We start from the raw sequence: 57671 nt of genomic DNA, 5'->3' as shown, positions 1-57671 counted from the left end.
GCGCATTCTTCTTTGAGGGAAAGGTGAAGATGTCATAGTTTTTCCTGTAAATATTTATGTATTACTGTATTGCGGCCCGCAGCCTTGGCTTCGTAAAGGCATTCGTCGGCGAACTTGAAAAGATTTTGCGCGTGCTCTTCATCAATAATAATGGTTGTAGAAACGCCCGCGCTTGCAGTTAGCTTAATGGTTTCCCCTTCGTAATCAAGTGGGGTCGACTCAAGGCTATCTCGCATATTTTCGGCAACGTGAAAAGCGCCTTCAAGATCGGTATTAGGCAATATAATGGCAAACTCTTCACCACCTATGCGACACAAGTCATCTGTAGGACGATGGATGTGCTTCTGAAAGACATTGGTGACGTGAATTAAGCACGCGTCACCACCATCATGTCCGTGTTTATCATTAATTTGCTTAAAGTGATCCACGTCAACAATGATGAGAGATAATGGTGTCTGCTCACGTCTACTTCGTCGCCCTTCAGAACGCAGACGCTTATCGAAATGTCGACGGTTGTGCGCTCCCGTGAGCGGATCTATTGCATTTAACCTTTCCAATTCTTGGTTTACTTCAGACAATTCGCGTAACGTAATTTCTAACTCTAACGTGCGTTCTTGTACTTTATACTCCAGGTCATCTTGATAACGCTTTTGTACTTCAAGTAAGTTCTCTTTGGCCGTATTTGCCTGTTTTTCCTGCTCTAGCGCGAACTGCTGCGCCTCAATGAGATCATCGCGACTGTGGCTATAGTTAATCGCTAAGATAAGTGCCAAGATGAGCGTTTCAACCGCGCCACCAATGATCAGCAGGTTATTTGACGAAATAGGCAACTGAATAATATTAACGTTATCAAGGCTCGCACTTAGCCCACTAATTAATAGAAAACCCCAAGCGATGGTAAAATAACGCGCTACGACCACCCCTTTGAGCGTTAGCCATATACCTAACCCAAGAGTAAAAATAACGATGAGGCTGAGCAGTAATAAGAACGCTTTTATCATGAACGAGTAAGGTAAGATAAGGCCGAGGATAATACTCAATCCGCACACCCAGCTGATTGCCTGTGTGATTTTATCTAGCTTTACGCTGTGGGCTTTAATAGGTAGTAGGCTGCGCGTAAACATCGCCGCAAACATAATAGTCGCGTTAGCAAACACAAGAATTGCTTTACCTTGAAACCATGTGCTTCCCGGCCACATATAAGAGAAGCCGTAGCCGTGTAACGTCGCCAATATAAGCGCCAAACTCATTACATAGCCAGAGTAATAAAGGAACGACACGTTACTTGTCGTTACCGTTAAAAATGCGTTACTCACGCCCATTGCTACCAAGATGCCAAAAAATATCCCCAATGCCAGGTTACGGCTTGATGTATAGGCAATAAACTCTGTTTCTTCCCATATACGAATAGGAAGGCGGACGCTGCCAGAGGTTTGTACTCGAATAATCACCCGCTGCGACTGAGCGCTTACTGGTAGGGGGAATAGTGGCTTCACATGAGAAACAGGCCGGTTGTCAAAGAGCAGGCCATCGCCACCTGAATAAGTAGCAATGGGCGTGCTGCCTATTTGGCTGTAAATCGCAACGTCTAAACTATCTAAAAGGGGATAGTCGATGTGCAATAGAAATCGACTTTCATTGCTTTGCGTTGGCGCAATGACCATTGAAAACCAATGTACGTTTGTGTTCATACCCAAGTTAATGGGTAAAGATATTGGTGTCCAGTCGGTAAGCGGCGTTTGAGTAATGGTAGTAAAATCGAGCGCATTGCCATTATCTACATTGAGATAAGTAAGCTGCGAGAATCGTGGTGTTGCACGGGTGTTAGGAGACAAACTAAACAACACGGACACAAATGCAACGACGGCCACTAGGGTGATAAGAATAAGACCCGCATCATACTTGCGCATCGCTTTCAGATTTGTCTGCATATAAACCTATGTTTAGCTGAGAGAAAACAACTCACAGCTATTAGCATAACTGCTAATACGTAATTTATCAGTCTCAACTTGCAGATATTCGCCTAATTGTTTAGCGATATGGGGTAGAAAAGCAGGTTCGTTATTACGTTTTCTCGGTCGAAGGGTTTTGGGAAACAGATAAGGCGCATCTGTTTCAAGAATAAGACGGTTTAAAGGTATAGACTTCACGGCTTCGCGTAGTGCTTCGCCTCGCTTCTCATCACATACCCAGCCAGTAATACCAATATAAAGCCCCAGCGCAAGGTAGTGCTGAACCTGCTCTGCATTTCCAGTAAAACAGTGGGCAATACCACCTTTTATACGAGGCATATACTCGGTTAATAACGCGACTTGTTCGTCAAACGCATCCCTTTCATGTAAATACACGGGTAAGTCTAATGCAGCCGCAATGTCTAACTGGGCTTCGAACACTGCCAACTGAACGGGCTGTGGTGAGAAATTGCGATTAAAATCCAGACCGCATTCACCAATTGCAACACACCCTTTCTGTTGTGCAAGTTCGCGTAACCGCTTGTAATCACTTGGCGTGACATCTTTTGAATTGTGAGGATGGACACCGATAGTGTAACAGCATTGGGTTGGATACTTATTATATAGCGCTACTGCGGCGTCCCATTCACTGGGGTGCGTGGTGATAATGCAGAGTTTTTCTACCCCTGCATCTTGTGCTCGTTGTATGACTTCATCGGCGTCAAATCGCTTATCAAGCAAGTTGACGCCAGCATCAAACCAAGGCATTTATTTTACGCGTTTTACTTTCATACGCTTGTTAACGCCTTCTACGCTTAGATAAAACGAACCTAAGAGACCTCTTTCAATGGATACTTGCTGACCTTCTTCAATCTTCAAGTAAGCACTATCGCTCTGCTGCCATACCGAGCCATCGCTAAAGGTAATAATCTTTTTACCTCGAAGGGAATCTTTAAATGACGCAATAGTCAATGAAACTTCTGAAGCCTCGGCTGATAAATCACGTCTATGCTCTAAACCAAAGTCATTTTTCGGCTCTGAAGCTTCAGCCGGTCTATTCACAACAGGCTGCCTGTTCGCTTCGACTTGAGGTCTTGGTTGAGTGGCGGCTTCAGATCGATACGCCTGTAATTGGCTAACTTGTGCGCTTGCGCCGTCGTACTGATTCAGTGATTTCGCAATATTGTCGTAACAGATTAAGCGCTTTAGGCTATTGTCTGTGTTACGGCATTTTTCCATAGCATCGGCTACAGTTTCAGCGTGAGCGTTGAACGCCCCAAAAGCACACAATAATGTGGCAAGAGATATCAGTCGAGTTTTCATTTTTATTCCTTTCTTTTTTTAACTTCTATGTGTTATCCGTTGTTTGAGTGGATGCGTCATCTTTTGGCGTTTTACCCGCGTAAAATCCTCCAACAATAACCCCTACTTCAAACAGCAACCACATTGGAATAGCTAATAATGTTTGAGAGATAACATCGGGCGGTGTTAGCAACATGCCAACCACGAATGCACCAACAACCACATAAGGGCGCTTGGCTCTGAGCGACTTAGCATCCGTTACCCCAGTCCAGCACATTAAGATAATGGCTATCGGTATCTCGAATGAGACCCCAAATGCAAAGAACAGTTTCAAGACGAAGTTCAAATAACTGGATATATCTGTACTTACCGTTACACCTTCAGGTGCTACGCTTGTAAAAAACGCGAACGCTATTGGAAATACCACAAAGTAGGCAAACGCCATACCTGCGTAAAACAGCAGCGTACTGGAAAGTAGTAGAGGCGCTACCAAGCGCTTTTCATTTCTGTACAAACCCGGAGCCACAAACCCCCATACTTGATAGAGCACATAGGGAATAGCAATAAAAAACGATAACACCAGTGTAAGTTTAAACGGAGCAAAGAAAGGTGATGCAACGTCGGTTGCAATCATGCTCGCATTTTCAGGTAAGGCTTCAAGCAATGGCATCGCCAATAGCTTATAGAGGTCTTGCGCAAACGCCGCGAGACAAATAAAGACGATAAGTACGCTCAAAAGGGCTTTGAGAATACGGCTACGTAATTCAATTAAATGAGAAATAAGGTTATTAGCGTCAGACATCTATTGCTTTTTATAAGGTTCTTGAACCGACTCTGCAGCTTTTTTTAGCTCATCGACGCTTTGTTCAAGTTCAGGTGAAAGATCTTTAAGCCCTTGCTGCTCTGCTTTTTTCAAATTTTCATGCAATTCGTGCACGCGCAACTGATGCTCAACTTCTTGCTTAAAGCCCGTTGCTACATTACGCACGCTACGAATTGTATTTATAGTTGAGCGCATGGCACCCGGCAGTCTTTCTGGCCCTAAAATAAGCAGCGCCAGTACACCGATAACCAATAGCTCCCAAAAGCCGATATCGAACATTAGGATTTTTCTTTAACGTCGCTCTGCGTCTTAGTTGAAACAGGCTCTGCTGCTGACTTTTCTTCAACTTGCTTCTTTTGTTCAAAGTCTGCGTCTTTCTCTTCTTCGCTGACTGCTTTTTTGAAGCCTTTGATTGCGCCGCCTAAATCAGTACCTATACCTTTAAGGCGCTTCGTACCAAATAAAAGCACCACAATAACCAGTATGATCAGCAACTGCCAAATACTAATACCACCCATAAAAATAATCTCCCTTACATCGATTAGCACAGTATGCCATTGCCTGCTGATGCTTTCACCTGAATATTTACTTCAATGAATAAAGATTGACGTTTTGGTTGGGACAATCCATGCTCTGTATATCCCCAATGCGAATGGTCGAAACATTCAACTATGCTAATTTTTACAAGGAGTTAGTGAGCAATGCTATGCCTTACCGTGGTCTATTGCCATTTATTGCTCGCTTTACCTGTTGCACCTGACTCAACTGCTGACACGTTGAACTCCCCCGTAAATGCGACCAGTGTAGGTACAACCTATCGGGATATTGCTCGACCAGAAAATACGCTTTCTAACCGCGCTAACTCGACAAAAGAAAGTACACACTCCTTGCCTCCTTCAATACCTAATGAGCAATGGTTTGATATTTGGCAGCGTAGCTTCACCGACACCATGGACTTCACCGTAAAACAGCTTGATGGTTTGTTTGAAAGTTCAGATGAAATAGGTGCTTCAGGACAGAAGGAAGCCAGAGCCGAAGGCCGAGTTCAACTTGCATGGGAGCCAAGAAGTGGCATGCTCTCGGATACGGATTTGCGCTTCAGGGTAAGAGTTCGCCTACCGGCTTTAAAAGAACGCGTTGATTTACTATTAAGTGATAACGAAGACGAGACACAGAACAACACAATACGAGCCGCGAGGGATACCGGCAATAGCAACCGCGATCGAACGACCATCGCGCTTCGCTTTCGTCCTGAGCAAGACTCTCACTACTCATTTAGAATTGGTGCTGGTCGCCGCGACCAACTATATGCGATGACCCGATACAGAGATGCTTTTGCCTTTTCTAAACAATGGGCCATGCTATACGACGCCGAACTTTACTATTATACCCGTGACCGTTTGGGTGCGGAGGTTGGCGTCGCTTTTCAATACGAAATCAATAAAAAGCACCTGGTTCGACAAAATAATCGCTACTACTACCGCGACGATACCAACGACTGGCTATGGCGTCACGAAATCCACCATTTGTTCTCAGTAGATCAACATAACGCCGTTATTCCCCACTTTATGGTGGAAGGGCTTAGCCAACCCAACTTTCGCGTAGAAGAAGTCTATGGCGGGTTTAGGTGGCGTAACAACATGCTGCGCGATTGGCTATTCTTTGAGGTAGAGCCTTTCGTTTTATGGCTACGTGAAGAGGATTTTAAAACCTCATACGGCGTAGCCCTGCGCGTAGAAGCCTATTATGGGCGCGATACTTAAACACAACCTAATCGTAAATTACAAACGGAACCTTGCTATAAGCACAATAACGCAGTTTGTGAAAGCGCGAGGCCTCTGAAGGCTGCAACACGTGTATATTCCCACCATTTTGCCAGCGAATCATGCCTTTAGAACGACAAAGGTTGCCCGATTCCTGTCGCCACTTTCCCTGCTCGTTGCGTTTGAAAGAAGCAGGCTTTTCCAATGATTCGAGTGTGAGTTTCAGCTCCCCTAATGTTATTTGTCCAGAGCTGTTGGCCGGTAAGTAACTCGCCTCACCTGCAATTATGCGTTTGGAGCCATTGCGAGAATGAGTGATATCTTCTTTACCTTTGCTCATATCTACAATAAACACCCCGCCTTCGCCCAATACAGTGAAAGACACGTTTTCAAAGGGCGCTTTTGCGTCGACCATCAACGCCGTAGTTTCATCGACACCGAAGCCAAACGATTGGCCGCTTGATGCTGTGGCAGCGATCAGACGGACTTCGCGATCACGTTCTGAAAAGTGAGTATCAAGTAAGCCAAAATTGAAAAGCCCTAAACCGCCGGCAGGGTTGATAGTCATTGCGCCATCTGTTAGTTGATTTTCACATTGAGCGCTGTTCTCACAGCGTTGTGATGTGGGATCGACGCCATACACACCACCGGATAAGACGCCCATCGAATTTCCACTTGTTAACATGGGAACAGGTCGATGATTGTTGTATCCACCAGCCTGTACTGCTGTTCCTGCACTGGTCCCCCCTACTACTAGCTGATCGTCTCGCCAGAGATCACGCAGTTCAATAAGAAAGTCGCTGGGTTTTCCTGTTGGAGTACTTAGCGCAGCAAGGGTTTTACTTTGGTCTCCGCCGTTGAAAAATAAGCCATCGAGACTAGATAGTGTATTTATGGCCAATTGGTTGTCTTCACACCATGAGCGTTGTTTGCTCGTACGCTCAGGGTATAACCTCTCTTTGTCAAACAGCGAATGCTGAGCTCTAAAAAATGCTAACTTGTTACAGCCTTGGCCTTTAAAACTTTCAACGTAAACGGCCTGTTGAAAAGCGGGAGTTAATGGGATCCAAATTACATCTACGTCGAATTGTTGAAAAACGCCCTCGTAAAAGTCTACCGCTTCAAATGGATCTCGAGACGATGCCGTTACAATGCCGATAGTCGTTCGAGCGGATGTGTCGGCGTTCACATTTTCTGCAATTTTAGCTTGTCGTTTCGCACGTGCAGCTTCAATAAATGCGGTATAGATATCAACTGACGCCCTAGCTTTCGTATTTTCTAACGATACTTGCTCTTGCAATCGGTAGCCTAGCTCATCGGTTTGCTGCGCTTCTAGGGAGTCCAACAAAATGAAGTAGTCAGTATCAGAAAGGAAACGAATATCGCTATTTGATAACCCGGCATCATTGAGGGCATCTAGCAGCGCATTTTTTGAATATAACCGTTCGCCCCCAGATGAATATACATTCACTAATTTTGAATATAAAAAATCATTGTTTTGTGAGTATTTGTTCGCCAAATTTTGATATCTAAGTAGTGACTGCTGATTTATTTCGTACAAAATTTCCGCTTTCCCCGACAAAAACGTCGACGGTGATGTGCAGTTTTGCTTTGACATACTTGAACATGTTTTTAGTGCTCCTCCCGCCAAAATAAGGTTTGAAGACCCAAAACAAAACATTGAAAATACAGAAAGATAAACATAAAAAAGCGATAGAAGCGGTGCTTTTAATCTAGCCTCAAAACAGTAAAAATTTGCGCGCAAAAAAATAACTTTCATTAAAACCAACGGAACATTTAATTGATTGACTTTTATTCACCGTAGTGTTAACTAATTATTAATGTCAACGGTAAAGTTCACGCCGTATAACAGTATTTGATTCAGACGAAGTGCATAATTCGTCACAACACTGGTTTTTATAAATGCTTAAGAAAGCTGCCAACCTAGGCAACTATCGCTATCAAAACTTTTACTTGTCGGAGTGGTTCGACGAGTAGCTCCTGCGCCCTTCAATTCATTGAAGCGGTCACGCTGCGCCTTGCAGCAAATTTTTATCTAAACAAGTGTTGAATCGCGCAAAAAGCGGCATTAGACCGTGCGCGTTATGGGGATCACAATAATGAAAAAATCGACGTTAGTTCACAAATTAGGTGTGTCTGTTGGCACGCTAAGCTACCTATCGCTTTGTATATCTGGCGCTGTGTTTGCGCAATCTGTATCAGCACAAGAAACGAGCGAAGAAGAAGTTGTAGAGCGCATTCAGGTCACCGGCAGTAATATACGCGGTGCGGATATGGAGGGTGCGCAGCCACTAACCATTCTAACTTCAGAAGATATTGCACGCACAGGCGCATCTACCATTTCAGAGCTAATGCGCACGGTGACGCAAACCCGTGGAGGCGTTGGTACATTTGACACCACCCAAAGTGGGGCGACGTCAACCTCTACACCACCCGGTCAAGCGGCAGCGTCACTTCGAGGTATTGGGCCCTCTTCAACATTAACGCTTGTGAACGGACGCAGGATTGCAGCAAGCTCATTCGCTTCTGGCACTGAAAATTTTGTTGATATCAATAGTATTCCCGCCTCTGCGGTAGAGCGTGTAGAAGTGCTGGCAACGGGTGCATCGGCGATTTATGGTGCAGACGCTGTTGCTGGTGTTATTAACTATATTCTTAAAAACGATTATGAAGGACTAGAGCTTCAAACTAATTACGAGAATACTACCAACGGCAATGATCATGGTGCCTTCAATGTTCAAATACTGTGGGGTAAAAATTTTGATAGCGGCAGTAATTTAACGGCGTTTTTTGACTACTTCGATAGAAAAGCGATAAGGGCAACCGACTTTTCGCAAACGCGCGATCCTATTTTGGAAAGTAGTTACTCATATCTTTCTAAAGGGCAGCCCAACATTTACTTTGATAGCACACTAGACCGCTATGAAATGCCTGCACCCAACTGTCCTGATGAGCTTACAATAACGGAGCTCGATGAGGAAATTTGTGCATATTATGCCAATGAAGATGACTATTTCGAAACGCCGCTAGAAACCTTGTCAGGAGGCTTCACCTATACCTATCAAGGTAACGACATTACGTGGCGGACAGATCTTCTTGCCTCGCATACCAAATCAACGTCGTTCTCTACACCATCACCGATTAATCAGGTAAACGATGAAGAAGGAGCATGGATAGAACTCGATGCTCTTAACGTACTTGAGGACGACGCGCGTAACGCAATTATTGACAACTTGTTCATAGACTCCTTTGATACTGTTGCAGGTCGTGAACTTGAAGGTCTTCAATACGATGCTCGATTTGTATCCCCACGTACCGTCGAAATAGAAACTGACGCCATTCGCCTAGTTTCGTCTTTACAGGGTTACTTTGGTGAGTGGGAATGGGAGGCTGGCGCCCTTTACTCTCGCAGTGAGTCTGAACAGGTTGCAACACAAGGTATCTACAACCGCTATCTATATACGGCGGCCGTTCACGGAGAGCTCTGTGATACTGTCGAGATTGCGCAGTATGATAGCACAAACGATATTTTAAGCTGTAGCAGCGGCGCACTGTTACCTGCCTATAATCCTTTCCTAGTAGGCAATGCGCAGAACGACGCTATTTTGGGCTTAACACAAGCACGCCCCACTCGTGATGGAACCAGCGAAATGTTCGGCTTAGATGCCAAAATTAACGGTGAAATAGCGCAGTGGAATGGCAATGCTGTGTTACTGGCTGCTGGAGTTGAATTAAGACGGGAAGAAATCACTGACTTTCCGTCTTTAGACTCACAAGCGAGAGCGGAAAATAGCTTTCTTGTCGATGTTTTTGGATTCGGTTCAAGTGCCTCAGCGGCAGACAGAAATCAGATGGGCGTCTTTACTGAACTCTTTGTTCCTATTACCGATCAGTTTGATATTAGTCTTGCGGGTCGTTTTGACGACTACAATGATTTTGGCAGCACGTTTAATCCAAAAGTGGGCTTCACCTACCGCCCTATTGATGACTTAGTACTTCGCGGCTCGTGGTCTACAGCGTTCCGTGCGCCTTCTTTGACTCAAGCTGGCGTACAGCTGCGAACGACTCGCGCGTCTTTCGACTGTTCAGTGAACGAAGCCGTTTCAGATTTGTATTGCGAGGGGCAAGGTAGCGTTCGCGGCAATAACGTACTTGAGCTTGGTAACCCAGCGCTGCGCGCTGAAGAGTCTGAAACGTACTCATTTGGTTTTGCCTATAGCCCAACTGAAAACACCACGATTACGGTTGATTACTGGACCTTCGATCACGAAGACATTGTCGATACCAATATGACCGGGTTTTTAGATCGCGCCATTACCGATGCTTCACTTCGCCATTGCGGTGTATTGGATGAGGGAGAGATAGGTATTTCGTACTTAGAAGACCTATGCTTGGTAACCGATAATGCAGGGAATACCATTGAAGATGAAAGCGCTAACTTAACTGAAATCCTCAATGCTTGGGTTGAATTTGACGACCCCCGCTTTGATGAGTTACCGCTTTTTAGAGATCATATTTTATTGCTTGATAATACCGGCACTCAAGAACTCGAAGGTATCGACTGGGACGTAGACCATGACTTTCAGTTAGATAGTGGCACGTTGGAACTAGGATTTTCTGGCACTCACTACCTGACCTACGACCGCAATAGACCTGGCTCTGATGAAATTGAATCATTAGCGGGAACTTTCCTTTACCCTGAAACCGTGGCCACAGCTGAACTTTTCTATGTTCAAGAGGGCTGGTACGTAGGTGCTTACGTTTTCTATACTGGCAGCTATGACGACGATATCATTCGTTTACGCAGCAGAGAAATCGATGAGTTAATCGAGTTGGGCGCCATCGAAGATGAAGATGATACCCGCAATGTAAGGAGCTGGACTACCGTAACACTCAGCGCGGGCTATTACTTTGAGAATGCTGACTTGCGCCTTACTGTCGACAACGTATTTGACCGAGATGCCCCTACGGCTTATGGCTCTGGTAGAGGTTTTGATGCCTTTAACCATGACCCATTTGGTACGCGCTACACACTTGCGTTTAGTTACTATTTTCACTAAGTGATAACAGAGGGCGTTAAGCCCTCTTCACTTTCGGAGGTAAGGTTGCAACATTCACCTTCAACATCGCGAATGCCTGATGCATTCGTAATTTTATTCTTTGTAATACTGCTTGCAGGGCTAGTGTCTTGGCTTGTTCCTGCTGGTACCTTTGAAACGAAAACTATCACCACATCAGACGGCAACATTAAAACCGTGCTCGATGCCGATAGCTTCAGATATGCAGAAGAAAGCCATGGCTTTGTGTTATTTGATGGCACAGGCAACAAAACGGGAATAGCTAACTATGCCTTTGATGGCATGGTTTCGGGCGACAAATGGGGCGCTGCAGTCGGCGTTATCGCTTTTATTCTTATCGTTGGCGGCGCCTTCGGCATAGTGATGCAAACAGGCGCCATCAACAACGGTATTATGGCGTTGATAAAACGCTACCAACACGCCGATAATCTCTTGCTCCCTGCTTTATTTTTGCTGTTCTCATTAGGTGGGGCGGTATTTGGAATGGGTGAGGAAGCCATTGCATTTTGTATTGTGCTAGTGCCGCTAATGACAGCCATGGGCTATAACGGCATCATGGCGGTGCTTGTCACTTATGTGGCTACGCAAATCGGCTTTGCTACAAGCTGGATGAACCCTTTCTCTGTTGCTATAGCACAAGGCATTGCTGATGTGCCGTTAATGTCGGGCCAATATTTTCGCATGGCCATATGGGCTATGTTTACCGTTTTTGGATTAATCTTCACTTTGCGTTATGCAAAGCAGCTAAAAAATAGTAACCAAGCATTTAACGGTGCAGCTTCAGTAAGCAAACAGGCGCCTTCTTTAGAGTTCACCTCATCTACCGCATCAACAAATGAGCTCACTGAGCAGCATTTTTCCGTTACCGACAAACTTATTCTGATCGCCTTTTTTGCTTGTATTTACTGGGTAATGTGGGGAGTAATTGTTCATGCTTACTATATTCCTCAAATTGCCTCACAGTTTTTTTGTATGGGAATTCTGATTGGTGCCATTGCATGGGTTGGTGGCCGTATGCGCATGAACGATATCAGTGCGGCGTTTGTTAGCGGTGCACAATCGCTGCTGCCTGCCGCCCTCATTGTAGGTATGGCCAAAGGCATTGTATTAGTGCTTGGCGGTGACGAGGTGACTTCACCTTCTGTGCTAAACACCCTGCTGCATCACACTGGTAATACATTAGCGCAAACCGGTTCTGTAATGAGCGCTTGGCTCATGCTGTTGTTTCAAAGCATCTTCAATTTCTTTATTGCCTCTGGATCAGGACAGGCTGCAATCACTATGCCTCTAATGGCGCCGCTATCAGATCTTGTGGGCGTGACTCGCCAAGTTGCGGTACTAGCCTTTCAGTTAGGCGATGGCCTAACTAACTTAATTATTCCAACTTCTGCTTCGCTGATAGGCTGTTTAGGTGTGGCTGGCGTAAGTTGGACAACATGGGTAAGATTTATTGCAAAGTTTTGCGCCGGCCTTTTCACACTTGCGTCGCTCACTGTTATCACCGCCGTTCTCATAGGTTTTTCTTAAATGCTAACGCTTATCAAAAATGTAGAGTGCTACTCGCCTTCGCCACAAGGCACAGTCGACATTCTTATCGCCAACAATGCAGTTGCACATACTGCCCCCAATATTTCGATGCATTCGCCTTCTTTAAACATTATCGACGGCAGTAATTTGATTGCGCTGCCTGGCCTTGTTGACAGTCTGGTGCATATTTCTGGTGGCGGTGGCGAGGGTGGTTTTCACACACGTACGCCTCAAATGTCGCTGACTGATGCAAGTTTACATGGCGTAACAACCGTCATTGGTGCATTAGGTACCGATGCAACTACGCGAACACTTCCTGATTTAGTGGCTAAGACAAAAGGCCTAAACATTGAGGGGATCAGTGCGTATTGTTACACCGGATCCTACCACCTTCCGGCTCGCACCATTACAGGCAATGTTACTGATGACGTTGTGCTAATCGACTGTATGATCGGGGTCGGAGAAGTCGCAATTGCCGATCATAGAGCTGCCGAACCGACTGTCCAGACGCTTGCAGAGGTTGCAGCACAAGCACGAACTGGCGGCATGATTTCTGGCAAAGCAGGTATTGTTTACATTCACACTGGCGACGGAGAGCGCCAACTTTCTGTTTTGCATGACGTTGTTGATAGTACAGATATTCCGGCAAGCCAGTTCTATCCAACTCACATCAATAGAAACCAAAGTTTGTTAGATGCAGGAATCGCTTGGACACAGAAAGGCGGTGTTATTGATATGACCACTAGCACCAACGAGCAATTTATTGAAGAGGGCGAAATACCCGCTGCAGAGGCCGTTGCCTATTGCCTAGATAAGGGTGTACCTGCAAGCTGTTTAAGCATGAGCTCAGACGGAAACGCTAGCCTTCCAGTATTCGATGATAATGGCCAGCTTGTGGGCTTAGAAGTGGGTAAAGTAGGAAGTCTATTTGACGCATTTAAAGCTCTGGTATTAAAACACAATGTATCACTAGAGAACGCCATTTCGGTTGTCAGTAGCACCCCCGCCAAGAGGCTTAAGCTGCATCGCAAGGGAAAAATCGAAGTTGGATGTGACGCCGACATTGTGCTGTGCGAGAGGGAAACACTGGATATTGTTCACGTTATCGCTAAAGGCAGGCAGCTGGTTCAGCATGGCAGGGCTTTGGTCAAAGGCACGTTTGAATAACTAAACCTACACGACAAACTTTGCATCGCACTACGTTGCTCTTTAACAAGAAAAAGGGCGCAAGCGCCCCTTTTCGTTTATTAACTATGAAGTATTGAGTCGATGTTTATGCAACTCAATTTAAGGACGAAGCGCCCTGTCACCTCGAGCAAGCCCACACACGCCGGTGCGCGATGATTCGATAATTTCAGCACACTGCCCCATAGTCGTGGCAAATGCATCTAGCTTATCTGTGGTGCCCGTAATTTCAATGGTGTAGTTGTTTACGTTCACATCCACAATACGCGCACGGAAGATATCAGAGTTCCGCTTCACTTCAGCACGTACCGACTCTGTGCGAGTCGCGACTTTAATCAGCATAAGCTCGCGCTCAATGTGCGTACCCTCAGTTAGGTCGACCACTTTTAGCACATCAATAAGCTTATTCACTTGCTTAGTAATTTGCTCTATGACTTTGTCGTCGCCGTGCGTGATAATCGTTAGACGCGAAAGGCTCGCGTCGTCGGTTGGTGCCACACACAGAGAGTCGACGTTGTAACCGCGTTGTGAGAATACACCAACGATACGAGATAGTGCGCCAGGGGCGTTTTCCATTAATACAGAGATAATACGTTTCATCAGGTTCGCTCCGTCTTGCTTAAGCGCATGTCATCCATTGCGCCAAACTTAATTTGCATTGGATATACGTGTTCGTTTTGGTCTACTGCTATGTCCATAAACACTAAGCGATCTGTGTAACTGAAACATTTCTCCATTGCTGCGTCTAGCTCGTCAAGCTTGTCTACTTTAATGCCCACATGTCCGTAAGCTTCTGCCAATTTCACAAAATCAGGCATTGAATCCATGTAAGAGTGTGAGTGACGTCCTTTGTAAATCATATCCTGCCACTGACGAACCATACCTAGGGCACGGTTATTCAATGAGATAATCTTAATAGGCAGGTTGTACTGCAAACAAGTAGATAGCTCTTGAATATTCATTTGAATACTGCCGTCACCCGTTACTACCACAGAGGTTGAACCTGGGTGCGCAAACTGCACACCCATTGCGGCCGGTAAACCAAAGCCCATGGTGCCTAAGCCACCTGAGTTAATCCACTGACGCGGCTTATCATAAGGGTAATAGAGTGCAGCAAACATTTGGTGCTGACCTACGTCAGAACTTACGTAGGCTTTACCGTCTGTGTGTTTGTACAAGGCTTCGATAACGCGCTGAGGCTTAATTACCTCTTCGCCCTGTGCGTAGTTTAAGCACTGACGAGCGCGCCAGGTCTCAATTTGTTGCCACCAATCGGCCAGCTTTTCGCTTTGACCTGATAAGTCTTTCTTATTTACCTGACTTAAGATTTGATCAAGTACTTTATCTACCGAACCTACTACAGGAATATGCGCATTTACGGTTTTAGAAATCGATGCTGGGTCAATATCAACGTGAATAATATCCGCATGTGGGCAGAACTTATCAACGTTATTAGTAACACGGTCATCAAAACGTGCACCTAGTGCAATGATGCAGTCGGCATTATGCATGGTCTTGTTCGCTTCAAGCGTACCGTGCATACCTAGCATGCCGATAAATTGCTTGTGTGTACCCGGCATGGCACCAAGACCCATTAGCGTACAAGTTACCGGTGCATTAAGCTTCTCAGCTAACTCAATAACCTTTGCTGACGCATCGCAAGCTACAGCGCCACCACCTACATACAGTACGGGACGTTCTGCTTTAAGTAGCGACTCAACTGCCTTTTTGACCTGTTTAGGATGGCCTTTTTCAGTTGGGTTGTAAGAACGCATGGTCACGTCAGTTGGGAACACGTATGGGTGTTCTTCTGCTACGTTCACAATATCTTTTGGCAAATCTACTACCACCGGGCCAGGACGACCTGTGTTGGCAATATAATAAGCTTTAGCAATCGCTTCTGGGATATCAACCGCGCGCTTTACCAAAAAGCTGTGCTTAACGATAGGGCGTGAGCACCCCACCATGTCAGTTTCTTGGAATGCGTCTTCACCAATATGCTTCGACGGCACCTGTCCCGATAAAATAACCATCGGAATAGAGTCCATATATGCAGTAGCAATACCTGTAATAGTATTCGTAGCGCCTGGACCTGATGTGACGAGCACTGTGCCGGTTTTGCCAGTTGAACGTGCATAACCATCCGCCATGTGGGCGGCTGCCTGTTCATGACGTACGAGGACGTGTTTGACATCATCTTGCGCAAATAACGCATCATAAATGTCTAATACGGCACCACCTGGGTAACCGAACACGTGTGTCACTCCTACATCTTTTAGCGCTTCAACCACCATGGCTGCGCCCGACATCATTTTCACAGTGCTTTCTCCTGTAATGGGTTGGGGGGTTTGTCAGCGTACGTTGACGATGCCCCGACTATATCTAAGGTAATAGGAAGATAAAACACCAAATTGCGTAAAAGTGAGATATATATCCCAATATTCGCAATAATTAGGATAAATATTTCGACTTAAGTGTAATTTTGACAGAAAATAGGATATTTATTTACACGATATTAACAGCGCAAACAATAAACATGATTGCTTTAAGAGAGGCGCCTTTACACGTTTTAGATGCATAAAGGCATAAGCTTAATCATCGAGGTCGATATCAAGATCACTGTTATCGCTCATATCGTCGTCATCGTCAACATCTTGTTCAGCAGCACGCTTAGAGCCATAAATACTTGCTGTTTTTGGACGGTTTATTCTGGCTTGGTATTTCAACCACGCTTTCTCTTGCGGTGTTGCAGGGTCACGATGACCAAGAGCCGATTCCAAATAGGCTTGTTCTTCATCATTCTCTGGCGTAATTTTCCCGTCCACTAGTGCAGCGAACAAACTACCATGAGCCTGAAGAAGCTTACTTTCATTAATTGAAAAATCTCCTGAACGAGCAAAGCCGTACGGGTAATTTTTCTTATCTATAAAGGGTTTTCTTGCGACTTGCTCTTTTGTGATTACAGACATCTTAACCTCTTCCACCGCTAATACCTGCGTTGTAAACACAGACAAAATTGCAACACCAACTGTTGAATGAAATAGACTACTGATATAGCGCCTTAATCGCTTTCAAGGTTATTCTTAGTTGGATTTTTATTTTCTGTCAAACAGAAAAGTAGCTGTAGTAAAAACTTAATATTGAATGTTTTAAAAGAGCATAAAAAAGGCCGCAAGCGCGGCCTTTTATTATAAGCGGGATATCAGCGCTTTTCGCTTACCCAAACCGTAATGGTTCCGTCGACGACCACGGTGCCTTCAGCGTTATACGCCTTAACAGAAATAGGTAAATCACCTGGCTTCCATGCGTCAGCTGGCACTTCTGCTACACAACGAATATCTGAGTCTGCTTTCGCCGGATACTTTACTTCCATACCTTTTGGGATCCACCTAAGGTTTTTAGGTATGGATGCTTCACACATGAACCCCATGGCCATTTCCAGACCATTGCAAATAGCAATAACGTGAACCGTTCCAATGTGATTTTCTACCGCTTTACGTTTACTAATGAGCACTTCACAGTAGTTTGGTTTAATGTCTGAGATAAGTGGTGAAACGGTAGAAAAATAAGGTGCCCTGCGCGCTGAGTACCAGCTAAATAGCTTCTTGCCAAAGGGCAGCTTCATAAATTTGTTATATGTATTTAGTACGTAATTCTTTGACATAGTTGTTCACGCTCATTTTCTAGAAAGTGCTATTGCAGGAAAGCGGTGCTGATAATTCGGCTCTCATGCAATCTGGTTAGACCAGTAAGTATAGCGTTAACATAATCGTTACGTTTAAAGGTTGCAAACGAATCTACGATTTTTCCATTAAATGATACCCAACGACTTCTGTAAGGCTTCGGTTTGCAACTCGTAGCGTTTCCAGCGACCTATTGAACGGGTATTTATTGGCTCTCTTACTTGGACCTTACTGGCTGTCGAGACCGGGAGCGTGTTGTTTTCAACTTGTAAGCATTGCGCTTCCCAAGGCAAGTTACAGAATGCCAATAGATCTTTAACTTCGGATTGAGGATGCTGAGCAAGTTGCTCGTATGATTGAAGGCGAATAGCATTCGGATATGTATCAGCAAATTTCCTCACCCACTGCTCGAAGCTTTGATAAAGCTGTCCAATCACCTCAAGGTCGTAGGCGTAAGCGTAGTAAGGGCTGTGGATAGAAAACAACTGTCTGAAGTTACCTACGCAGGTATCCATTGGGTTACGCAGCAAACAAACAATTTTTGCATTAGGTAGTGCCTGTCGAATTAGGTCGATATAGAAAAAATTGAATGGCAGTTTGTCGACTAAGTGCTTTGCATCTTGTCGCAAGAAAGCCGTACGCTGAAGATAAAGCTCTCCAATTTTGGCCAAGTCACTCTTATATGCACTTTCAATGGTAGGCGTATCAAGCACTAGTTGGCTGCTAGTTTGGGTTACCTGTTTAACAGCAACGCCAAAGTCTTGTAGCTCTCCTCCAGAGGCAACTAACGAATGATGACTTAAAATACGCTCAACCAGTGTTGTGCCGCTGCGCGGCATGCCCACTACAAAAATGGGGGCGTCGCTTTGAGAAAGATTGGTGGAAAAAGCGTCCGAGCTAACCTGTGATTGCAAATTAGCATGAAGAGTATTAAATATTGCCTGATAATCTTTCAGCGTATTTTCGCTACGTGCCTTCTGGGACGCTTTCGCGTGTTGCAGGGATTCAAAAGCACGAGTGTAATCACCTAGTGCTTCGTACTCTTTCGCGAGTGCATGCCCTATGTGAAGTCGTGCATCGGGGTTTGCCTTTACTTTTTCCACTAAGGGCTCAAGTCGCGCTAAATGATTATTTTCACGCGAAATGCCGCCGAGATCAGACAGGGCAAAATGCGCCTGAAAGAAATTAGGCTCGCTATCGATGGCTTGTTCAAAATGCTTTCTGGCTAGCTCAAATTTTCCCGCAAACTTGCAGCTGACTGCATAGTTGTAATGGTATTGCGGATTTGATGGCGCCAAAGCAAGGGCCTTTTCAAAATAGTCGATAGCATCCTCATGTAGGCCTACTCTCGATAATGAAACGCCAACCGTATCTAAGTCGAGAGCACGGGTAAGGCTCTTTACTGGCGAACGAGCCACACAGTCTAGCGCTTGCTGCATATCGCCTTTTAACGCAAAGCACTTGGCTAGATAGGCAAAGGTAATAGGACGGTTTTCGATTTCGTTAGACTTCGTTAACAAGGCGATTGCCTTTTCTATCTGTCCGATTTCAATATGAATAATGCCAAGTAAAAAATAGGCGTGAGCATGCGGTCCGAATTGTTGAATCAATTCTACACAACAGCGGTGCGCTTGCTGATAATCACGTTGTGATAAAAACCTTACGGCGTCGTCTAAGCGAGTGTAACTTGTATTCATTTTTAGCTTTTTTTAAAACCGTTTTAATACGAAAAAGGCGCTTACACGTTAAGCGTAAGCGCCCTTATATTGTATCGTGTAGCAATAACTATACTACATGCCAAATTGATACTTAAACATCAATCCTACAGTACGTGGTGTTAACACATAGTGGCCATAGTTTCGCTGTAACTCGGTACCATTTGGCTCAAGGGTGTCGTTAAACTGACCTAAACCAATATCGCCTACGTTACGACGAGTTGAAGTAAACGCATACTTATCAAATAAGTTGTCGATATATAGCGTTACCGACCAGTCTTCATCTGAAATAGTGGCGTTCAGATTACTTACTGCATAACCAGGAAGCGCTTCACCATCTTGGCGAAGACCTACGGTGGTGTACACATCGCTTTGTGCAGTGATACCGTAGTTTACGTTTAACATTTTATCGTCAAATACTTCTTGGCTGTATGTGATACCAAATGAGAACTGATGCTCTGCAGTTCCCGGTAAACGGTCACCATCTTTACCGTCGTAAAAGTCTTGAAGCTCTGTACCTTGCTCATCGAACACGCCAAACAAGAATGGTGCGTCTGCAGTTAACTCAGCTTGTGTGTAAGCATACGTTGCATAAGTCGTGATATTGTCGCCAATAATGCCGCGAATCGAGAATTCGGCTCCCTTCGACTCCGCACCTTCAGCATTAACAATAATCGGCTGCTGGCCGTTGATTGTGGCACCCGACACCTGAGGGTCTTGCCAGTCAACGTAGAATAGCGCCGTATTAAGCTGAAGTTTGTTTCTAAAGAAACTGGTTTTAACGCCTAGCTCGTAGTTAGTGGTAGTATCTGCCTCAAAGAGTTGCTCTTCAGGCGTAGCACAAACAATTTGATTATTCAGATCATCGACATTATCTGGGCAAGCTCCAACGCTATTCGCGCCACCAATTCTGAAGCCTTCACTGATGGTCAAATAACCCATTGTGCTGTTAGTAAACTGATAGCTAGTGTTGAATTTGAATAACGTGCCGCTATCGTCAGCTTCTGTCTCACCATAATCTAGTACGATAGAATCAGACGCTCGACCTTCAAATACAGAGTTATACAGCGGTAAATCTACAGCCGAACGCGAATAGACATCATATTGGTACGCGCGCAAACCTAAGGTAACGTCCCAGTCGCTTGTTAGTTCGTAAGTAAGTTCTCCGAATAACGCTTTTTCAGTAACCTCGCTTTCGTCAACTGAGAAATATTCAAGTGCATCTGGACGATAGTTACCGTCTACACCCCACACGTCAATGGCATAAACATCGAAGTTAGGTGTAAATTCTTTACTGCTGCCTTCACTGTCTAAGTCGTAATAAAAGCCGCCAATGATCCATGATAAAGGCCCACTGGTTTGAGAAACTAAGCGCAGTTCTTGCGTGAACACTTCCCGTTCTTCCACTTCTTCCGTGTAAGCAGAGAACGCTGGAAATTCTTCATAGCTGTAGTCTAAACGAATTAGAAGATCGGTTTGGTCACGTTGGCCGTTAGCATCGAAGTTTGATAGACCGGTTGCAGATACTAATTCTGCAAAGCCCAAGTCGGCACTTACTTCTAAACTTAATAACTCGTCTTCTTTTTCACGCGGCTCTTCGTAGCGATACGCTGACTCATACTCACCAATAACTTCGCTCAAAGGATTATCAGCGGAAAGTGCGTCGTAATGGGTAATAGAACGGCCTTCAACATCTTGCTTTTGGTAGAAGTAAGTCAAGGTACTGTCGAACCAATCGTTCGGTGCCCAGCGCACTGCAATACGGCCAGTTAGCGTATCTTCGCCATTGGCATCTTCAACCTGTTTTAAGTTGCTATTTACTTCTTCTTCGTTAGACCAGTCTGGGTCAGGTAACGACACACCGCCTTCTCTCACCACATAGTTGTAGTCAAGAAAGCCAGGGTTGTTGAAATAGTTCAATGACGCACGTACCGCTAGTTCACCATCAATAATAGGTGCGTTAAAGACAATACTGCTTTCTCCGCCTAGTGAGTCGCTCTCGCTAATACTGAACACGTCACCCGTTACTTCCCCAGACATAAACTCTAAATCGACTTTCTTTGGAAGGTAACGAATAGCACCGCCTAAAGTTCCAGCCCCGTAAAGCGTACCCTGTGGGCCAATAAGAACTTCAACGCGATCGACGTCTACAAGACGCATATTCAAGAAAAGAGGAATATCGCCAAAGTAGGTGGCTACCGTGCCGCCATTTGAACCGGGGCCTGATGAATTAGTATTTAGACCACGTACGATAATCGGAGAGTCGTTTCGTCCACCTTGATCTGTCACCGTAAGACCAGGTACCCAACGCGCTACTCCGTCAAGATCTTCAATATTCTGTTGATCTAAAACGTCAGAGGTTAGCGCTGAGATATTAATAGGCACTTCTTGTAGGGTGCCGCTTCTGCGCGTTGCGGTTACTTCTACTTTTTCAATTTGCTTTTCGTCTACAGTAACCGTTTGGGCATAAACGCTTGGGCTTGCGCAAGCGGCTAACACGGCGCCTGCTACAGCGGAAATATGGAAAGGAGCACTCTTACTATGCATGTTCTCTCTCTTAAAATGGGCATTACTAAAAATCACTAGCCCGTTCCATAGGAAAAACAGAGTCCTTCTGATTAAGCGTTTCTAGCGTGAATTAGGTAAATATGCGTACCGGCTCGTTCTAGGTAGCTTCTTATTATTTTTGTTTGCTATCCACTAAAAGGGCCTAGAGCCTAAGACTCAGCAGAATACGTGCCGGAATTTGCGCGCATTCTAATATAAAAAACGCCAAAAGCCAGAGCAAAACAGGATATTTATTCATTTAAAGTGCAAACAATCCCACATCTCGTTACAAATTGGGGCGGTCGCACTTTATGAGAACTTATGAAATAAATACTTTTAACTTAAATATCATAACTTTATGCATATATACATATAACCATATCAAAGCCGCACGACTTTGGTGCGTAGGAAATCGAATTTATACCCAGAATCAGTGCAGGGTATTGTGGAAAAGGAAAGCTTAGAAGAACACCGTTCGGTGCAAGTGAATTTGAAGCGAGAAACAGATTTGTCCTCGTTGTGAAGCAATGGCCGACACTCGGTCGCGGGCCCTTTAAGGGGTCGCATCAATACATCTGCTAATGTTTAGATTTTCGTGATGTTTGAAAATTTGGAGCGGGAAACGAGATTCGAACTCGCGACCCCGACCTTGGCAAGGTCGTGCTCTACCAACTGAGCTATTCCCGCATAGAGTCGATGCTGTGCATCTTTTAGTATCTGATTAGATTCAGATTTAAGTTTGGAGCGGGAAACGAGATTTGCCAACTGGCCGACACTCGGTCGCGGGCCCACTAGGGGTCGCGCTTTTCACGCCCACTGAAAGTAAAGTTTACTATCAGCTTTTAAAATTTGGAGCGGGAAACGAGATTCGAACTCGCGACCCCGACCTTGGCAAGGTCGTGCTCTACCAACTGAGCTATTCCCGCAACAAAAGAGGTACTTCGTTTGAAGTGGTGCGCATTTTACAAAAATTTTGGGGTAACGCAACCTTTAATTCTACTTTTTTTGCACCTCATTGCTTGAATGCCTAAATCGTAAACACTTTCTCACGATAATAGCGCATTTCTTCAATAGATTCGCGAATATCATCAAGCGCTAGGTGTACGCCTTTCTTTTCGAAACCGTCTAAAATTTCAGGCTTCCAGCGGCGCGTTAATTCTTTTATTGTACTTACATCAATATTTCTATAGTGGAAGTAAGCTTCAAGCTCGGGCATGTACTTAACCATGAAGCGTCTGTCTTGCCCTATGGTGTTTCCACATAGCGGTGACTTGCCTGCATCTACCCATTGCTCTAAAAAGGCAATAGTTTGCGCTGATGCTTCTTCAACACTTATTTTACTTTCTCGGCAACGTTCAGTTAATCCACTTTCACCGTGAACTCGTGTACACCACTCGTCCATATTGTTTAACACGTCATCACTTTGATGTACCGCTATTACAGGCCCTTCAGCCAAAATATTCAGCTGTGCGTCGGTAACAATGGTCGCGATTTCCATTACTACACAGGTTTCAGGATCTAACCCTGTCATTTCCATGTCTATCCAAACAAGGTTACTGTCGTGTTTACTCATTACATTCCTCTTTGCGCTACAGACATGGCAACCATGCCCTACAAACGGTATTATTGACATAGTATACGTGAAACTAGAAAAGAATCGTGGCGAAAAAACCAAAACTTACACAACGACAGAAACGACAAGTTGCAGCAAACAGAAGCAAGCGCTTGCGTGAAAAGCACGCGTCAAAGGGCGCGGCGAACCTTGATGAAAGCGCGCTAGAAAGCGGCACTGTGATTGGTCGCTTTGGTAAACACGCCGACGTTGAAGACGCAAACGGCGCAGTATCTCGCTGCCACATTCGCCGCACGGTAGACTCTGTAGTGTGTGGTGACAAGGTGTTTTTCAGTAAAGGGGATGACGCTGAGTCAGGTGTAAGTGGGGTTATTGAAATTGTAAAAGACAGGCACTCTGTCCTGACTCGCCCAGATTATTACGACGGTATTAAACCCATCGCCGCGAATATCGACCGTATTATAGTGGTTAGCGCTATTTTACCCACCCTTTCACTGAATATTATCGACCGTTATCTCGTTGCCTGTGAAGACATAGGCATCACGCCGCTGATTGTCCTTAATAAAGTAGAATTGCTCAGTGAAGAGGAACGCGCAACCGTCACAGAGCAGCTTAAGACGTACGAAAACTTAGGCTACGAAGTGCTTTTCACCAGTTGCAAAACCGGTGAAGGCATTAGCAAACTCAATGAATACCTTAACGATAACATCAGCGTTTTCGTAGGGCAGTCCGGCGTAGGTAAATCGAGCCTTATAAACCAAGTTCTGCCAGACGCCGATGAATTAACCGGCGATATTTCAGATAACTCGGGACTAGGTCAACATACAACGACGGCGGCCAAATTGCTTCACTTGCCAGCCGGCGGTGATTTAATTGACTCTCCAGGAGTACGTGAATTTGGCTTGTGGCACATTCCTACCGAACGTATTACATGGGGCTTTATTGAGTTCAGAGATTATTTGGGCGGCTGCAAATTCAGAGACTGCAAGCACTTAAATGATCCGGGGTGCTTACTAAGAGAAGCTGTAGAAGAAGGGAAAATTAGCGCAGTACGCTTCGACAGCTACCATAGAATTTTAACCACCATGGAAGAGCAGCGACCTAGTCACAGCCAGCCTCCTGGGGCATAACAACTGCCACTGGGTTTTAACCTCACTGGAGCGCTAAACCCGTTGGAGCGACCTAAGAAGTACACGCACTACTTACGCGTAATAGCCGTCACTAACTCGGCGATTTATTCTTTTGGTGTGAACCACGTGCTTATGCTTTTGTGTAAGCACTCATAACCCTAAAGTTGCTCTTAATACCACGACTTACTATACAATAACGCTATCTATGCAATGCGTTATTGCTTGCATAAAAGAAACGGAGATATTTTGTGTTAGATTGGCTTAAAGTTAATTTACAATACGTTACACCAAAGCACCTGCTATCGCGCCTTGTAGGCAAACTTGCAGAAGCAGAAATGGGTAGTGTTACGACATTTTTCATCAAGGCGTTTATTAAGCAATACAACGTTGATATGTCAGAAGCGCTGCATGAGGAACCAGAGCATTATAGAAGCTTTAATAAGTTCTTCACCCGCCCTCTTAAACCTGAAGCGCGCACCATTGACGAAAACAATGACGTACTTATCCATGCTGTTGACGGTACGGTAAGTCAGTTTGGCGATATCCATAGCGACAGTATTTTTCAGGCGAAAGGCCATGACTTTAGCCTAACTACATTATTAGGTGGCAAGCCTGATGTAGCTGCGCCATTTAAAAATGGTAAGTTTGCTACCATTTACCTTGCCCCTCGTGATTATCACAGAATTCACATGCCTGTTGAGGGCACCCTTACTGATATGCTGTATGTGCCGGGCGAACTTTTTTCGGTAAATCCTCTTACAGCACAAAATATTCCAGGTCTATTTGCACGTAATGAACGCGTCGTGGCGCTGTTCGACACGCCTGTAGGCAAAATGGCGATGGTGCTTGTGGGCGCTACCATAGTGGCAAGCATTGAAACTGTCTGGGCTGGCACGGTTACGCCACCTGCGGGTAAAAACGTTCAGCACTGGTCATATGAAAAAGACAGTGAAGCAGCAGTTTTCCTTGAAAAAGGTGCTGAGCTAGGCCGCTTTAAGCTAGGTTCGACCATTGTGGTGTGTTTCGAAAAAGACATGATTGATTTTGAAGACCTCGCCCCTGGTATGGTTACACGCCTTGGTGAGCCTATGGCGCTTAAATCAACCGCACAGGCTACGGCTAAAGATACGCACGTTAGCGATGAATCAGCCAGTGACGAAAAGAGCGAGGCTTCGTCAGAGGGCGCTGACAGCTAATTTATGGATGCTGTTAAAAAAAGCCTGATCTCACTTCATTTCACGGTAATTTTACTTGGTGGTACAGCCCTTTTCTCTCGGCTTGTACCACTTAGCGCCAGTGATATCACTCTTGTTCGTTCAGTATTTGCCTGCATAGCGTTGTTTGCCTTTTTGAAATTGGCGAAGGACAAAATAAAGCTGAATTCAAAAAAAGACTACGGCGTTGCCCTCGGTTTAGGCGTGTTGATGGCACTGCACTGGGTCACCTATTTTGCCGCCATGCAATATGCAGGGGTGTCTGTTGGCATGATTGCCCTTTTTACCTTTCCTGTAATCACGGTACTTATCGAGCCCTTCTTTGAGCGGGTAAGGCTGGTCTGGCAGGATATCGTATCTACCGTTACGGTGGTCGTTGGCGTTTATTTAATAGTGCCAGAGACATCACTGGAAAATGACATTACCCTTGGTGTTCTCATCGGTATTGCCTCCGCCATCTTGTATTCGTTTAGAAACCTTATTCATCGTAAGCACTTTAAGCACTACAGCGGTGCGCAGGCTATGGCGTGGCAGACCTTGGTTATCAGTATTCTAATGTTGCCGGTAGGCAGTGCAGCAATAACCTCAGCGTCTACCAGTTCTTGGCTAATGCTATTGCTTTTAGGTACCGTATTTACTGCGCTTCCTCATGCACTTATTGCTGCGAGCCTACGTCACCTTAGGGCAAAAACGTTTTCGCTCATAGCCTGCATGCAGCCTCTTTATGGCGTTTTCCTTGCTATTATTCTGCTTAACGAAAAACCTGGTTTAAGTGCGTTGTTAGGTGGAATTCTTATTACGTCAGCATCAGTTTATGAAACGCTCAACACGCATAAGTTGCATAATGCAAAAGATGATTAAGCCATGTTGTGAACTTTTAGGAAGAAATGTCTATGCTCATTTTTGCTCACCGAGGTGCTAGTAAAGCCGCCCCAGAAAACACAGTAAAGGCATTTAAACTGGCTTTCGAACAACGTGCCGATGGCATTGAGTTTGATACCTATCAGCACGAAAGCGGCATTATTGTTTTTCACGATAGAACACTTACGCGCAGAGCACGGGAATCCGGCTATTTACTTGACGTATCGTGGCAATCCCTTACAGAAATGGACATTGGGGATGGAGAGCACATACCGACCCTGACCGAAACACTGAATTGTGTTCCAAAAGACAAGTGGTGCAATATTGAGATAAAACACTTACGCGACGTAGACAGCTGGGTTAAAGACGTTAAAGCGGCGGTACAGCAAAGCGGTATTAATGCTGATAAGCTACTTATCTCTTCATTTAACCATCACTGGCTTCAAGCTATTGCGCTTAAGTGGCCCGAAGTGAAGATCGGTGCCTTATCTGCAAGCTACGAGCTTGACTGTACGGCAAGCGCCCGGGCTCTGAACGCTTATTCCGTAAACATTGCATTAGACGCCGTTGATAAGCAGTTTGTGCAAACGGCGCAGCAAGACGGATTTGACGTATTCGTTTATACCGTAGATGAGCCGAGAGACATGCTTATGCTCAACGAGTGGGGAGTGACGGGCATATTCACTAACGTGCCCGATGTAGCGCTTAGTGTGTTGTCGCATTAAACCCTACTTTTTCTATGCGAAAAGTCTGTAGAACGCGTATCTGATACATACTCACACTATAAAAAAAACGAGCCATTGGCTCGTTTTTTTAGAATGCTTTTCTTGAAATGCAGCTTAGTTGACTACTTAAATTCAGTTGAAAGGTGGTCTGAAAACACCGTATTCTTGCAGCACTTACATTGTCTACACAATCGCATATTCACCCAGTGGCCGGCTACAATTAGCGCTGCACCTATCGCGATGGTAAAGGGTTCGTAGTGATGCCCAAAAATATCTTTGTGCCAATAAATAGCGCCACCCGTAAACAGCAATGCAAGCGGGTAGTATTTGCCATGATAGCGAATTGCACCGCTAACCAAGGCGACTGCACCTACAATTAACGAAAAGGTTAGTATCGTTCTTTCGAACCACACTTGTGCAAAAAAGCTAGAACCGATCAGCGGCAGCAGAGGCACCAAAACAGGTAGCGCGAGGCAATGCAACGCGCACAAGCTCGACACCCAAATGCCAAGTTTGTCTAGTTTTGTTGGATTCTCGTCAATTGGAGTCATTACCCTAATTACCACCGTGAAAAAATGAGTTCGCGAACTATTCGCCAGAGACGTTATATTATAACAGACTCACAGAAATGAGAAACGTTCCCACATTAAATTTTGATCTTAACGAGATGAAAATGAACTAACTACGTATAAAATGGGGAAAAAAGCTATTCGTTTGGCGCTGTGCCTAAGCGCTCAGCAACGCCTTTTTCTGCGGAGCTGTGCATTAGCCCACTGCTGTGTAAGGCATTTTCTTCGGTCATGCTTACCTTGCTATCCTTCACATCGGCGTTATTGAGCGAAGCCGTTTGATCGCGCTCTTTACCAAACTGCTTGGCCACTTTCGGCGCATGTGAAAAATAGTCGGTTACTGAGGTAAGGGTTAAACCTTCTTTTTCAAGTGAGGGTAAATGAGTTTTCAAGAAATCGACGGTTTCTGGGTGGGGATGGCCAATCACCACAACGTGACCATTCTTTTTAGCAATACGTTTCATGTGGTTGAACTGCTTAAGTAAGAATGCAGGCTCAAGCTTATGGTCCAGAAACACCTGTCTGCTTGCGCTAGGCACACCTAACCGCTGCGCAATTTCTTCGCCTTTTGTGAGTACCGTGGTTCGGCTATCCACAAAAAATAAGCCTTGGCGTTTCACCTCTTTTAAGAGCGCTTCCATTCCTTTTTGCTGCCCCGTGAACGCACTTCCCATATGATTATTCACACCAACCGCGTTCGGCACGCTCTTCATTGCCTTTCGCAAATTGTAAGTAATGGCACCTGCAAACATGTCAGTGGTTAACCCAAGGGGCCCCATGTTCTTTCCACTTTGCGCCTGCATAGGCATATGCAGCATAACAGCCCTGCCTTCTTGCTCAGCGCGGAGCGCAATTTCAGAAGCCAGCGGCGTTTGCGGAAGTATAGAAAAGGTAATTTCTTTAGGGAGAGAAAAAGCAGCGACATCGGACGGCCTGTATCCCAGGTCATCTAATATTATAATTATGTCTGACTTTGCTTTTGCTTGAAGGCTAGTTAGCCCGCATAAAACAAAGATTATACAAGGCATTAGCAGACGCAAAAGCATCTAAGTCACATCCGTTTTTCATCATTATTATTAAGCGCACACTACACAATGCTGTGTTTTTTCTAGAATACCAACAACTGATTCAGTTTCAACTTAGTTTCTGAAAATCTAAAATTAACCTGCCTAGTCTAGCCAAGAGCTTGGATTTAGCGCCTTGCCTTTATGACGAATTTCAAAGTAAAGGTTAGGATATTCCTGACCACCACTTCGGCCCACAAGGGCTATGCGTTCACCTTGCCTGACATCATCGCCAGCTTGCTTGAGTAACGCTTGGTTGTGACCGTAAACACTCATATACCCTTCGCCATGATCGACAATAGCGACCAGACCAAATCCGCGCAACCAATCGGCGTACAACACTTTTCCAGGCGCAATGCTGTTTACAGGGTCGCCTTCAGCACCATCTATCACAATGCCTTTCCAAGACACTTGCCCTTGGCGGCGACTACCAAATAAGTTTCGTATTCTGCCTTTTACAGGCGCTGCCAGCTTACCTTTTAATTTGGCAAGTCCATCCATACTCACTTCGGCTTCACGGGCAGCCCGTTCTGCGGCAATCCGGGCCGCTTCAATAGCGTCTTTCAGCGCTTTTTCATCAGCTTGTAGCGACGCAATACGCTGGTTTTCAGAGGCTATGGTTTTGTTTATCTTCTTAAGCGTTGCTTTTCTATCATCCTGACGGGTTATAAGTACTGCTCGCTGACCTTCTTGCTCATCTTTCAAAGCGGCAAGTGACAAGGCTTTTTCGCTAAGCTCTGCGTTAACTTCTTCAAGCCTAGCAACATTTCCCCTAAAGCTCTCAATCTCTTTTTGGCGCGCTTTAGCCACGTATTGATAATAGGTAATGACACGCTCGAAGGTTCGCGCGTCATCTTGGTAAAACAGCATTTTCGCGTAGTCGTAATGCCCCGCCATAAATGCACTTTTAAGCTGGCTCGATAAAAGTGACTGCTGTTTACGGATAGCCGTTTTAAGCCCTTCTTGTTCTTCTTCGAGCTTCGCTTGTTCTTGCTCAATATTTTTAAGTGACTGTCGGGTGCTGGATAGTGCTTTCGCCACTTTAGCTATTTCGAGTTCAGAGGCCTTCAGCACATTTTCTAATTCCTGTGCACTGGCTCTATTGTTCTCTAATACTTGCTGTCGAGCGCGCAGTTCGGCCTGTAACTCAGCTAATTTTTCTTTTTGACTATTCGCACCGCCTTCTTGTGCAATAGCACTACTTCCAATCGGCATAGTTGCAAGGGCAACTATGCACCCAATGATTGAAAGAAATAATCGTACTGACATACGTGCGCCTAGAACCTTAACTTTTTCATTGATGACTTAATGTGTTTCATCGTTGCTGTTAACAACGTTTTCCAGTGTATCTGACGCTCCTCCATATGCCCAGTGCAATTTGTTCGTAATATCAATCATCTAAAGTATTTAGCGCAAACCCGCTATGACTGACATTCATCATACTGAAAGGTAAGCTGGTTTCTCGCCCATTTTTCTATATACTTTGCACTCTTTTCATGGTCTGTAGACAGGGTTAGAGGTAATGGATCAACTAATTGAATTTGCTAGCAACAACTTTATTCTTGCTGGTATTTGGGTTGCGCTGATTGCCATGTTGATATTTAGCTATATCAGTGCATGGACATCTTCAGTAAAAGAATTAAGCACGCACGAAGCAACGGTTTTGATGAATAAAGACGATGCGATAGTGCTAGATGCACGCCCTGCGAAAGAGTTTAAAGCTGGCCATATTTTGGGTGCCAGACAAATTAAACCTGAAGAGTTGCGTGAGAAAAACTTCAAGAAACTTGAAAACAGTAAAGACAAACCCATTATCGTAGTATGCGCTATGGGTAATCAGGCTCGTGGTACAGCAAATGCGATGCTTAAAGATGGTTTCGCGAATGTGAGTGTATTAAAAGGCGGAATGAACGCGTGGCAAAGTGCCAGCCTTCCCGTTTCTAAATAACAGGTAACCTTTATGAGCAAAGTAGAACTTTACACCAAGGGCCACTGCCCATACTGCCACCGTGCAAAAGCATTGCTAACGCAAAAAGGTGTAGAATTTATTGAATACCCAATAGATGTTAAGCCTGAACTGCGCGACGAGATGATTGAGCGCGCAAACGGCGGCTGGACTGTTCCGCAAATTTTCATTGACGATCAGCACGTTGGTGGCTGTGACGATATGATGGCTTTGGAAGCACAAAGCAAACTAAATCCAATGTTGGGTTTGGCGTAAAGCGTCAGCGCATACAGCAACGCACTACATTAAATTAAAACGACAATTAAATAGGAAATACCATGGCTGACGAAAATCAGACAAATAACGGCGAAGCAGCGGGCGCACAAGCGCAACAGAGTGCTCAGTTCAATATTCAGCGTATCTACACAAAAGACATTTCTTTTGAGTCTCCAAACGCGCCAGCTATTTTCACTAAAGAGTGGAAGCCTGAAATTAAACTAGACATCGACACTAGTACTAACAAGCTAGAAGAAAATGTATTTGAAGTTGTACTTTCAGTTACCGTTACGGCAACGCTTGGTGAAGAAACCGCATTCCTTTGTGAAGTGCAACAAGCAGGTATCTTCGCTATTGGCGAAATGCCAGACCAAAACAAAGCGCACACGCTGGGCTCGTTCTGCCCGAACATGCTTTTCCCATATGCGCGTGAAACCATTTCTAACTTGGTTAATCGTGGAACATTCCCTCCACTTAACCTAGCGCCTGTAAACTTCGACGCTATCTTTGCAGCTTACGTGCAAAAACGTGCACAGCAAGCGCAGGGCGAAGCGCCGAAAATGGACGCCTAATTAGGTGAACATGAAAGGCGTGGACATGAAGTCGCATTCGGTTTCAGAGTCTGTTTCAGTATTAGGGGCGGGGTCTTACGGCACCGCCCTTGCTTTTTGTCTTGCCAGAAATGGCAACCCCACACTGCTTTGGGGCCGTGATGAAAAGCACATTGCCGAAATGGAAGCGAACCGAGAGAATGCTCGTTATCTTCCAGGCGCAACATTTCCAGATGCCCTAGTGGTAAATGCCAACTTAGAAGAAGTGGTAGCCGCCAGCAAAGATATTTTAGTTGTTGTACCTAGCCATGCATTTGCGGCTATGCTTCAAAGCTTAAAGCCATTGCTTAAACCGCATCAACGCATTATTTGGGCGACCAAAGGACTTGAGCCAAAAACTGGCCGTTTGCTTCGCGATGTGGCAGAGGAAATACTGGGTACCGACTATCCCCTAGCCGTGTTATCAGGCCCTACTTTTGCTAAAGAAATGGTAGCAGGCTTACCTACTGCAATTTCGCTGTCTTCCACTGACGATACGCTGAGTGACGAATTTGCAGCAAAGCTGCATTGCGCAAAGTCGTTCAGAGTATACAAAAACTCAGACTTTACTGGCGTTCAGCTTGGTGGTGCGGTTAAAAACGTTATCGCTATAGGCGCGGGCTTAGCCGATGGCCTTGGCTTTGGTGCAAACGCGCGAACGGCGCTGATCACCCGAGGTTTAGCAGAGCTTACCCGTTTGGGCGTGAAGCTGGGTGCAAATCCAGAAACCTTTATGGGTATGGCGGGTCTTGGCGATTTAGTTTTGACTTGCACCGACAATCAATCGCGCAATCGTCGCTTTGGGCTGGCTTTGGGTCAAGGCAAGAGTGTCGATGTTGCTATTGACGAAATCGGACAAGTGGTTGAGGGATATCGCAACACTGAAGAAGTGCACATTTTATCTAAAAAAGTAGGCGTAGAAATGCCTATTTGTGAACAAATTTATGCTGTGCTTTATCACGGAAAATCCCCTAAAGAGGCGGCCTTAGCTCTGCTTGGTCGAGATCTCAAAAAAGAAGCCTAGTGAATACTTGATGGTTTTTGCTTAGTAGCAAAAACCATCAGCCTCTTAACGCCCCACTATTCCTATCTTTTCCAGCTTATCAACCTGAACTTAGCGGCCTTCTCTTACCACGATCACTTTAGTGTTGTCGTGATATCCAGCGTGACTGCGCTTGTGGCGTTTCACTTTTTTCACCTTTTTGTAGGGGGAATCGACAACCACATAGCGATTCCCATGCTTGCGATAGTAATGATTATTAGCAACGTAATAACGATGATTGTCGATAACCTCTACCCTATGCGCACCTGGCAAGACGTTAACGTACAGGCCAATTTCAGGAACGCTTATGGCTACGTCAATAATCGGACGAGCAGGTTGCGTAATAATAGTGACCCTTTCATTCGCTCCTCTATTCGAGTGAGAATGATGACCTGAATGGGCGCTTGCTTGCCCCGCAATCATTAAGCAAACGCCGGTGATAACACTCAGTGTGATACGCTTCATAAAGGCGCTGGCAAGTTTCCTAGCAAAGCGTGGGAATGCAGGAATGGCTGTTCCCTTTCAAATTCCCAGAATGAAGCTAGGAAGCTTGCCAGACCTTCCCGAAGGTCGAGTTTAAAATGATCTATGCGGACTGGTATTACACAACCCTTACAAAACGCACAAAAAAGCCCTGTTCACAGGGCTTTCGTATTGCTGCTTGAAAAAATCTAAAAGCTATGACGAAGTGATGTCGGCGCCTGCGCTTTCTCTGTAGGTGGCAATGACAGAAGAGAGCACGGCTTGATAGTTACTGATCACAGATTGCCTAGCCGAGAAAAAGCTACGTTGAGCATTAAGCAAATTCAGAAAGTCAGTGTCACCAGCTTTGTAGCGAATATCCGCAAGACGATAAAGCTGCTGATTGTTCTCGAGCGAGGCTAACGAATAACGGTAGTTTTGTTGATTAAATGCCAAATTAGTTTGGCTGTTTAACAACGCTTCTATCGCGCTAAGCACCGTCTGCTGATACTGTAATATTGCTAAATCCACGTCAGTTTTCGCCGCATTTTCTGCAGCTTCTAATCTACCGCCATCGAACAGGGTTGCTGCTGAGCTTACCGCTGCGCCTAAGGTCCACCCTTGCGCTAAATCTAAAAGATCACTCACACCAATATCTGCACTTAAGCTCATGCCTGGAAGACCTGCCACTGACGCTTCGTAAAACGCTAAATCAGCCTGCTTAAATTGCGCTATAGCTAACTGAACATCTGGACGCTGCTTCAATACCTCAGCGCTTAATATAGGTGCCACTTCGGGCAGTGAAAAATCGGTTAGCGAAAGGGAAAGCAGCGCTTTTTGTTCAGGCGTATTAAATTGCATAGATTCATTACCTAACAATACTGCTAATGCCCGCTCATTAAGCGTTAAACTATTGCTCAGTCGCAGCACCTCCGACTGAGCACCGATCAAGGTATTGCGCTGCTGGGAAACCTCAATACCTGAGGTATCCCCCTCTTCAAAGCGAATTTGAACTAGGTTTAGCAGCGCTTCGCTAATCTCAACGTTTTGCATCGCAATAGACAGCCGCGACTGCAGTGAAATCTGCTCAAGAAGGGTATTTATAAACAACGCCTGGGTGTCTAACAGCGCATCGGTAAACTGATACTGTGCAGTATCGATACCTAACTGACGACTGCGCTGCTGAGCATCTCGTGTACCCCATATGTCCGCGTCATAACTCAACCCCAGTCCACCTGAGGTAGAGTGGCTTGAACGGCCACTCTCTAGGTCTCTTCCACTGCGTCCAGATGTCCTCGCCGTTATAGTCGGAACGTCACCTGCGTTAACTTGTGCTAATAGAAATTGCGCTCGTTTTACCCTCTGCTCGGCTTGATTAAGGGTTAAATTTTGGCTTTCAAGCGTCTTCATAACGGGCGCAAGTTCAGCCACCTCGAACACCTTCCACCATGATGTTGTTATTTGACTAGTCGCGTCCACAGACTTCGCTTTTTGTAGCGCCTGCGTGTCAGTTTCGGGCAACGTTGTAGAAGGTGAATAAGCGCAGCTTGCGGTCAGCACGATACAAGAGAACGCGCACAGTAATGAACGAGCGGCAAGAGACACAGAAAAACGAAAAGAATGCATGGCGTTACTCCTCTGCCAACGCGTCAATGGGATTAAGCTTTGATGCTTTTTGAGCAGGGGCATAACCAAAAATGAGCCCTACAGCGAGAGATGTGACAAAAGCCAAAACGGGCGGCATTAGCGTGTAAGCGACAGGCACACTGAATGAAGCAACGATAAGGACAACAAAATAGCCCAGAAGAATGCCGAATATACCACCCAAGATACACACTACCCATGCCTCAATATTGAACTGGCGCAAGATATCGCGAGGTTTTGCGCCTGTGGCGATGCGTAGTCCAATCTCCCTCTTACGCTCAGATACGTTGACCAGCATGATATTCATTACACCGATACCGCCAACAAACAAAGATATGGCAGCAACAGACGCCAAGAGCCAAGTTAACGTGTCTTGCGTTTCCGTGACCGCCTCTACCAGTGACTCTGTGGTACGCACCATCACGTCTTCTTGTCCGTGACGCTCTACCAACAGTGCCAGCACATCGTCTTTTACCTGAGTAGCTACTTCGGTACTTTCTGCCTTTATGGTAATGCTGCTTAAGTAATCCCGACCAAATACCTTTAAGCGGCCAGTTGTAACCGGAATGAGCACTTCGTCATCCATATCGTTGCCACCCGCACTGGCGCCTTTAGAATGAAGTACGCCTACGACCTGATAGAAGGCATTTTGCATCAAAATGTACTCGCCTACTGCCCGATATTTATCTTCAAACAGGGTCTCAGCTACCGTATCTCCAATTACCACCACCGGTGCATAATTTGTTACGTCTTCATCGCTAAAAAACACGCCCTGCGCCATTTCCCAGTCTTTAGCATGAAAGTAGTCAGGTGTCGTGCCTGTAATACGTCCTGAAAAATCATTTTCGCTGTATCGGATGGTTGCCCTTGCACTTCTTTCCGGCGCGACATAAGCCACACCCGGAACACTTTTCAATGCAGTGGCATCGGCTAATGTCAGCGATGCAATATCTCCGGATGAGCGCATGTTTCGTCCACCCGGCCTAATCGAAATCAGGTTCGTGCCAATGGTTTCAATGCGCTCTAGTACCTGCTGTTTACCTCCCTCACCGATGGCCATCATGGTCACCACTGCCGCTACTCCAATAATAATTCCCAAGAGTGTGAGCAAGGTTCTAAACCAATTCATTCTAAGGGCAGTGAACGCCATAGATAGGGCTGAAGAAAGTGAGATACTTGGAAAAGGTTTAATTGCCGGTACCGGTGTGGGCTCTTGAGAATGTACGTGCTGTATCGAAGCCGCATTTTTTTCAACTGATTCACTTGTGCTAGGCGCAGCGGTTTTGGTATCTGTTACAATTTTCCCATCAAGCAAGTGTATTTGCCTGTCGGCATGTTCAGCAACTGCACTATCGTGGGTGATAAGAATAATAGTCACCCCTTCTGCGTGTAGCTCGCGAAGCAATGCCAGTAACTGCTCTCCGCTGGCCGAGTCAAGCGCCCCCGTGGGCTCGTCGGCTAATATTACTTCTGCACCATTAATTAAGGCACGGGCTACCGAGACACGCTGTTGTTGGCCACCAGAAAGCTCTCCGGGCTTGTGCTCTTTTCTGCTTGCAAGCCCAAGTTTATCAAGCAACTGTTGCGCTTTTTGAGTACGCTCTTCGCTAGGCGTACCGCTGTATATTGCTGGCAGCGCCACGTTTTCAGTGGCGTTTAGCGACGACAGTAGCTGATAGCGCTGGAAAACAAACCCAAACGTTTTCAAGCGAAGAGCTGAAAGCTGGTCTGGGTTTAACGAAGACACTGACTGCCCGTGAATACGGTATTCGCCTTCTGAAGGGGTGTCTAAACACCCTAGGATATTCATCAAGGTCGACTTTCCTGACCCGGATTGCCCCATAATGGCGACAAATTCGCCCTTATCGATTGATAACGAAACGTTATCCAATGCGGTGACTTCAAACCCTTCTGTTTTGTAGCGACGTGATACGCCATTAAGCTGTATTAATGACATATTAGAATCCGTCACGGCGGCGCGGTGGGCCTGATGGCGGCTGCCCACCCGGCACTCTGCGCATACCCGCGGCCGGCATTGCGGTGCCGTCTGCTAGACCCACAGCCACTTCATCACCTTCTGATAGGCCTTCTATAATTTGAATATGGGTTCTATTTTTTATGCCTACTTTTACTGGCGTGCGAACCACATCATCGCCCTGTTTAAGCATCACGAATTGATTGCGAGCTCGCCCTTTTACTGCCGCTAACGGCACAGAAAGCGCGCCTTTCACCTGCTCTTGCACAAAGAACACTTGGGTAGTCATGGCGTCCATTAACGTGCGATCAGGATTCTCAACATCGATTAGCACTTGGTATAGCACCACGTCGTTGAGTACGGTGGGTGTAGGTAGCACTTGTCGTACGGTAGAGTGGTAGAAGGTTTTGTTATCACCCAAGGTAGAGAAATAGACTGGCATGCCGCGCTTTATTTTCTGCACATCGGCTTCAGACACTTCTGCGCGTAGGGTCATTACTGATAAATCGGAAATTTGAAGCAACACGGGGGCGTTTTGATTGGCATTCAGGGTCTGCCCCTCACGCACTGGTAAGGTGGCTACAGTTCCGGATATTGGCGCAAATATCTTTGCAAACCCGAGCTTAGTAATATCCCCTTCCAGCGAGGCTTCGTCGGCTTTAATCTGTGCGATGCTCGCCGTGATCTTGGTATCGATAACTTTAAGGTTTGTATCACTGCTTACGACTACATCTTGGCTGACTGCATTTTGCTTAAACAAATTTTGATTGCGTTGCGCTCTCACTTCGGCGAGTTCTCGCTCTGCCCGCAGCTGAGCCAGCTGTGCTTTTTTGCTGTCCAGCGCCGCTTGAGAGTTCTGTACTTGTGTTTCAAATACACGGGCATCGATCTCTACCAGCAAATCGCCTTCTTTAACAATATCCCCCTCTTCTACGTGAATATTGTCTACCTGACCTGAAACCTGCGCGCCTACCTCTACGTAGCGCTTGGGCTCAAGCTGACCTGTAGACACCAAATTTAATTCGATGTCTCGTATCTTTGCATCTTGAAAGAGATATTCGGTATTTGTCTGAGGTGAGTATAGCCATGCATAAACAGCATAAGCAGGCACAAACACAATAATTGCAATGAGCAGTACTTTAATGGGTAGAGGGAGTTTCAAAGCATTCGATCCATAAAAAAACTGAATGCAATATAGCGAATGTAAAGATTCGCCACGAGAGACAATCTTTACATTTACGCTATCTTTACAGACATTTTTAAAGGCTGAATAAGCTTTTGATTTGAATGGTTAAAAGAGTTTTTAGCAAAACAGTAAGCGTTGAAGAAAGTACTAACGAGCACCCTCGTAACCAAACTGACGCCAGCTTTCATACACAAATACCGATACTGCATTAGACAAGTTCATACTACGACTGTCTGGCAACATAGGGATGCGAACACGCTGCTCTGGGGGAAGCGATTGAATATAGTCGTCTGGTAAACCTCGGGTTTCCGGTCCGAAAATTAACGCATCGCCTTTTTGATAAGACACATCGCTGTGAAATGCTTTGCCTTTCGTTGTGCAAGCGAATACCCGTTTTGGCTTAGCATCATTCAGGTAAGCGTCTAAACTGGCGTGGCGCTTTACGTGAGCAAACTCGTGATAATCTAAACCTGCGCGTCGAACGCGTTTATCGTCCCATTCAAAACCCAAGGGCTCGATTAAGTGCAACATAAAGCCACTGTTTGCGCATAAGCGGATGATGTTTCCCGTATTTGGCGGGATTTCTGGCTGATAGAGTACGATATCGAGCATGCTTTTTTAAATTACCTTCACAGTTAACAACTCGTTTATTTTATACCGAAACGCCATTCTTCATCACCCTTGCGCACACTTTTATTACCTGTGAAATAGAAAGCGCTGCTCTTAAGTACGATTACCTAACTAAATGTTAGCTGCGGCTGCACTTACGTAGACGAGTCTTCTGTCAAAAAGTCGAGAATACGCGCCATGGAGCGCTCGCGAATGTCGTCAGACTCGGTGAATAGCTCATGGTAAGCGCGGGGCACTATTTCAAGTTTTGCATTTGGCATAAGCTGCGCCACGCGGCGCTGACGGTTATTATCAATAATCGCGTCATCGTCTGCACTTAATACAAGCGAGGGCGTTGTAATAGCGCGTGCGCTACTTTCAATTTTGTTCATAGCCTGATGTGCAGCGGCCAACCACTCTGTAGTCACGCCACCAAGCTGAATATCCTGCTCTTCGTCATACAGTTCACGGAACAGCGCATAGCGGGTTTTGCTGTGGGTGAGCTTATTAAGTGAAAAAGGAAACGCGATATACGGGGTTTGACCAAAAAAGTACCCCGCATCTTTCTTTTTCAACCTGTTTACCGCAAGGCCTGTGCGAATTAAGCCATTCGCCAACCAATTGGGCAGAGCGGGTTTAATGCCAAACATGGGCGAAGCTAAAACGGCTTTTGAAAACAAATTCGGAAGACGCAGCAGCGTGAGTGCACCAATGGCGCCCCCCATCGAATGGCATACCAGCTGTAACGGGCCTTGCTGCAGTGGCTTTACAATAGTTTCTACGAACATGACGAAGTCATCTACGTAGTCGTCAAAATCGGCAACATAACCATGCTGAGGGTCACGGGTCATCCTGTCTGACAAGCCTTGGCCTCTGTGATCTAAGATGAATACTGCGAAACCATTTTGATAGAGATCGTAAATGAACTCTTTGTACTTTAAATAAGATTCGATTCGACCAGAGCATATTACAATGGTAGCTCGCGGCGATTCTGGGATACAGTGCGCAAAGCGTACCTTGATATTGTCTTTCCCAGAGAAGTGGCCCTGAGTAACACTGTTTTGCCAGAAGGGATTGATATACGTGGCAAAAGTGCTGGCTAAGTTATTTTCAGACGTGAACGTCCAGTTCATAAATACCCTATTACAGTCAAATTGCGCTCTTTGTTAGGCTACGGAGTGCTATCAACGTTCCCAATCATAACTTGGGAAATGACATAGTAACTCGTAGCCCACCGCGCTCAGCAGGTTCAGCGATTATGCGTCCATGATGCAACTCAACTGCCGCTTTTGCAATGGATAACCCTAAGCCCACACCACCTGACTCACGCTCTCTGGCGAGGGTTGCCCTATAAAACGGTGAAAATATCCGTTCACATTCTTCACTGGTTAGCCCGTCTCCGTCATCTGTAATGTGAATATACCAATGTTGTGCATCTTCGCTAAACGCAATATGCGTGACGAGTTTGCTATGACGTATAGCGTTTCTAAGAACATTCTCGACAGCACGACAAAACATCATGCTATCGATGACCACCGTCTTTTTAGGAATATCGTCAATTCTTAACAGCTTGTTTTTATTTGCCACTTCAAAGTTAGCATCGGTCAGTACATCGTTAAGTACCAAAGACAAAGCGTGCTTTTGCATGGTCGCCTCACCAGCTTCTGCGCGACTAAGTGTGAGTAATTGACTAACTAGCGCTTCCATTCGGTCAGCTTCTCGTTCTACACGAGATAAGGTGGCTGGGTCTACGTTTTGCTGATGGGCAAGCCCTAACGCCATTTGCAACCGCGCCAGTGGAGAACGAAGTTCGTGAGAGACATCAGCTAATAATCGCTTTTGTGCGCCCCACATCGATTCAAGCTGCTCAGCCATTTTGTTAAAGTCGCGCGCCAACTGACCTAACTCATCCTGACGCTTGGCAGCCTTGCCCACCCGCGTTTGCCAGTCGCCGCTTGCTAAACGTTTTGCTGAACCCTGAATGTGCAAAATAGGGTTGGTCAGCGTTTTGGCGAATAGCCAGCTTAAAAGCGTGGTAGTAATAAGTGCAATCGCCAAAAACAGTAGAACCGGAGGAGTTTGCTTTTCGGGCATATCAAGCTTTACCGCAAAAAGCGCGAAGCGTGAATTGTCTCGCTCGAAGAAAACCGGGCCGAGAATTTTGAATGCACCGCGCTTTACTGCAATCGGAGAAGTTTGATTTACCAAACGCAGTAAATCTTCTTTATCGTTGTCGCGAAGCGGAGGGCCGCCCCCTGAGACAAGACGGTTGTCGCGAATATCGACAGCCACCAGCCTACCTCTTATACCACGTGAATTGCGATCAAGCGCTTCATGTAACGGTACACTTTGAAAGCGCTCGCGCTGCATTCGCTCAATAGCCTGGTTTAAATCCTCCACTTCGCGGGGCTTGATTTGCACAACTTGAAGGTCTTCAAAAAAGAGACGACTTCCCCAAATAGCCAAAAGCGATGTAACAATGAACGTTGCCCAAAACCACAGAAACAAACGTCCCATGATGGCCCGCGTTGGGCTGATGCTGCGTAACAGTTTTACCATTAATGGCTTCCAACAATTAACATGTACCCTACTCCGCGGATGGTTTTGATTTTTTCATCAACGGCTACCGCACTGATTTTCTTTCGCAAGTTGCTAACATGCATATCAATGCTTCTGTCAAAAGCTTGCAGTGGCTTGCCAAGAATCTTTAAACTTATTTCTTCTTTCGTTACTCGCTGAGCGGCGTTAAGCATTAATAGGCGCAAAATTAAGAACTCAGTTGTGGTTAGCGTTAATTCCACATCGTCCACTTTAGCGAGCTGACTACTTGGGCTTAAAAAGATGCCATTCACAAATAAGTCCTGTTCCACAGCGCCACCTGAAGCGGAAAGATTATGGCGACGCACAATCGCTTTTATTCGCGCCACCAGCTCACGGTGGTTAAACGGTTTTGGTAAGTAATCATCAGCGCCCATTTCCAGACCTAAAATGCGGTCGTAATCATCGCCTCTTGCAGTCAGCATAAGCACAGGTGTGCTGTGGCTGACACGAAGTTTTTTCAATACATCGAAGCCATCCATCTTTGGCATCATCACATCCAATAAAATAAGATCGTAATGTCGTCCAGATACAGCTTCAGATAACCCTTCTTCGCCGTCGTTACGCACTTGCACTTGATATCCCATACTCGACAGGTACGTGGAGAGCATTTCAGTTAACTCAAGGTCATCATCAATAACAAGGATAGACTGCAAATGAAAATCTGAACTCATGGTATTAAACTCTTTAACGGTTGGAACTGCTGACCTTTGATTCATGAAAGTGCCTGTAACTTTTATAAACTTCAACCTGCGCTTGTGGTGAGTCTTGTCTAAATTAAACGAAAAACACTGACAAACGCATACTATATCTTTTCAGACCTTTACAATCACAAAACGGCATCACCTTTACAGAAGCTTTACAGTGTGTTGACTGCTTTTTGTATTTATCACGCTAGGATTAACGTGTCCGAACAAAAAGGAGACGACAATGAAAAAGTTATTAATTGCTAGTGCTACTGTAGCGGCGATTAGCTTAGGTGGACTTGCGTTGGCTCAGCCAGCAGGCCCTGGTATGCGTCACCACGAACCGGTTAAAGAAATTGTTAAACACCTTCGCGGTTTAAGCTTAAGTGACGCACAACGCGAAGAGATAAAAACACTCATAAGCGCATTTAAAGACGCTAACCCTCGACCTGAAAATCACGATAGTGAAAAGCCAAGTTTCGATTTTGAAACTGCTTCTGAGGCACAAATCAGCACCTTTATACAAACTCAACTTGAAGAGCGTGAGTCGAAACACTTTGCGCTTGCGCAACTACGCCACAATATTTTTAACGTGCTAAGTGAAGAGCAGCAAGCGAAAGTCTTGGCACGCGAAGAAAGTAGAGATCAAAAAAGAGCGGCGAGAGGCGATAAGCGACGCAACGCGTCTGACGAGCAAAAATCACAATTTGTAAAACGTATGGATGATGAAGGCAAAGGCAAAAAATTCCGTGGTCACGGTAAAGGTGAAAGAGGCGACAGAGATCACCAGCGAGATGGCACGCCGTTTAAAGGCATTGACCTGACCGATGATCAACTGGCAAATCTTGCAGAACTTCGTGAATCATTCAAGGATACATCCAAAGCCAATAGAGAAACGTTGCGAAGCTTTAAGGACGCTCAGCGCGACCTGATTAGAAGCTCGTCTTTCTCACAAGACTCTTGGAACGCTCTTGTTGCCCAGTACAAAGACGACCTTGTCAGTGCTGGTATTGAAAAGGCCAAACAGCGCCAGGCCATGTTTGCAGTACTAACGCCTGAACAGCAAGCTGAGTTAAAAGCGCAGCGCGAAGAAGGTCGAAAGCTACGTGACTTACTGCGTTCTTAGTATTCAGTAACACCCTAACCCACCGTAAAAAGTGCTGGCCTTGGCCAGCCTTTTTTATGGCTGGCTTCCAACCTGCTGACTTTCTTTTAGCCTACGTTTCGCCGAGAGAGTTAACGGCGTGACAAAATCACCAATATGTACGCTATCACTACCTGACTCCGCTTTAAGCAAGCTGACGTCATCAGAAACTTCGTACACCTGCAAAGTCAACGTCTTCGTTGAAAACAGTCCCGGCTTTCTTGATAAGCCCAACGCAGGCAGCGCCCGTTGCTTAACCAATGAAAACTCATCGCCCACGGCTAACCCACTATTTTCACCCAGATCTATAGCAATGTAGTCAGGCGAGATATCAATGACCTGCGCATAAGTCGTTTCGCACTGAAGTGCCGCGTGAATGTCAGTAATAGCAGCGTGTACCGTATTGAGGACCATGCGCCCAAAATCACTGCGCCACAACAAGCTGTTGCTCATATCCACTGAATAATGTTGAGAAAAGGGCCAATCGGCCTCGCTGTGATAACTATCATTAAAAATCACCTTGGCTTTGAAAGTGTCGAGCACGTAAACCTGAACGGTAAAATTCCGGCGAAGCGCAACACCATCAGTTTCAAATACCGAGGTAGCCTGCGACACCTGTTCGAAAAGAGAAATGTCCTTTATAAACCCGAATACCACAAACTGCTGCCCATATTCACTTCGCAGAAAGGTCGACATAGCCATTAAATCAATGTCTGACAAACTGGAGGTTAACCAGGTGTTAGCGTTAATAAGAGAAACAGGAATCTGGCTTACATCTCCACTTTGATAAAGACCGTTGAGTTGCTGAGCAAATCGTTGAGACACGTGACTGCCAAATGAATAGAGCATGCCAGTAGCGGCCTGTTGGGGTGATGTTAAAGGAAATTCTGTCACTAAAATGCGATGGGCAAGTCCGTTGTTAGTGCAATTGAACAGAGGCGTAATGTTTACATTCACCACCACTGTAAGCGCGTCGTCTTTGAGTGTTTCGCTTATGATCTCTACTCTTTGAACTCTGCCCTGAGAACGAATTTCGGCTTTGCTGGAAAGGAGTAGCCCGTCTACCGTGATATCCTGCGCGGAAATGGTACTGCCACTGCGAAAAGCCGCATCAGCAATAGCATTTTGTATGGCGCTGGTTCTCACGTCGCTAAGTTCTGCGCCAGCGAGTGTCATCGTAGCTTCACCCTGTACCCATTGAGCCCATGCGTGCTGAGTAACCAAAGAAGGAAGTAGTACCAGCAAAGCAGCAAGACTAATGCGTAAGCTTGGCAAAATAGTGCCTTTCATCGCGCTTATCCAAATATTGAAAACAGCTTACCAATCACCGTTCGCTGCTGATTATCTTGCAGCTCACCCGTACCGCTATACTCAATTAACGCGTTGCCGACTTTTGAAGACAATACGGTATTACTTTCATCCACATCTTTTTTTCTGACCTCTCCTGAAAAGCGAATGTATTCTTTTCCTCTGTTCATCGTTATCCACTTTTCACCCGTTACCAGTAAATTCCCTGCCGGCGTTATTCCCGTAACATACACGGTAATGCTGCCACTCATCGAATTTGACTGCTTAGTTTTAGCAGAGCTAGCGAACTCACTGTCCTGTTCGTGCTCCACCTCAACGTCATCTTCGTCAATTCGAATTCCCCCCACTTTTAGTGTGACGGGAGACAAATCAAAGGATGTGTTTTTGTCTGTATTAAAATCGAGCGACTTCTCCGACTGCGTCTGTTCTTCAAGCTTAACTAGAATCATATCCCCCACTTTGAAGCTTGCGTGGCGTTCATAAAGCCCTACAGAGTGCTCAGGATCAAATAGCGACCCCGTGGGTACATGCAAGGTCGACGTTGGCTCCATCCTAGGTGGTGAGTAGCGTGGATCGCCAGGCGACGGCTCTTCTTCAACAGGTTTTACAGCTCGTTGCGACACATTTGGGTTGGTAGGGCTACTTTGAACAACCTGTTCTTCGTCAGTGAGTGTTTGGGCACAACCACCAAGTGTAAAGATTGCGATTAGTGTGTGTATATGGCATCGAACTTTCATGACATTGCTCAGTATTAGTTTTTATGCAGTGTGTAAATTAAGTGCCATCCATGACCTAACAGGAGCAAGTGTAAACGAACAAATTAAAAGAAATCTCGTTCACTTGACTTATTTGCAAAACCTTTACAAATCAAATATATGCCTGCGGGTAAGGGGATGTTATGGCCTTAGAAAACACAACAACTAACACTGCTAAAAATGGCGTCAGCGCACTACTTTCAAAATTTGGTTTACATACTGCTGACATTGAAAATAAACCGGCAAGTTCAACAGAAGTAGCCAATGAAGCGGCAACCAGCGGCCAGTCTTTGCCGTCTTTGTTCGCATCGCTACTCGCAATAGAGAATCAACCGAATGAAGCTGATGCATTCGACAGCAAAATATCAGGCGAAGCTAATCTCTCAACACAATCTTATATACTTACCGATACGGCAAGCGATGCTCAAGACGCATTATCTTTGCTTTCTGGTACGAGTAGCGTCAATGGGGTTTTATCGGATGATGCAATTGCCACCATGCAAGGCACGCTGTTAAATGCATTGCAAAACAATGTATTTCAATCGCTAGTTACCAACAATAATACGTCCGTAAATGCTACTACTAGCGTTCTGGGAAATGGTGATAGCAACACGGCTGCCAATAATCAAAGTGATACTACTCCTACACTCTTCGATAATTTGTATTCCGGCGCTTTCGGTGACGATGGGCTTGACCTTAAAGACGGATTTGATGTGTTAAACATTGCAAATCACCTACCCATAGTTTCGGATATTTATGAAGCAACCACGTCAAATCACACGGCCGCGGCAGCAAGCTTAGCGGGAAGCTTTTTATATGGCGGAATTGGCGGCTTGATGTATAACGCTATCGATTTGACCGTAGAGAATGTGACAGGTCAAAGTATTTCAAACAATATGTGGTCGATGGGGCAGTCTTTACTCGCGTCAGTTTTTAGCGATCCAAGCATCGACAGTAAGGTAAGTGCTAATATTTCAGGCGCGCCACAAACGCAGGCGAGTGATGCTATCGCATCTATTCAGACTGATGATATAACCGCCGGAATAACCAACAAGGCAGCAGATGCTGCCTACCAGTTCGTTCAACGAGGTTTCAATTAACCTAAAGATCAGCTTCTGCCCACCAAACTACAAGACCTGTTGACCTAACCAATCTTAAAAATTCGGTTTAACTGGCTTGTAGTCGGGTGACAAAAAAAGCGGCGACGTTATTACTAAGTCAGCTGTGGCTGGTGTGCAGGCGACTGGCACATTCCATACCGAACACAGTCGTAGCAGCGCTTTAACGTCAGGGTCGTGGGGCGCTGGATTCAGCGGGTCCCAGAAAAAGAAAAGTGCATCTAGCTTATTTTCGGCAATGAGCGCCCCTATTTGCTGATCTCCTCCTAGAGGACCACTTTTATAGCGTGTAACTTCCAGCCCAGTTTCTTTGGCAACCAAGCCGCCTGTGGTGCCTGTGCCCACTAGATTACATTGTTTAAGCACCTCTATGTGCTGCTTAACCCAAGCTAGTAGCTCAGGCTTTTTATGATCGTGCGCAACAAGCGCCAAGGTAAGTTTGCCCATTTTATTTTCCGAGTTAATCCCAACAACCAATGCTTACGCCCACTGACGACAGCCATTAACGTTCCATCTGAGTTCTGTTAAAAGCTACTGCCGGTGTTTTCCCCGCGCATTATTAAAAGCAATGTTCATCGATAAAGAAGACTGTTAATGCACCGTATGTCGAAGTGAGTATAAATATTCAGTTCTAACGGGCAACTTGTCAACTTACTGTCACAACTATAAATATATTATTAGCTGTATTTTTTATTGCGTAGACGCCACACCACCGACTTAAAATATTTATACATTTTTATTGCATAAACATTCAAATTAGATACACTAGTCGACGGTTAAAGCATCCAACTCACAATTTTGAGTTGCGACTTGATAGGAATTGATGATGACACAACCAACTCGCGTTGTTGGTTCAACCACTGGCAACGATAAAGAGTTTACCTCTCCCCTGGCTGGCTACACGATGCATAGCGTACGACGATGCGTGCGCCTTTCTATGCTTTTGCGGTAGCACACTTTTTACCTTTGTGATGTGGTCGCGGTTAGGCAACGAATAACGCCCAACCAGTTTACAAAGGTAAAAAGTGATTTTTTTCTCCTTTTATTGAATTTTTAATTATGTACAGCGTTTCAATTATTGGTGCCAGTGGTTACACAGGGGCACAACTTGTTCAGTTAGTTATTCAGCACCCTAAACTTGCATTAGCGGGGACTTACGTATCTGAGAATAGTAGCGATGCGAGTAAAAATATTGCAGAGCTTCACGGCAACTTGGCTCACGTTAATGCCACACTGACGCCTATTTCGGATGCGGCATTAAAAGAAATGGCTGACGGTGTCGATTTTATCTTTCTTGCCACTCCTCACGAGGCGAGCCACGACTGGATGCCTGTCCTATCTTCGGGCAAAGCCAAAGTGCTCGATTTGTCGGGTGCATTCAGGCTAAAAGACACGAATGTCTTCGAACAGTTCTACGGCTTTCCACATACGCAAGAGCAAAGCTTGGCTCAAGCTGTTTACGGCCTTGCCGAGTGGCACGAAGCGCAAATTGCCTCTGCCGACGTTATCGCTGTGCCGGGTTGCTATCCCACTGCGAGCCTTAGTGCACTTAAACCTCTTGCTCACAACAATTTACTAGATGAAAGCGTACGCCCTGTAATTAACGCTGTTTCCGGCGTATCGGGTGCAGGCAGGAAAGCCAACCTAACCACCAGCTTTTTTGAGGTTAGCCTGCAGGCATATGGCGTGCTAGGTCACCGCCATACCCCTGAAATTGAAGCTTACTTGGGTACCCCCGTTATCTTTACGCCGCACTTAGGTAATTTTAAAAGAGGAATTTTGGCGACCGTAACCGTTAAGGTTAAAGCTGGTACCACCAGCGCACAACTTGAACAAGCGTACACTGACGCCTATGCTGATAAACCCATTGTGCGTTTGCGCAAGAGTTTTCCAAAAATTGATGACGTTGCTCATACCCCATTTGTTGATCTGCACTGGAAGTTAGATGAAGCATCTGGATACGCAGTGATTACCGCTGCAATCGACAACGTAATGAAAGGTGCTGCCTCTCAGGCAATACAGTGCCTTAATATAATGACGAAACAACCGGTAGAGACAGGGTTAGTACTATGAGTGTTTCACCAATTGTAATTAAAGTTGGCGGTGCATTACTCGACGACACCGCCGCAATGACACGTTTATTTCTAAGCGTAAAAGACGTGCAGGCCACACGCCCCGTTGTAGTGGTTCACGGAGGCGGACCATTAGTGGAAACGCTAATGGCGAGTCTTGGTCTTCAAAGCACAAAAATAGATGGCCTTCGGGTTACGCCCGATGAACATATGCCTTATATCTGTGGAGCCCTCGCAGGCTCTGCCAATAAGCAGCTATGCGCAGCGGCTTTGGCTTCAGGCTTAACCCCTGTTGGTTTGTCGTTGTTAGACGGCAATATGGTGGTGTGTGAGCCACTAGCTGACCAATACGGCGCCGTGGGCGTACCGTCAACAGCAGATGCATCATTTCTAAAAAGCGTATTAGCCCAGTCAACACTACCGGTTATCAGTTCTATTGGTTCAAGCCCACAAGGCAGATTACTAAATGTAAACGCCGACCAAGCCGCAACGGTTATTGCCGAGCTTCTTAACGCTGAACTTTTACTCCTTTCCAATGTTGACGGTGTGCTTGATGGTGGCAAATTGCTAATTAGCGAACTTAACGCAGCAAGCATATCGAAGTACGCAGATGAAGGCGTTATCACCGACGGGATGAAAGTAAAAGTGGATGCGGCACTCGCGTCTGCAGAGAATTTAGGCCGCGCAGTTTACATCGCGAGTTGGGCCGCCGACATCAACGACATTTTAAATAAGAAAACGGGCACGCAAATACTGCCCTCAGCCCTGACAAATACACCGTCAAAAAACGCTGATTTACCCCACACCGACTTTACAAAAGGCAATGCCGGAGAAGTACAATGAAACAGGACCTACTAACCTTTGCAGGCTGGACACCCGACGCAATGAAAAACTTGCTGCAATTGGCTGTAGAAATTAAACAAGCCCCAGCAAGTTACAGCAACGTGCTAGCGGGGAAGTCAATTGTTGCCCTGTTTGAAAAGCCGTCTTTGCGAACCCGCGTTAGCTTCGATATTGGTATCAACAAGCTTGGCGGCCACATGGTGTATTTAGATGTGCAGTCGGGCAAATTAGCCGGCCGTGAAGACGCAGTAGACACCGCCGCTAACCTTGCGTGCTGGGCTGACGCCATTGTTGCTCGTGTATTTTCTCACGATACGCTAGAAACCTTTTCTAAGGCGGCAAACGTGCCGGTTATCAATGCGCTGTGCGATAAGTACCACCCATGCCAAGGCCTTGCCGACTACCTCACAATGTTTGAACGCTTCGGCAAAACCGAAGGTCTTACCATGGCCTATGTAGGCGACGGCAACAATGTAACCCATTCTCTGTTAATTGTTGGGGCGCTTCTAGGTTGCAACCAAGTTGTAGTCACGCCAGAGGGGCACGAAGCGGCACCTGAAATTGTGGCGCAAGCCAAAGCGATTGCCGAGAAAACGGGTGTATCGATTGTTGAAAGCACTGAGCTTAGTGCTGCTAACGGTGCAGACGTTATCTATGCAGATACATGGCTTTCAATGGGTGACGAGACGCCACTTGAAGTGATCAAAGAAAAGTTCATGCCTTATCAGGTAAACGAAGCGTTGATGGAAGCAACCGGTGCTAGCTACGTTATGCACTGCCAACCTGCCCATCGCGATTTAGAAATTACGGGCTCGTTGATTGATAGCGATAAATCGCTATTAATGCAGCAAGCCGAAAATAGAATGCATGGCCAAAACGCCATTCTTACTCAATTACTTAACGCTTAAAAAGACGCCTAAAAAGACGCTTAGAAGGATTATTTAGATGCAAAACGTTAAAAAAATCGTGCTGGCCTATTCAGGCGGGCTTGATACATCAGCCATCATTCCATGGCTTAAAGAAAACTATGGCTGTGAAGTTGTCGCATTTGCAGCAGATGTGGGTCAAGGTGATGAAGAACTAGAAGGGCTTCATGAAAAAGCTATCGCATCTGGCGCAAGCGAATGCCACATTGTTGATTTGAAAGAAGAGTTCGTAAGCGAATATATCTTCCCAACTATTACTACAGGTGCAGTTTACGAAGGTGAATACCTACTTGGTACGTCAATGGCACGCCCGGTCATCGCCAAAGCGCAAGTTGAGATTGCGCGCAAAGTAGGTGCCGACGCACTATGCCACGGCTGTACGGGTAAAGGTAACGACCAGGTACGCTTTGAAAGTACCTTTGCTGCTCTAGCCCCTGACCTTACGGTAATCGCGCCATGGCGTGAGTGGGACATGGTAAGCCGTGAAGACTTATTGGCTTATCTAGCTGAGCGCAATATTCCAACCACGGCGTCAGCAACCAAAATTTACAGCCGCGATGCAAACGCATGGCACATTTCACACGAAGGTGGCGAGCTTGAAGATCCATGGCAAGAGCCTACCAAGCAAGTGTGGACCATGACCGTTGACCCTGAAGATGCACCAGACACACCTGAGCGCGTAACCCTGTCTTTTGACGAAGGTAAACTGACTCATGTTGATGGTGAGGCACTCTCGCCGTATCAAGCGCTAGTTAAACTTAATACTGTTGCTGCAGCGCATGGTGTTGGACGTATCGACATTGTTGAGAACCGCCTTGTAGGTATGAAGTCACGCGGCTGTTATGAAACACCAGGAGGCACCGTACTGCTTAAAGCGTATAAAGCCCTAGAAACTATGGTGCTAGATAAAGCTGCGCTTAAATACCGTGAGCAGATTGGTCTTGAGTTCTCACACGTGATGTACGACGGCCGTTGGTTCACTGCCCTTAACGATGCACTGCTTGCTGGCGCTGCGTCTTTTGCTAAGAAAGTGACAGGCGAGATAGTGGTTAAACTTTATAAAGGCCAAGCTACTGTTACCCAGCGTCAATCGCCGAACAGCCTTTACTCTGAAGACTTTGCCACCTTTGGTGCTGACGATGTTTACGACCAGAAGCACGCTGAGGGCTTTATCCGCCTATTCAGTCTTTCAAGTCGTATTGAAGCACTGAAAAAACAAGGTGAACAATAAGCTCTACCTACAATAGTAAAGCTTAAGTCAGAACAGCATTTAAGGAGCATCACATGGCGTTGTGGGGTGGCCGGTTTGAATCCGGTGCAAGTAGTATGTTTAAACAGGTTAACGACTCGCTGCCGTTTGACCAGGTTATGGCAAGCCAAGATATTCAAGGCTCTATCAGTTGGTCGCGTGCGCTGCAAAAAGCAGGCGTATTGACCGTTGATGAACAAGCCCAGCTTGAGTCTGCATTGAGCGAGTTAAAAGCGAAAGCTGATGCAGGTGAACTAGACTTTAACGCATCTAGCGAAGAAGACATTCACAGCTTTGTTGAAGCTGCGCTTATAGAGAAGCTTGGCGACATTGGTCGTAAGCTTCATACCGGGCGTAGCCGAAACGATCAGGTTGCCACCGACTTTCGCCTGTGGGTACGAGAACATATTGCCTCACTTCGCGCTGATGTTTTAGGTGTGATCAAATCGCTTCTGAATGCCGCTAGCCGTCATCAAGAAGCGATCATCCCAGGTTACACTCACTTACAACGTGCACAGCCTATTCACTTTGCACACTGGTGCTTGGCTTACGTTGAAATGCTAAAGCGTGACTTAAGCCGTTTAGACGACTTGAAAGTACGCATGAACCAGTGCCCTTTAGGCTCTGGCGCATTGGCTGGCACTACTTTCCCTGTAGACCGTCATGCCATTGCTGAAGAACTGGGCTTTGATTCGCCATGCCTAAACAGCCTTGACGCTGTGTCGGACAGAGACTTCGTATTAGAGCTTTTGTTTGTTGCTAGTACCAGCATGATGCACTTGTCACGTTTAGCCGAAGATATGATTTTTTATAATTCAGGCGAAGCAGGCTTTTTGCAGTTAGGCGATAGCGTAACGTCTGGTTCATCGCTAATGCCACAAAAGAAAAACCCCGATGCACTAGAACTTATGCGCGGTAAATGTGGCCGTGTTTTTGGTTCACTTCAAGCGCTGTTGGTTACCATGAAAGGTCTTCCCCTTGCCTATAACAAAGATATGCAAGAAGACAAAGAGGGCGCTATCGATACGGTAAATCAGTGGCACATTTGTTTATGCATTGCCAGCGAAGTGCTCGACTCACTGCAGCTAAACGAAGAGCGCTGTCGTGTTGCGGCAACCCAAGGGTTCTCTAACGCCACTGAACTTGCCGATTATCTGGTAGGTAAAGGTGTACCGTTTAGAACAGGCCACGATATTGCAGGACGCGTTGTGCTTCAGGCCATCGACAAAGGCTGTGCCATTGAAGACTTACCACTAAGCGACATGCAGGCTATTTGCGATAAAATTGAAGACGACGTATACCCGGTACTACAGCTAGAGTACGGCGTGAATCAACGCAATATCTTGGGCGGCACCAGCAAAGAAACCGTGACGAAAGCACTGTATCAAGAGCTGGAAGACTTGGATAAGCAAGGGTAGCGACAAGGAACTGCTTAGATGGTATTAGCGCATCATGACGGCATAAAACTGTTTCGCAGTTCACTGCCCTATATTAATGCTCACCAGGGAAAGACCTTCGTTTTGATGTTCGGTGGCGAAGCCATCGAACATCCTAATTTCCCAAATATTATTCACGACATTGCCCTGCTTAACAGCTTGGGCGTGCGCGTGGTCGTAGTGCACGGTGCCCGCCCGCAGATTGATCAGCGCGTAGCCCTTCGCAACATCGAAGGTCGCTTTGAAAGCGGTGTACGCATTACCGACAAACAAACCCTTGAGTGCGTTAAAGATGCCGCCGGCTCGGTACGCTCTCAGGTAGAAGCCTTATTGACTATGGGGCTACCAAACTCACCTATGCACGGATCGCAAATACGCGTGTGCTCGGGCAACTTGGTCGTTGCCAAACCAATGGGCGTGCGAGGCGGCGTTGATTTTGAAAACACTGGTTTAGTGCGTCGTATTGATACGACCGGCATTAACGACCACTTAAACGATGGCTCAATTGTGCTGCTATCGCCTATGGGCTATTCATCAACAGGAGAAGTGTTTAATTTATCTCACGAAGATGTAGCTACGCAGGCGGCTATAGCCCTTAAAGCTGACAAACTTATCGTATTTTCGAATTTTGATGGTGTATACAACCGCGAAGGTCGTTTACTTCGCACCATTGAACGCCCTCAATTAGAACAGCTTATCATGGCAGGCGACATTACCACCGAAGATACGGTGTTAAGTGCCCTTACCACCAGCGTTGCTGCAGGTGTGCCTCGTGCCCACTGCATCAGTTTTGAAAAAGACGGCGCCTTGCTTCAAGAATTGTTCACCCGCGACGGAACGGGTTCACTGGTTATGGAGCACCATTATGAACAACTGCGTGCAGCCACTATTGAAGATGTGGGCGGTATCTTAAAGCTGATAAAACCGCTAGAAGAAAGCGGCGTATTGGTAAAGCGTTCTCGTGAGCGTCTAGAGAACGAAATTAACCAGTTTATTGTCATCGTGCGCGACGGCATGATCATCGCCTGTGCAGCCTTGTATTTATACCCTGAAGACGGCTGTGCCGAGTTAGCCTGCGTGGCAACCCATCAAGACTATCGAGGCAAAAACCGTGGCGAACGGATTTTAGATGAAGTGCGCGCCCGTGCTAAAGAAGCCGGTATTAACAGCATTTTTGTACTGACCACAGTTACCGCACACTGGTTTTTAGAGCAAGGGTTTGAACCTGCTGACATAAGTGCGCTACCTGCCGTGAAGAAAGAGCTATATAATTTCCAGCGTAATTCTAAAGTATTCACTTTATCGGTATAAGGCCCTGCGCACTAAGCTCAATCAATTAAGACGTTTCCTTATTGTTAATTAGTAAGGAAACTTCCCTCTCCTTTTTTTATCATATTGAATATATTAGTGTTATGACTATGTTTATTGCTACCACTCACATTAGCAAAGGGTTATATTAAACCATTCACTCCGGTGAATTATTTGCAACACTCTAGTATTGAACTTATTTAAACGTCAGCGGTTTACTAGTGATTTCTCGAACAATAAGAATTATCAAACACTATCTTTTACTTGATGAAGATAACCTAAGAACCACCGATGCTGACGTGTGGCGCCTCAGTGTGCTGCGCACTATTCTGCTCATTGGCGTTGTCCTTACCTCGGCCATCGTGGCGCACTCTTCATATACTGCGTATGTACAGGAACTTTATTATGTTATGTACTTAACGCTGGGCTTCACTGCTTTTCTCTTCGCCACACTTTCGATAGGCTTGAAGCATATAAAGATCGCTTCTGCGTGCTTAGTTTTAGCGGTAGTTGGAGCTTCCCTGTGCATACTCTTCTTCACAATAGACTTAGAATCGGCGCGTTATGGCTTACTTTTGCTGTTTACGCTGCCTATTATTGTTCGAGTTTTGTATGGGGTGAAAGCATCCATTGCGACCATGCTATTCAATCTCATTCCGTATTATTTACTGCTGAACAATACGCAAGTATCTCCTTTGTTCGGCATTGATATTACATTGCCGGATACCCACACGTATTTAGCATCGTTAATTTTCCTGTTTTTCAATTTCTGCATTCCAATGGCTGTACTGCGGGTCATGTCGTCATTAGAAAAGCAGTCTGAGCACAATTTATTACAAAGCAAAAAGCTTAATAAACTTGTTAGCCGTTATCAGGAAATTTTTAACAATGGTGGTACACCGTCTTTCTTTTGTGACGAACAAGGGCGCATAATTCAGGCTAACAAGGCTGCAAGAGCGCTAGTCAAAAAGTACCGGCCAGAGAGTGAATATATTCAAGATCTCTTCTCTTTATCTCACCCCATTACAAAGGGCGTAAACCAACACGCTTCCATTTTTAACGCACCCGAACGAGAATTTAAGCTTCAACCTGCTAGCCTTGAGCATCACAAAAAACAACTTATCCACTGCCATGACATATCCGCCAATAAAAAAAGCTTGATGGAGTTTGATGCATTCAAGAAGCAGCAGTATGAGAAGCACTATTTTAATGAACTAACGGGACTGAAAAACCATCACTTATGGAAAATAGCGGAGTCGAGCGAGAGTATTTTAAATCGACATATTGTCCTGCTGAAACTGGCTAACCTCAGAGAAGTAAACCTGCAATACGGTTACAGTCAAGGTGACCAGCTGCTTTTAAGCGTAGCGTCACTTTTACAAAGCGAATTTACAAATGATGTCTCGGTATACCAATTCCCTGGCGCTAAATTCTTATTTACCGTAAACGGCAAACATCTTTCAACACAAAGTATAGAACATTATCTTGAGCGTCGATTGCCCACCAGCATGGTTATCAACTCAGCGCGAGGCACTGTAGAACATATGCTGAAATGGCGAGCGGGGCATTATCATGCCAGTCGTGAAATTAGTTTAGATGCGGCCGCCGAGTGCTGCGCAATAGCGCTAAGCCAAAGCGATGAATTCGCGCCGTACATCTCCTTTAGTATCAATACGGTGAAAACTATTCGAGAAAATACGCAACAAAAAGATAAGGTAAAGGCCCTTCTTGATAATGGGTGTCTTGCTTTGTATTTGCAGCCTCAGGTGTCGCTCCATGGCGTTACGGTGGGCTACGAAGTGCTGGCAAGATTGAAAGAGCCAAAGTCTGGTACCGTTCTTCAACCATTTCAGTTTCTGCCTTTGGTGGAAGAAAACAAATGGGAAGTACTGTTCACACAAAAAATTATCGATGGCACCTTGGCACTTTTAGACAAGTGGCCTAGCAACCTACCCAAGGTCCCCCTAGCGATTAACTTATCGGGGCCAGAATTACTTAGCGACCTCTTTTATGAAAAGCTATTACGTCGCTTCTCAGAGAGCCCTGAGCTTGGAGCACGCCTTAAATTAGAGCTAACAGAGACGTCTGTATTAGCCAGCCATTACGAGACTAAGCGACGCCTAACGTCGTTAGCCAATGTGGGAGCAACCATTATTATTGACGACTTCGGCACTGGTCACGCATCACTTTCCCAGCTTATTGATATGTCTGCTAGCGTTATAAAGGTAGATAGAGAGTTTGTAGAAAGGGTGGAAACGTCTGAACGACATCGCAAGATTGTTAAGATGACTCTAGACCTCGCTAAGAGTTTAGACATGCAGACCATTGCCGAAGGGGTAGAAACACAGGCACAGCTGCGTGTACTTAAAGACATGGGTTTCAATATTTTCCAAGGATATTTATTTGGAAAACCGGCTCCTATTGAGCATTGGGTTAAGACGGCAAAAGCACGCGCATAAAAACATGAAAATCGCGACTTGCGTTCAACATGTGTAATTATCAGAAATTGAAATAGTCGTACTATTGCAAATCTTAACAATCGGCGCTTTACTGGTATGACCAGAAGCGTAACGAAAACTAAGGTATGCCTTGTGAGCAAGACGATGACAAAGGACATTCAAGTAACCTGTGAAGATGGTACTCATCTAGCAGCTTCACTTTTCACTCCACATTCCCCCGCTAAAGCTGCAGTTATGATTGGCCCTGCAACGGGTATAAAACGGCAATTCTACAGCGCTTTTGCCGCCTATTTATGTGAACAAGGCTTTGGTGTTATCACCTTCGATAACAGAGGTATTGGCGGTTCGGTAAAAAGCAGCGTTAAAGAAAGCGATGCGTCGTTGGTAACATGGGGCGAGCAAGATATGCCAGCGGTGCTAGAGACATTGAAAATTCATTTCCCTAACGTCCCCTACTTTCTTGTCGGTCATAGTGCTGGTGGTCAGCTGCTGGGTTTAATGCATAATGTGCACGACCTTACTGCCTTTTGTAATTTTGGTAGCTCTTCGGGCAGTCTCAGAAACATGCGTAAAAGCTATTTGCTAAAAGCCCATTTCTTCATGAATTTCTACATTCCCGTGAGTAATTTACTGTTCGGCCATACTAAATCTCAGTGGGTCGGCATGGGAGAGCCACTACCTAAAAAAGTGGCCCGTCAGTGGCAAAAATGGTGTAACGGTAAAGGCTACGTAAAAACAGGCTTTGGCAGTGATGTTAACGAGCATCACTACGACACCATTCAGATACCTTCTAAATGGCTGCTCGCCAATGACGACGATATTGCTAATATTCATAACGTTCACGATATGATTAGCGTTTTCCCCAATATGGAAGCAGAAGTTGAGGAGCTAGATCCACAGGCCTACAACGTAAAAGAAATAGGTCACATGAAGTTTTTCTCCCGTAAATGTCAGCATTTATGGCCTAAGGTCACCAATTATTTTAATCAGTATGTGTGATATTACCCTCGAGCGAGCGCTTTTTATCAAAGCGCTCGAACTCAATATGGGCGCTCTGGTTACGCGCTAAGCAAGTGTGTATATTCTTCCTTCATTTGAAGGAATGAGGCCTTGCTGATGTTCGCTAAAGTCATCTTGTAGCGCGCTCAACCCTTCACGCTCTTTAACGTTTAACCAACCGGCGCTCCACACAATGGCTTTTGATACAAACCCGCTACTTAACTTCTGGTACTCAGCAACCCCAATCTCAGACATACGCTGCTGTATATGAGCAGGAGCAAAGAAGAACTCCTCATCGCTTGACGGCTT

At 45.7% G+C, this 57671-nt stretch carries 52 protein-coding genes and 2 tRNA genes (2 of these 54 cut by a window edge); 22 read left to right on the top strand and 32 right to left on the bottom strand.

Features of this window, described 5'->3' with window-relative positions; all coding sequences use genetic code 11:
- The 7 genes in view from hemB to tatA are tightly spaced (at most 25 nt apart) and all read right to left on the bottom strand, a layout consistent with a single transcriptional unit that may run on beyond the window.
- Positions 1–36, bottom strand: partial view of a porphobilinogen synthase gene (hemB, locus tag F0261_RS12100; RefSeq protein WP_171338068.1) — the start only. Its footprint begins 975 nt before the window's first position; only the first 36 of its 1011 coding nucleotides appear in the window; its start codon is at positions 34–36; its stop codon lies beyond the left edge, outside the window.
- Positions 33–1931, bottom strand: coding sequence for a diguanylate cyclase (locus tag F0261_RS12095; RefSeq protein WP_014978172.1), 1899 nt, complete (start codon positions 1929–1931; stop codon positions 33–35). The genes hemB and F0261_RS12095 overlap by 4 nt, the downstream gene beginning before the upstream one ends.
- A gap of 12 nt (positions 1932–1943) precedes the next feature.
- Positions 1944–2720 carry a TatD family hydrolase gene (locus F0261_RS12090; RefSeq protein ID WP_171338067.1) on the bottom strand — a complete coding sequence of 259 codons (777 nt, stop codon included), beginning with the start codon at positions 2718–2720 and terminating at the stop codon, positions 1944–1946.
- Entirely contained in the window at positions 2721–3275 is a 555-nt protein-coding gene (locus F0261_RS12085; protein WP_014978170.1) for a hypothetical protein, read from the bottom strand.
- 25 nt (positions 3276–3300) lie between these two features.
- Positions 3301–4056, bottom strand: coding sequence for a twin-arginine translocase subunit TatC (gene tatC / locus F0261_RS12080; RefSeq protein WP_014978169.1), 756 nt, complete (start codon positions 4054–4056; stop codon positions 3301–3303).
- Positions 4057–4356, bottom strand: coding sequence for a Sec-independent protein translocase protein TatB (tatB, locus tag F0261_RS12075; RefSeq protein WP_014948087.1), 300 nt, complete (start codon positions 4354–4356; stop codon positions 4057–4059). It lies immediately after the preceding gene.
- Positions 4356–4601 (bottom strand): Sec-independent protein translocase subunit TatA, encoded by a 246-nt coding sequence (tatA, locus tag F0261_RS12070; protein ID WP_230598753.1) that lies wholly within the window; start codon positions 4599–4601, stop codon positions 4356–4358. Before tatA ends, tatB begins: the two co-directional genes overlap by 1 nt.
- 177 nt (positions 4602–4778) lie before the next feature.
- On the opposite strand from tatA, the gene F0261_RS12065 reads away from it, so the two are divergent.
- On the top strand, positions 4779–5840 hold the full coding sequence (locus tag F0261_RS12065; protein WP_014978167.1) for a hypothetical protein: 1062 nt from the start codon (positions 4779–4781) through the stop codon (positions 5838–5840).
- Positions 5841–5847: 7 nt separating this feature from the next.
- Here F0261_RS12065 and F0261_RS12060 read toward each other — a convergent pair whose 3' ends face one another.
- Complete coding sequence (locus F0261_RS12060; protein ID WP_232306449.1) at positions 5848–7458, bottom strand: cyanophycinase; 1611 nt, start codon at positions 7456–7458, stop codon at positions 5848–5850.
- A gap of 502 nt (positions 7459–7960) precedes the next feature.
- Between F0261_RS12060 and F0261_RS12055 the strand changes: the two genes are divergently transcribed.
- From F0261_RS12055 to iadA, 3 genes are read left to right on the top strand one after another with little or no spacing between them, the layout of a single operon-like run.
- Entirely contained in the window at positions 7961–10921 is a 2961-nt protein-coding gene (locus F0261_RS12055; RefSeq protein ID WP_171338066.1) for a TonB-dependent receptor, read from the top strand.
- Between the two features lie 45 nt (positions 10922–10966).
- Complete coding sequence (yfcC, locus tag F0261_RS12050) at positions 10967–12466, top strand: putative basic amino acid antiporter YfcC (protein ID WP_171338065.1); 1500 nt, start codon at positions 10967–10969, stop codon at positions 12464–12466.
- Complete coding sequence (iadA, locus tag F0261_RS12045) at positions 12467–13633, top strand: beta-aspartyl-peptidase (RefSeq protein WP_014978163.1); 1167 nt, start codon at positions 12467–12469, stop codon at positions 13631–13633.
- Between the two features lie 120 nt (positions 13634–13753).
- Here the strand turns inward: iadA and ilvN are convergent, their stop codons facing one another.
- From ilvN to orn, 9 genes are all read right to left on the bottom strand, one after another.
- Positions 13754–14251 (bottom strand): acetolactate synthase small subunit, encoded by a 498-nt coding sequence (gene ilvN, locus F0261_RS12040; RefSeq protein ID WP_014975513.1) that lies wholly within the window; start codon positions 14249–14251, stop codon positions 13754–13756.
- A complete protein-coding gene (locus F0261_RS12035) occupies positions 14251–15969 on the bottom strand; it encodes an acetolactate synthase 3 large subunit (RefSeq protein WP_014975512.1) in 1719 nt (572 codons plus the stop codon). Before F0261_RS12035 ends, ilvN begins: the two co-directional genes overlap by 1 nt.
- Positions 15970–16242: 273 nt before the next feature.
- Positions 16243–16620 (bottom strand): DUF413 domain-containing protein, encoded by a 378-nt coding sequence (gene maoP, locus F0261_RS12030; RefSeq protein WP_039225146.1) that lies wholly within the window; start codon positions 16618–16620, stop codon positions 16243–16245.
- A gap of 233 nt (positions 16621–16853) precedes the next feature.
- Positions 16854–17315 carry a hotdog fold domain-containing protein gene (locus tag F0261_RS12025; protein WP_014975511.1) on the bottom strand — a complete coding sequence of 154 codons (462 nt, stop codon included), beginning with the start codon at positions 17313–17315 and terminating at the stop codon, positions 16854–16856.
- A 147-nt stretch (positions 17316–17462) separates the two neighbouring features.
- A complete protein-coding gene (locus F0261_RS12020; protein ID WP_171338064.1) occupies positions 17463–19031 on the bottom strand; it encodes a tetratricopeptide repeat-containing sulfotransferase family protein in 1569 nt (522 codons plus the stop codon).
- A gap of 93 nt (positions 19032–19124) precedes the next feature.
- Positions 19125–21596, bottom strand: coding sequence for a TonB-dependent receptor (locus F0261_RS12015; protein ID WP_171338063.1), 2472 nt, complete (start codon positions 21594–21596; stop codon positions 19125–19127).
- 611 nt (positions 21597–22207) lie between these two features.
- Positions 22208–22283 (bottom strand) — tRNA-Gly (locus tag F0261_RS12010).
- 163 nt (positions 22284–22446) lie between these two features.
- Positions 22447–22522 (bottom strand) — tRNA-Gly (locus tag F0261_RS12005).
- A 101-nt stretch (positions 22523–22623) separates the two neighbouring features.
- Positions 22624–23169: an oligoribonuclease gene (gene orn / locus F0261_RS12000; RefSeq protein WP_171338062.1), complete on the bottom strand. Its 546-nt coding sequence runs from the start codon at positions 23167–23169 to the stop codon at positions 22624–22626.
- An 86-nt stretch (positions 23170–23255) separates the two neighbouring features.
- Here orn and rsgA point away from each other — a divergent pair, with 86 nt between their 5' ends.
- The 4 genes from rsgA to F0261_RS11980 all read left to right on the top strand — a co-directional run bounded on the left by rsgA (position 23256) and on the right by F0261_RS11980 (position 27099).
- The gene (gene rsgA, locus F0261_RS11995) at positions 23256–24299 is read left to right on the top strand and encodes a small ribosomal subunit biogenesis GTPase RsgA (protein WP_171338061.1); all 1044 of its coding nucleotides are present in this window, start codon (positions 23256–23258) and stop codon (positions 24297–24299) included.
- 248 nt (positions 24300–24547) lie between these two features.
- The gene (gene asd, locus F0261_RS11990) at positions 24548–25495 is read left to right on the top strand and encodes an archaetidylserine decarboxylase (protein WP_171338060.1); all 948 of its coding nucleotides are present in this window, start codon (positions 24548–24550) and stop codon (positions 25493–25495) included.
- 3 nt (positions 25496–25498) lie between these two features.
- On the top strand, positions 25499–26374 hold the full coding sequence (locus F0261_RS11985) for a DMT family transporter (RefSeq protein WP_171338059.1): 876 nt from the start codon (positions 25499–25501) through the stop codon (positions 26372–26374).
- 32 nt (positions 26375–26406) lie between these two features.
- On the top strand, positions 26407–27099 hold the full coding sequence (locus F0261_RS11980) for a glycerophosphodiester phosphodiesterase (RefSeq protein WP_014978157.1): 693 nt from the start codon (positions 26407–26409) through the stop codon (positions 27097–27099).
- A gap of 122 nt (positions 27100–27221) precedes the next feature.
- On the opposite strand, the gene F0261_RS11975 is transcribed toward F0261_RS11980, so the two are convergent.
- From F0261_RS11975 to F0261_RS11965, 3 genes are all read right to left on the bottom strand, one after another.
- Positions 27222–27650, bottom strand: coding sequence for a MerC domain-containing protein (locus F0261_RS11975; RefSeq protein ID WP_014948073.1), 429 nt, complete (start codon positions 27648–27650; stop codon positions 27222–27224).
- Between the two features lie 155 nt (positions 27651–27805).
- Positions 27806–28714, bottom strand: a complete 909-nt coding sequence (locus tag F0261_RS11970) for a divergent polysaccharide deacetylase family protein (RefSeq protein ID WP_171338058.1) — start codon at positions 28712–28714, stop codon at positions 27806–27808.
- A gap of 123 nt (positions 28715–28837) precedes the next feature.
- Positions 28838–30001 carry a murein hydrolase activator EnvC gene (locus F0261_RS11965; protein WP_171338057.1) on the bottom strand — a complete coding sequence of 388 codons (1164 nt, stop codon included), beginning with the start codon at positions 29999–30001 and terminating at the stop codon, positions 28838–28840.
- Between the two features lie 253 nt (positions 30002–30254).
- Here F0261_RS11965 and F0261_RS11960 point away from each other — a divergent pair, with 253 nt between their 5' ends.
- The 4 genes from F0261_RS11960 to gpsA all read left to right on the top strand — a co-directional run bounded on the left by F0261_RS11960 (position 30255) and on the right by gpsA (position 32567).
- A complete protein-coding gene (locus F0261_RS11960; RefSeq protein WP_171338056.1) occupies positions 30255–30680 on the top strand; it encodes a rhodanese-like domain-containing protein in 426 nt (141 codons plus the stop codon).
- A gap of 12 nt (positions 30681–30692) precedes the next feature.
- The gene (gene grxC, locus F0261_RS11955) at positions 30693–30953 is read left to right on the top strand and encodes a glutaredoxin 3 (RefSeq protein WP_014948069.1); all 261 of its coding nucleotides are present in this window, start codon (positions 30693–30695) and stop codon (positions 30951–30953) included.
- Positions 30954–31015: 62 nt separating this feature from the next.
- Complete coding sequence (gene secB / locus F0261_RS11950; RefSeq protein WP_014948068.1) at positions 31016–31525, top strand: protein-export chaperone SecB; 510 nt, start codon at positions 31016–31018, stop codon at positions 31523–31525.
- A gap of 10 nt (positions 31526–31535) precedes the next feature.
- Positions 31536–32567, top strand: coding sequence for an NAD(P)H-dependent glycerol-3-phosphate dehydrogenase (gene gpsA, locus F0261_RS11945; RefSeq protein ID WP_014978154.1), 1032 nt, complete (start codon positions 31536–31538; stop codon positions 32565–32567).
- A gap of 90 nt (positions 32568–32657) precedes the next feature.
- Here gpsA and F0261_RS11940 read toward each other — a convergent pair whose 3' ends face one another.
- The 8 genes from F0261_RS11940 to F0261_RS11905 form a co-directional block, all read right to left on the bottom strand.
- Positions 32658–33050: a hypothetical protein gene (locus tag F0261_RS11940; protein ID WP_014978153.1), complete on the bottom strand. Its 393-nt coding sequence runs from the start codon at positions 33048–33050 to the stop codon at positions 32658–32660.
- Between the two features lie 213 nt (positions 33051–33263).
- Positions 33264–34673 (bottom strand): TolC family protein, encoded by a 1410-nt coding sequence (locus tag F0261_RS11935; protein ID WP_171338055.1) that lies wholly within the window; start codon positions 34671–34673, stop codon positions 33264–33266.
- A 4-nt stretch (positions 34674–34677) separates the two neighbouring features.
- Positions 34678–36648 (bottom strand): MacB family efflux pump subunit, encoded by a 1971-nt coding sequence (locus tag F0261_RS11930; RefSeq protein WP_171338054.1) that lies wholly within the window; start codon positions 36646–36648, stop codon positions 34678–34680.
- Between the two features lies 1 nt (position 36649).
- Positions 36650–37828, bottom strand: coding sequence for an efflux RND transporter periplasmic adaptor subunit (locus tag F0261_RS11925; protein ID WP_171338053.1), 1179 nt, complete (start codon positions 37826–37828; stop codon positions 36650–36652).
- A 171-nt stretch (positions 37829–37999) separates the two neighbouring features.
- The gene (gene trmL, locus F0261_RS11920) at positions 38000–38464 is read right to left on the bottom strand and encodes a tRNA (uridine(34)/cytosine(34)/5-carboxymethylaminomethyluridine(34)-2'-O)-methyltransferase TrmL (protein ID WP_014975499.1); all 465 of its coding nucleotides are present in this window, start codon (positions 38462–38464) and stop codon (positions 38000–38002) included.
- Between the two features lie 152 nt (positions 38465–38616).
- Positions 38617–39594, bottom strand: coding sequence for an alpha/beta fold hydrolase (locus tag F0261_RS11915; protein WP_014978148.1), 978 nt, complete (start codon positions 39592–39594; stop codon positions 38617–38619).
- A gap of 64 nt (positions 39595–39658) precedes the next feature.
- Positions 39659–41020 (bottom strand): ATP-binding protein, encoded by a 1362-nt coding sequence (locus F0261_RS11910; protein WP_171338052.1) that lies wholly within the window; start codon positions 41018–41020, stop codon positions 39659–39661.
- Positions 41020–41733, bottom strand: coding sequence for a response regulator transcription factor (locus tag F0261_RS11905; RefSeq protein WP_041449915.1), 714 nt, complete (start codon positions 41731–41733; stop codon positions 41020–41022). Before F0261_RS11905 ends, F0261_RS11910 begins: the two co-directional genes overlap by 1 nt.
- A gap of 256 nt (positions 41734–41989) precedes the next feature.
- Between F0261_RS11905 and F0261_RS11900 the strand changes: the two genes are divergently transcribed.
- Positions 41990–42871: a Spy/CpxP family protein refolding chaperone gene (locus F0261_RS11900; protein WP_171338051.1), complete on the top strand. Its 882-nt coding sequence runs from the start codon at positions 41990–41992 to the stop codon at positions 42869–42871.
- Between the two features lie 54 nt (positions 42872–42925).
- Here the strand turns inward: F0261_RS11900 and F0261_RS11895 are convergent, their stop codons facing one another.
- Positions 42926–44179, bottom strand: a complete 1254-nt coding sequence (locus F0261_RS11895) for a flagellar assembly protein T N-terminal domain-containing protein (protein ID WP_171338050.1) — start codon at positions 44177–44179, stop codon at positions 42926–42928.
- A gap of 5 nt (positions 44180–44184) precedes the next feature.
- Positions 44185–44934, bottom strand: a complete 750-nt coding sequence (locus F0261_RS11890; RefSeq protein ID WP_171338049.1) for a flagellar basal body L-ring protein FlgH — start codon at positions 44932–44934, stop codon at positions 44185–44187.
- 161 nt (positions 44935–45095) lie between these two features.
- Here F0261_RS11890 and F0261_RS11885 point away from each other — a divergent pair, with 161 nt between their 5' ends.
- The gene (locus tag F0261_RS11885; RefSeq protein WP_171338048.1) at positions 45096–46052 is read left to right on the top strand and encodes a hypothetical protein; all 957 of its coding nucleotides are present in this window, start codon (positions 45096–45098) and stop codon (positions 46050–46052) included.
- 54 nt (positions 46053–46106) lie between these two features.
- Here the strand turns inward: F0261_RS11885 and F0261_RS11880 are convergent, their stop codons facing one another.
- Entirely contained in the window at positions 46107–46517 is a 411-nt protein-coding gene (locus F0261_RS11880; protein ID WP_014978142.1) for a methylglyoxal synthase, read from the bottom strand.
- Between the two features lie 612 nt (positions 46518–47129).
- Between F0261_RS11880 and argC the strand changes: the two genes are divergently transcribed.
- The 8 genes from argC (at position 47130) to F0261_RS11840 (ending at position 57362) form a co-directional block, all read left to right on the top strand.
- Positions 47130–48143 (top strand): N-acetyl-gamma-glutamyl-phosphate reductase, encoded by a 1014-nt coding sequence (gene argC / locus F0261_RS11875; RefSeq protein WP_171338047.1) that lies wholly within the window; start codon positions 47130–47132, stop codon positions 48141–48143.
- Entirely contained in the window at positions 48140–48985 is an 846-nt protein-coding gene (gene argB / locus F0261_RS11870; RefSeq protein WP_014978140.1) for an acetylglutamate kinase, read from the top strand. Before argC ends, argB begins: the two co-directional genes overlap by 4 nt.
- Entirely contained in the window at positions 48982–49893 is a 912-nt protein-coding gene (locus tag F0261_RS11865; RefSeq protein WP_014978139.1) for an ornithine carbamoyltransferase, read from the top strand. The genes argB and F0261_RS11865 overlap by 4 nt, the downstream gene beginning before the upstream one ends.
- A 37-nt stretch (positions 49894–49930) precedes the next feature.
- Positions 49931–51142 carry an argininosuccinate synthase gene (locus tag F0261_RS11860; protein WP_014978138.1) on the top strand — a complete coding sequence of 404 codons (1212 nt, stop codon included), beginning with the start codon at positions 49931–49933 and terminating at the stop codon, positions 51140–51142.
- Between the two features lie 53 nt (positions 51143–51195).
- The gene (gene argH / locus F0261_RS11855; protein WP_014948049.1) at positions 51196–52578 is read left to right on the top strand and encodes an argininosuccinate lyase; all 1383 of its coding nucleotides are present in this window, start codon (positions 51196–51198) and stop codon (positions 52576–52578) included.
- Positions 52579–52596: 18 nt separating this feature from the next.
- Positions 52597–53907, top strand: coding sequence for an amino-acid N-acetyltransferase (argA, locus tag F0261_RS11850; protein ID WP_075177760.1), 1311 nt, complete (start codon positions 52597–52599; stop codon positions 53905–53907).
- 218 nt (positions 53908–54125) lie between these two features.
- The gene (locus F0261_RS11845; RefSeq protein WP_171338046.1) at positions 54126–56363 is read left to right on the top strand and encodes an EAL domain-containing protein; all 2238 of its coding nucleotides are present in this window, start codon (positions 54126–54128) and stop codon (positions 56361–56363) included.
- 144 nt (positions 56364–56507) lie between these two features.
- Positions 56508–57362, top strand: a complete 855-nt coding sequence (locus tag F0261_RS11840) for an alpha/beta fold hydrolase (RefSeq protein WP_014948047.1) — start codon at positions 56508–56510, stop codon at positions 57360–57362.
- Between the two features lie 66 nt (positions 57363–57428).
- On the opposite strand, the gene F0261_RS11835 is transcribed toward F0261_RS11840, so the two are convergent.
- Positions 57429–57671, bottom strand: the end of a protein-coding gene (locus F0261_RS11835; protein WP_101563368.1) for a DUF2855 family protein. 870 nt of this gene lie beyond the right edge of the window; only the last 243 of its 1113 coding nucleotides appear in the window; the start codon falls outside the window, past its right edge; its stop codon occupies positions 57429–57431.

The sequence above is a fragment of the Alteromonas sp. 07-89-2 genome (genome assembly GCF_013113925.1).
GTDB classification, from domain to species: Bacteria; Pseudomonadota; Gammaproteobacteria; order Enterobacterales; family Alteromonadaceae; genus Alteromonas; species Alteromonas macleodii.
Note: the sequence above shows the minus strand (reverse complement) of the source record. Positions and strands in the feature narration are given on the sequence as shown.

What these genes read in the sequence shown, in the direction of transcription:
- F0261_RS12090 (WP_171338067.1), bottom strand. Translation starts at nt 2,720, where the DNA reads ATGCCTTGGTTTGATGCTGGCGTCAACTTGCTTGATAAGCGATTTGAC.
- F0261_RS11960 (WP_171338056.1), top strand. Translation starts at nt 30,255, where the DNA reads ATGGATCAACTAATTGAATTTGCTAGCAACAACTTTATTCTTGCTGGT.
- F0261_RS11865 (WP_014978139.1), top strand. Translation starts at nt 48,982, where the DNA reads ATGAAACAGGACCTACTAACCTTTGCAGGCTGGACACCCGACGCAATG.
- F0261_RS11840 (WP_014948047.1), top strand. Translation starts at nt 56,508, where the DNA reads ATGACAAAGGACATTCAAGTAACCTGTGAAGATGGTACTCATCTAGCA.
- grxC (WP_014948069.1), top strand. Translation starts at nt 30,693, where the DNA reads ATGAGCAAAGTAGAACTTTACACCAAGGGCCACTGCCCATACTGCCAC.
- F0261_RS11930 (WP_171338054.1), bottom strand. Translation starts at nt 36,648, where the DNA reads ATGTCATTAATACAGCTTAATGGCGTATCACGTCGCTACAAAACAGAA.
- F0261_RS11880 (WP_014978142.1), bottom strand. Translation starts at nt 46,517, where the DNA reads ATGGGCAAACTTACCTTGGCGCTTGTTGCGCACGATCATAAAAAGCCT.
- F0261_RS11980 (WP_014978157.1), top strand. Translation starts at nt 26,407, where the DNA reads ATGCTCATTTTTGCTCACCGAGGTGCTAGTAAAGCCGCCCCAGAAAAC.
- F0261_RS12020 (WP_171338064.1), bottom strand. Translation starts at nt 19,031, where the DNA reads ATGAATACAAGTTACACTCGCTTAGACGACGCCGTAAGGTTTTTATCA.
- F0261_RS12085 (WP_014978170.1), bottom strand. Translation starts at nt 3,275, where the DNA reads ATGAAAACTCGACTGATATCTCTTGCCACATTATTGTGTGCTTTTGGG.
- tatB (WP_014948087.1), bottom strand. Translation starts at nt 4,356, where the DNA reads ATGTTCGATATCGGCTTTTGGGAGCTATTGGTTATCGGTGTACTGGCG.
- F0261_RS11860 (WP_014978138.1), top strand. Translation starts at nt 49,931, where the DNA reads ATGCAAAACGTTAAAAAAATCGTGCTGGCCTATTCAGGCGGGCTTGAT.
- argC (WP_171338047.1), top strand. Translation starts at nt 47,130, where the DNA reads ATGTACAGCGTTTCAATTATTGGTGCCAGTGGTTACACAGGGGCACAA.
- F0261_RS11890 (WP_171338049.1), bottom strand. Translation starts at nt 44,934, where the DNA reads ATGAAAGTTCGATGCCATATACACACACTAATCGCAATCTTTACACTT.
- F0261_RS11895 (WP_171338050.1), bottom strand. Translation starts at nt 44,179, where the DNA reads ATGAAAGGCACTATTTTGCCAAGCTTACGCATTAGTCTTGCTGCTTTG.
- trmL (WP_014975499.1), bottom strand. Translation starts at nt 38,464, where the DNA reads ATGCTCGATATCGTACTCTATCAGCCAGAAATCCCGCCAAATACGGGA.
- F0261_RS11900 (WP_171338051.1), top strand. Translation starts at nt 41,990, where the DNA reads ATGAAAAAGTTATTAATTGCTAGTGCTACTGTAGCGGCGATTAGCTTA.
- argH (WP_014948049.1), top strand. Translation starts at nt 51,196, where the DNA reads ATGGCGTTGTGGGGTGGCCGGTTTGAATCCGGTGCAAGTAGTATGTTT.
- tatC (WP_014978169.1), bottom strand. Translation starts at nt 4,056, where the DNA reads ATGTCTGACGCTAATAACCTTATTTCTCATTTAATTGAATTACGTAGC.
- F0261_RS11985 (WP_171338059.1), top strand. Translation starts at nt 25,499, where the DNA reads ATGGATGCTGTTAAAAAAAGCCTGATCTCACTTCATTTCACGGTAATT.
- F0261_RS12025 (WP_014975511.1), bottom strand. Translation starts at nt 17,315, where the DNA reads ATGTCAAAGAATTACGTACTAAATACATATAACAAATTTATGAAGCTG.
- F0261_RS11975 (WP_014948073.1), bottom strand. Translation starts at nt 27,650, where the DNA reads ATGACTCCAATTGACGAGAATCCAACAAAACTAGACAAACTTGGCATT.
- F0261_RS12015 (WP_171338063.1), bottom strand. Translation starts at nt 21,596, where the DNA reads ATGCATAGTAAGAGTGCTCCTTTCCATATTTCCGCTGTAGCAGGCGCC.
- F0261_RS11940 (WP_014978153.1), bottom strand. Translation starts at nt 33,050, where the DNA reads ATGAAGCGTATCACACTGAGTGTTATCACCGGCGTTTGCTTAATGATT.
- F0261_RS11910 (WP_171338052.1), bottom strand. Translation starts at nt 41,020, where the DNA reads ATGGTAAAACTGTTACGCAGCATCAGCCCAACGCGGGCCATCATGGGA.
- orn (WP_171338062.1), bottom strand. Translation starts at nt 23,169, where the DNA reads ATGAGTAAACACGACAGTAACCTTGTTTGGATAGACATGGAAATGACA.
- F0261_RS12095 (WP_014978172.1), bottom strand. Translation starts at nt 1,931, where the DNA reads ATGCAGACAAATCTGAAAGCGATGCGCAAGTATGATGCGGGTCTTATT.
- F0261_RS12055 (WP_171338066.1), top strand. Translation starts at nt 7,961, where the DNA reads ATGAAAAAATCGACGTTAGTTCACAAATTAGGTGTGTCTGTTGGCACG.
- argA (WP_075177760.1), top strand. Translation starts at nt 52,597, where the DNA reads ATGGTATTAGCGCATCATGACGGCATAAAACTGTTTCGCAGTTCACTG.
- maoP (WP_039225146.1), bottom strand. Translation starts at nt 16,620, where the DNA reads ATGTCTGTAATCACAAAAGAGCAAGTCGCAAGAAAACCCTTTATAGAT.
- F0261_RS12065 (WP_014978167.1), top strand. Translation starts at nt 4,779, where the DNA reads ATGCTATGCCTTACCGTGGTCTATTGCCATTTATTGCTCGCTTTACCT.
- F0261_RS11965 (WP_171338057.1), bottom strand. Translation starts at nt 30,001, where the DNA reads ATGTCAGTACGATTATTTCTTTCAATCATTGGGTGCATAGTTGCCCTT.
- F0261_RS12060 (WP_232306449.1), bottom strand. Translation starts at nt 7,458, where the DNA reads ATGTCAAAGCAAAACTGCACATCACCGTCGACGTTTTTGTCGGGGAAA.
- gpsA (WP_014978154.1), top strand. Translation starts at nt 31,536, where the DNA reads ATGAAAGGCGTGGACATGAAGTCGCATTCGGTTTCAGAGTCTGTTTCA.
- iadA (WP_014978163.1), top strand. Translation starts at nt 12,467, where the DNA reads ATGCTAACGCTTATCAAAAATGTAGAGTGCTACTCGCCTTCGCCACAA.
- secB (WP_014948068.1), top strand. Translation starts at nt 31,016, where the DNA reads ATGGCTGACGAAAATCAGACAAATAACGGCGAAGCAGCGGGCGCACAA.
- ilvN (WP_014975513.1), bottom strand. Translation starts at nt 14,251, where the DNA reads ATGAAACGTATTATCTCTGTATTAATGGAAAACGCCCCTGGCGCACTA.
- F0261_RS11915 (WP_014978148.1), bottom strand. Translation starts at nt 39,594, where the DNA reads ATGAACTGGACGTTCACGTCTGAAAATAACTTAGCCAGCACTTTTGCC.
- F0261_RS11905 (WP_041449915.1), bottom strand. Translation starts at nt 41,733, where the DNA reads ATGAGTTCAGATTTTCATTTGCAGTCTATCCTTGTTATTGATGATGAC.
- argB (WP_014978140.1), top strand. Translation starts at nt 48,140, where the DNA reads ATGAGTGTTTCACCAATTGTAATTAAAGTTGGCGGTGCATTACTCGAC.
- F0261_RS11935 (WP_171338055.1), bottom strand. Translation starts at nt 34,673, where the DNA reads ATGCATTCTTTTCGTTTTTCTGTGTCTCTTGCCGCTCGTTCATTACTG.
- F0261_RS11885 (WP_171338048.1), top strand. Translation starts at nt 45,096, where the DNA reads ATGGCCTTAGAAAACACAACAACTAACACTGCTAAAAATGGCGTCAGC.
- F0261_RS11970 (WP_171338058.1), bottom strand. Translation starts at nt 28,714, where the DNA reads ATGCTTTTGCGTCTGCTAATGCCTTGTATAATCTTTGTTTTATGCGGG.